Source organism: Bacteroides sp. M10 (genome assembly GCF_014334015.1).
Classification (GTDB): domain Bacteria; phylum Bacteroidota; class Bacteroidia; order Bacteroidales; family Bacteroidaceae; genus Bacteroides; species Bacteroides intestinigallinarum.
Map to the genome: position 1 here is coordinate 2951681 of NZ_CP060488.1, position 57671 is coordinate 3009351.

Below are 57671 nucleotides of genomic sequence, written 5' to 3' on the forward strand. Positions count from 1 at the left end.
TTTAAAGGTACGTTTTCCCTTATTTACCAGTAGAGTGAATTACCGGAACCATAGAAAGATTGTTGTCATTGACGGGCGTGTGGGGTTCGTTGGGGGAATGAATCTGGCAGAACGCTATATGCGTGGTTTCTCCTGGGGAATTTGGCGTGATACGCATATCATGCTGGAAGGTAAGGCTGTGCACGGTTTGCAAACGGCTTTCCTGCTCGATTGGTATTTTGTAGACCGCACCCTGATAACTGCTTCCCGTTATTTTCCAAAGATTGATTCTTGTGGAAACTCTTTAGCGCAAATTGTCACGAGTGAACCTATCGGACCATGGAAAGAAATCATGCAGGGCTTGACGGTTGCCATTACCAGTGCAAAGAAATATTTCTATATGCAAACCCCTTATTTCTTGCCTACAGAGCAAATATTAGCTGCTATGCAAACAGCTGCATTGTCTGGGGTAGATGTGCGCTTAATGCTGCCGGAACGTGCTGATAATTGGATTACTCATCTTGGATCACGTTCTTATTTGGCCGATGTGATGCAGGCAGGTGTTAAAGTTTATTTTTATAAAAAGGGCTTTCTGCATTCTAAACTTATGGTTTCAGATGATATGCTTTCCACAGTAGGATCTACCAATGTCGACTTTCGTAGCTTTGAGCATAACTTTGAAGTGAATGCTTTTATGTATGACGTAGAAACAGCTCTTGAAATGAAAGAAATATTTCTTCAGGACCAGCGAGAAAGTACACAAATCTTTTTAAAGAATTGGGTTAGACGTTCGTGGAGACAAAAAGCTGCGGAGTCTATCGTGCGTTTATTGGCTCCGCTACTTTAATAGTGATGAGATTGATTGGAGAACTTATCTGAACAGTGAGAAGTTTACACTTCCATACACTCTTCTCTCTATGAAATGTGGATTTTCCTCGAAGTTATTATCTTTTCCGTGCTCCAGTACCAATAATCCTCCCTCTTTGAGAAGATTGTTCTGGAAGATTAATTCGGGTATTGTTTCCAATTCTTTTAATGCATAAGGAGGATCGGCAAAGATGAAGTCGAACTGTTCGCGGCCATTCTTGATAAATTTAAATACATCTCCGCGTATTGGTAGACACTTATCTGTTTGCACCTCTTTCATGATTTTGCAGATGAACGAGTGATGCGCAGGCTCTTTCTCAACGCTAATAACCCGATCACATCCGCGGGATACCAGTTCGATACTAATACTTCCGGTTCCGGCAAACAAGTCAAGAGCCGTGACTCCTTCTTCAAAATCGATGTAGTTATTGAGTACATTGAACAGATTTTCTTTGGCGAAATCTGTTGTAGGACGTGCTTTAAATGTTCGGGGCACGTCGAATCTTCTTCGTTTGTAAATACCGCTGATTACTCGCATGTTAATAAGGCTTGCATGTCAATATTAGTTGCAGGATTCATGATGAATACCTGTAAGATAAACTTTTTCAGTTCGCTCATTAAAATTTCTTTCTCGGAAAGTGTTCCTGTTAGATGTAGCTCATCTCGTTCCTGATCAAATTCCAGTTGCTTCCAAGCGTACAATAAATAGTAAATACGGTCTTCTGTATGCGTGCATTCAAAAGAATTGGCCAGAAGTAGATGACCTCGTTCAAAGCAATAGATATCAATACCGTCTTTGCGTACAGAAGCATACATCTTCTTACTGTTTCCTAATCTGCTTTTTACAGAAAAATAATCGATAAACGGAGTAGATTGAGAATAAAAGCGAGCTTCGGGATATTGTTCATTCAAAAAGATCTGTGCACTTTTGTCTATACAGAAAATGACAGCTACATTATTCTTTCTTAGAATATTGTAGAGTACCGTTTCGTTTTCTCTTTTCTGATGATTGTGATAAAATAGAAGTTCCGCCTGTTCCTCTTCAAACAAGTCTAATGGCACGATTGTAAAACGTTTGCTTGCCATCATAATGTTTACCCGTTTGTAAGGATGATTGAGGAAGTCTGATTCGTGGAAGACTGCCTTTAGATTTGCTGTTAGGGATAGAGATGCATCTATCTCTTTCTCTATGATTGAAAGCGAATCGTCATGAATCGGGTTATAGATAGAAAAAGAAAATCCATCCGTACTAAGACGGATGGATAAAGTATATTGTTTTGATTTAGTAAAATCAATCATTATTCCCAGTTACCAGCACCATTGTTCGGAGTATCGATAGAACCTACCATCAAACCGCAGTATCTACCCAATTTGCTCTGAACATCTTTTAAATTAATAATTTCTTGCTTGTCAAGTCCGTCCAAATAAGTTTCATACGGAGCCTTTACTTCGAATAAGTATACAGGAGCACCGGATTTAGCAGTATCGTTTCTTACATTCATTTCGAATTGAGCACCGCCTCCGTAAGGGATGTATCTCATAGAATCCGGGTTGAATCCTTTCGGGAAAATAGTATCCATAACAGCTACCCACATAGTGTCACGTTTGAAGTTTTCAAGTCCCCATTTCTTAACTTCATCATATTTGCCTGTCTTCTTTGCTTTTTCGATGATAGCCATAGCTTTCTTTTCAGTCAGTCCGTCTTCCAATTGTTTGTCGGTCAACATTCCCATCTTCATAACGAACGGCAATTTTTGATTTTTAACGAAGTCGATCAATGTGTCAAATTTGTCTGTATACATTCCGCGGTGCAGCGTACGGTATTCCTGCTGTGCCTTACGGATGTCGATCAAACGGGCAATGACTGCTTTTTCTCTGTCTTTTTTAGCGTTTTCAAAATTGATAGGACCCATAATGCTGGTGTAGCAGATGTAAATCAGTGCAGCAGCACAAAGCACCAATACAATATTAAATACTGTTTTCATGATAAATTATGTTTTTAGTTGTTATATTCGCATCGCAAAAATAGAATAAATAAATTTAAATACGATAGTTCCTCGAACTTTTTTCTCGTACAAAAATGATAAATAACTATTTAGAAAGGCAAATTAAGGAAAATTTTCCTTATCAGCCAACTTTAGAGCAGGAAATTGCTGTAAAATCTCTTTCAGAGTTTCTGCTGTCCACACTGGCGGATGAAGTCTTTATCTTAAGAGGTTATGCCGGTACCGGTAAAACGTCATTGGTAGGGGCATTGGTGAAAACCATGGATCAGTTGCAGCAGAAATCTGTATTGTTGGCTCCTACAGGACGTGCGGCAAAGGTTTTTTCAGTGTATGCAGGACATCCGGCTTTCACTATTCATAAAAAAATATATAGGCAACAGTCTTTTTCGAATGAGCTTAGTAATTTTTCAATTAATGACAATCTGGCTACAAACACTTTATTCATCGTTGATGAGGCTTCCATGATTTCAAACGAAGGACTGTCGGGGAGTGTGTTTGGAACAGGTCGTCTATTGGACGATTTGGTACAATTTGTTTATTCGGGACAGGGGTGTCGTCTCTTGTTAATGGGTGATACCGCGCAGCTTCCTCCAGTAGGAGAGGAGTTAAGCCCGGCACTTTTTTCCGATGCATTGAAGGGATATGGACTTGAAGTACGTGAGATTGATCTTACTCAAGTAGTCCGTCAGGTGCAGGAATCCGGAATATTATGGAATGCCACACAGTTGAGGCAATTGATAGCAGAGGATGATTGTTATTCTTTGCCTAAGATAAAAATAGCAGGCTTTCCTGATATTAAACTGGTACCGGGAACTGAACTGATAGAGGAACTGACTAATTGTTACGATCATGATGGTATGGATGAGACGATTGTTGTCTGTCGTTCCAATAAACGTGCAAACCTATATAACAATGGAATACGTGCTCAAATTCTTTGGCGTGAAGATGAATTGAATACAGGAGATATGTTGATGATAGCCAAAAATAATTACTATTGGACAGAGAAATATAAGGAGATGGATTTTATAGCGAATGGCGAAATTGCAGTTGTCCGGCGTGTTCGTCGAACTCGTGACATATATGGCTTTCGTTTTGCGGAAGTCACTCTCCGTTTTCCTGACCAGAATGATTTTGAATTAGATGCAAATCTATTATTAGATACTCTACATTCAGATTCACCTGCATTGCCAAAAGAAGATAATGACCGATTATTTTATACAGTACTTGAGGACTATATAGATATTCCAATTAAAAGAGATCGGATGAAAAAGATGAAAGCCGATCCGCATTATAATGCATTGCAAGTGAAATATGCATACGCAATAACTTGTCATAAAGCGCAAGGCGGGCAGTGGCAGAATGTGTTTTTAGATCAGGGGTATATGACGGATGAGTATTTGACTCCGGATTATTTCCGATGGTTGTATACAGCGTTTACTCGTGCGACAAAAACATTGTATTTGGTGAATTATCCGAAAGAACAGGTGGAGTGATTAAGATGTTTTTATCTCAAAACTTTTTTAAAAGTCCTTCATTTTTCATATACACATCATGGAGGATTTATTTATAGACCTTCTTATTACAAACTTACTTTTTATATTGAGATATTGCAACTTTATTATTAGATGTTATAGAATAATTCTCCATTTCCATTTGTAACATTGATTGTTGCTTCGTTCGAATATTCAAGTCTGGTAATAAATTCGATGCTTTCTTTGTCTAGTTCCAATATGTCGGTAGCATAAAAACACTAACAGACAGTTTACGGAATCTTCCGTCTTTGTTTCATATTATAATTATTGTTCCAACATTTTGAAAACCTTCTATTTGGGTTCCACTGTTTTCTATTGTAGTTTGGGCAATATACAGATTTAGTGAAGATACGTTGTACTCACCACCTCCTTGTGTAATACTGATAGTCGCCTTATTCTCGCTACCAATCTTTACTTTTATATTTTCCTGTTTTATTTCTAATTTAGAAATTGGTTCTGTTGTAATTCCCTCCTGTTTGTCATCATTACATCAACCCTGCAAGGAGAAGGATAGGCATAACCATTAATAACTTATTTATCGTTTTCATATCTTCAGTTTCATTTTAATAAGTTTATTATTTTCAGTCTTTGAGAGATTTGATACTGTCGAATACTAGTTCTTCATCCTAGAAAGAGCGAGCTATTCTTTGCATAGTCGGTAATTGCACTGTTTCAAAATTGCTTCAGTTGGAGGCCATAGTAAAAATCATGTGTGAACCGTAAGCATTGGCACGCATACCCCGCAAATTATTTTCTCTTGGAAAAGATTTTTTTTAAAAAAAAGATAAATCGGACTAAGTGTTTATTATTTTAGCATTGTTTTATTAACAGAGGAGGGGAAGTCGACACCATTCTTGAGAGTTTAATAAAATGTATAACCATTAAATAAAATGTATGGAAAGCAAACATTCGCTTCGAAACTCGAAGTTATTTCGGGCTTTATTAGTCTTTTTGTTTTTGGCAGTTCCTGTACAATGGGCTATGGCGCAGTTGACCTTATCAACTCCCCGTACAACTTTAGGCACTGTAATCAAGCAAATTCAATCACAATCAAAGTATCAGTTTTTTTATAATGACAAACTTTCAACCATTACGGTTGAGCCTCTTAAAGTGAAGGACGCTTCTTTGGAGCAAGTATTAAGTACACTCCTTAAAGATAAAGCAGTCTCTTATAAAATAGAAGAGAATATTATTTATTTATCTGAAAAGGGGGATTCTAATCCAGTACAACAGCAAAGTGGAAAAGAACGTACTATAACCGGACAAGTATTGGATTCTAAGGGTGAACCTCTAATTGGTGTTAGTATCTTAGTAAAGGGAACAACAGATGGAGCTATTACGGATTTAGATGGTAATTATAAAATAATCACAAAAAGTAATAATCCTATTATTGTTTATTCTTATATTGGCTATAAGACACAGGAGGTGCCTTTAAAAGGGCAGACCTCTATCAATATTACGTTGATGGACGATACACAAGTGATTGATGAGGTTGTAGTTACAGCACTAGGTATCAAACGTTCAGAGAAAGCTTTGAGTTACAATGTAACACAAGTAGATGCCGAATCGGCTTTGGCTGTAAAAGATGCAAACTTTATCAACTCTCTAAATGGAAAGGTCGCAGGTTTGAACATCAACTCTTCTTCTTCCGGTATTGGTGGTGCAAGTAAGGTTGTTATGCGTGGATCAAGAGGTATTGAACAATCTTCCAATGCACTTTATGTAATTGACGGTATTCCAATGTATAATTTAAGTGCTTCAGGTGGTTCTGAAGAATTTCAATCACAAGGTTCCACAGAAGCTATAGCAGATATTAATCCGGAAGATATTGAATCAATGTCGGTCTTGTCCGGAGCTGCTGCTGCCGCATTGTATGGTAGCAATGCTGCCAATGGTGCTATTGTAATTACTACAAAGAAAGGAAAAGTTGGACGTGTATCTCTGACAGTATCCAGTAATACAGAAATGTTATCCCAGTTTGTTATGCCGGAATTCCAAAATCGTTATGGCACATCCGGCACAGATGCCAGTTGGGGAAAGAGACTGAACGATGCCAATTACTATGGATACGATCCTGCAAGTGATTATTTCCAAACAGGACTTATCGGAACAGAGTCTGTAACACTTTCTACCGGAACTGAACACAATCAGACTTATTTGTCTGCTGCTGCGGTTAATTCACGTGGAATTATTCCCAATAATAAGTATGAACGCTATAACTTTACATTCCGTAATACAACTCTTTTCCTAGATGATAAAATGAAGTTGGATGTGGGGGCTCAATATATTATGCAGAAAGACCGTAATATGGTAAACCAAGGTATCTATGCCAATCCATTGGCTTCTGCTTATTTATTTCCACGTGGTAACGACTGGGAAGATTATAAGATGTATGAACGTTATGATTTAGAACGTAACATGTATACTCAATACTGGCCGCAAGGTGGTGGTTCTTTTCGTTTACAAAATCCTTACTGGATCAACTACCGTAACTTGCGCGAAAATGACAAAGACCGTTATATGTTGAGTGCAGCTTTGAGTTATGATATCTTAAGTTGGTTGAATGTAGCCGGGCGTGTACGTTTGGATAATTCCTATAACACATATACACAAAAATACTATGCTTCTACTATTGAAACCATAGCTGAAGGTAAAAATGGTTTTTATGGAGTAACAAATACGCGTGACAAACAAACATACGCGGATTTGTTGCTGAATATTAACAAGACATTTGGAGAGGATTGGAGCCTGACTGCCAATATTGGTGCTTCCTATTCCGATAATCGTTCTGAAGCTCTTGGTGTCAGTGGACCGATTGCCGCAAACGGTCTTCCTAACTTTTTCACTGTTGCCCAATTGGATAAGGATACAGGTAAACGTGAGGAAACCGGTTATCGTGAACAGACTCAATCTATATTTGCATCAGCGGAAGTTGGCTATAAGAGTACCTATTATTTAACTCTTACCGGACGTAATGATTGGCCGAGCCAACTGGCGGGCCCGAACTCAAAACAAGCATCTTTTTTCTACCCGTCAGTAGGTACTTCTATTGTTCTGTCAGAGTTGTTTAAGTTACCTGAAAGTATTTCTTACTTGAAATTACGTGCTTCATGGGCATCTGTTGGTCTACCCTTCGGGCGTTTCTTAGCATATCCGACTTTCTCTTGGAATACTTCTACCGGAGCATATTCTTCTCAATCTGCATATCCATTATATGATTTGAAACCGGAAAGAACAGATTCTTGGGAAGTTGGTCTTACTGCACGCTTTCTGAAAAATTTCAATTTGGATGTTTCATTCTACAATACCAAGACTTATAACCAGACTATGGATGCCAAACTTTCTCCAACAGGAGGATACAGCACTTTTTATGCACAGACTGGTAATGTACGCAACCGTGGTGTAGAACTCTCTTTGGGTTACAAAAATACATGGAATAAATTTACATGGAGTTCGAATTACACATTCAGCGCCAATAAAAACAAAATATTAAGCTTGATTGACGGGTATATAAATCCTGTGACAGGTGAAGAGATTACAAAAGACCGAATGGATGTAGGTGGTTTATCAAAGGCCCGGTTTATTTTAAAAGTAGGTGGTTCTTTGGGTGATCTTTATTCACAGTCCGACTTACTCCGCGATTCGAATAATAAGATTTATGTAAATGAAGATGGAAATGTGACAGTAAACGATAAGGTTGATGACATTTATCTAGGTTCTGTCTTCCCAAAAGCTAATATGGCATGGCGTAATGATTTCCAATATGGCAACTGGGGGCTTGGCTTCTTGTTAACAGCCCGTTTGGGAGGTGTTGTATATTCTGCAACCCAAGCCGTACTTGATTCCTATGGTGTGTCTGAAGTAACAGCGGCAGCCCGCGACAATGGTGGGGTTGTGATAAATGGTAATGATAGAATTGATGCACAAAAATGGTATTCAGTAGTCGGTGCTGACAGTGGTATTCCTCAATACTATACGTATAGCGCCACTAACTTGCGTCTGCAAGAAGCTTCAGTAAGTTATACCATTCCAAGAAAAAAACTGAAAAACATAATGGATATAACTCTTTCATTAGTAGGACGTAATTTATGGATGATTTACTGTAAGGCTCCTTTCGATCCGGAGTCAGTGGCAACTACAGGTAATTATTATCAAGGAATTGATTACTTTATGATGCCTAGCCTTCGTAGCGTAGGATTCAATTTGAAACTTAAATTCTAAAAACTGAAAAGATGAAGAAAAATACAATAATACAGTTTATAGTCGCTGGTTTGTTTCTTTTTGGTACAACTGCATGTACGGGAAACTTTGAAGATTATAATAAGAATCCTCATGAACCGGATCAGAACGATATGGGGGTAGATTGGTATTTAGTGAGGTCACTAGCTCTTAACTTGCAGGATTTAATGATGCCGGAACAAGAAAACTTTTCTCAGTATGTAGACTGTTTGATGGCAGGAGGATTCTCGGGATATGTAGCAGACTCTAATTTGGGAACAGGTTGGTCTGGTCGTTATGCAACTTATAATCCTTCGGATGACTGGAAGAAAATTCCATTTAATGACTTTTATTCAAAGTTCTATCCAGATTATTTCAATTTGAAGAATCAGAGTGATGATGAATTATTCTTATCATTGGCCGAGCTATATCGCATTGTTGTTATGTTACGTGTAACAGATACATATGGTCCTATTCCTTATTCACAGGTGGGAGCCGCTAACGCAATCAAATCCCCTTATGATTCTCAGCAAGCTGTTTATACTAAGATGTTTGAGGATTTGGATAATGTTATCTCAGTATTGAGTAAATATGCTAGCCAGAGTTTCAGTTCAAGTGCAGACAGAATTTATAATGGTAATACATTAGCATGGTGCAAGTTTGCCAACTCTTTGAAGCTTAGAATGGCGATGCGTACTTGTTACGTAACAGGATTCAATGTGAACGGAAAAACATCGCAGCAATTGGCTGAAGAAGCTGTAGAAGCAGGTGTAATGACTACTGCCTCTGACGGTGCTTATCGCAAAGTAGCCGATCATAATCCGTGGCAACGTTTTATGGTACTATGGTCTGATGCACGAATCTCGGCTGATTTGACTTGCTATATGAATGGTTATAATGACCCTCGTCGTGAAGCCTATTATGACAAAAGTACTTTTGGTTCCGTATCAGGAGACGCATATACAGGAGAAGAAGGTTATGTCGGATTACGTCGTGGCATTTTACAGGGACAATATAATTCTTGGTCGCAAGGTTCTTCTTGTATGAAAGTGACTGCAAGTGATAATATTGTCGTATTCCGCGCTTCAGAAGTAGCTTTCTTACGTGCTGAAGGCGCTCTTCGTGGGTGGAATATGGGAGGCTCTCCGAAAGACCTTTATGAAGCAGGTATCCGTTTGTCATTTGAAGAAAACAACATCAGTAGTGGAGTAGAAAGCTATTTGGCGAATACAGGAAAAGTAGAAGGTTATAAGGATCCATTAAAAGGACAAAGTGGGCAGACTTATGATTATTCCGGTTCAATAAATACTACTGTTACAGTAGCATGGGCTGGTGGTGATTTTGAGAAGAGCCTTGAACAAATTATTACTCAGAAATGGATTGCCAATTTCCCGAATGGTATGGAATCATGGTCTGAATACCGACGTACAGGTTATCCTAAGTTGATGCCGATGGCAGCAAATGCCAGCAGTGGTATTGTTGACGACACAGAAGGTGCACGACGTATGCCATATCCGACTGACGAATACCGTGAAAATAAAGAAAGTGTAGAAGCAGCTGTTTCGACTTTGACTCAAGAGTCTAAGACCAAAAAAGGAGATTCAATGGCTACTCATGTTTGGTGGGATTGCAAATAATTATATATTAAAAGAAAATTGAACGAATATGAAGAGAAATAGTATATTCAAAACATTGTTTTCTGCAATGACACTGGTTGCCGTAACATCTTGTTCTGACTGGACAGATATGGAAAACATTAAAATAAACGAACCTACTATCGAGGATCAAAATCCTAAGCTATATACCAAGTACTTGGAGAACTAAGTAAAGACAATTACATAAATAGAAATGTTTTCTTAATTATAACATATATGAGAAAGACTTTAAAATATATTTTACCTACAATATTGGTATGTTCTATGCTTCACATTTCTTGTTCTGACTGGACAGATGTAGAAAGTATTAAACTAAATACGCCAGCCATTGAGGAACAGAATCCAGAACTTTACGCTCAATACGTAAAGTCTCTTAATGAATTCAAGACATCAGAACATCAGGTTGTGATTACTTCAATTGACAATGTAAGCAGTATTCCAACCTCACGCAGCCAACATCTTACTGATATGCCTGACAGTATTGATTACATTTGCTTGAATAATATCATGGAAGTGAGCGAAGTAAATGCATCTGAAATAGAAGAGGTGCGTCGGTTAGGTACAAAAGTGCTAGGCTTGGTAGATTTCGATAAAATAGAAAGCACATGGAAAAAAAATCTTGATGAGGAAGCTGCCAATGTACAAACTGTTTCCGATGAAACCGGGGATGAGGGAGAAGAAGAACCTGTTGATAATGCAACACGCTTTATCGAATACTGTAAGAATGAAGCAGCTAAACAAGTTGCAGCAAGCAGTGCTTTGGGAGTAGACGGAATTGTAGCAAACTATACAGGCTTTGACCTTAATTCACTGGTTGAGGAAAGCGAAATAGCTGCTGAAAGGGCACGTCAAGCGGCATTTTTTGATGTGGTATCTAATTGGAAAGCTTCAAATATGGATAAAACAATTATTTTCAAAGGTTCTCCGCAAAATGTCATCGACAAGAAGTTATTTGCTGATTGTAAGTATATTATTATAAATGCACATGCTGCCAAGAATCAAAATGAAATGTCGTATCTCGTGTTAATGGCATCTGCCAAGGACGTACCCACTGACCGCTTTGTGATGGGGGTGACTACTCCTTATCTTACCAATTCAGGGAGTTATAATGGGGAACTAGGGGATGGATCGTCTGCCATCATAGGAGCAGCTCAATGGGCTGTCTCAAAAACTTCTGACTATACCAAGGCAGGAATCTCAATTGATGCAGCGGAAAAAGACTACTTTAATGTTGCCAACATTTATCCGACTATAAAAGAAGCCATTAATATATTGAGTCCAACCGTTAAATAAAAAACATCTTATGAAACTAAACAACCTAATAATTACTACCCTTGCCAGTTTCTCGGTATTTCTCGGCAGTTGCCAGAATAATGATGAAAACGAGCAACACTATGATAACAAGCTTTTCATTTCAGCATCCAACTTTACTAAAGAAATACTTTTTAAAGCTGGTGATGCAAATGTAGAAGCAGGTATTTCCGTTGCTATAGCCAAACCTGAAGAACATGATATCATGGTAACTATGGCGCCAGCTCCCGAACTTTTGTCAACTTATAAAATGGCATATTATGATGAAAATGCAATACTTCTGCCTGAAGAACACTATTCTATGCCTGAAACTACTACAAGCATAAAGTCCGGTAGTATAGTCAGTCCTGAAGTGTTTATTGAATTCACCAATACAGGTGAGCTTGACCTCAAGACTACTTATGTGCTTCCCGTAACTATTAAATCTGTGGAGGGAATTGGGATATTGCAAAGTGCCAAAACATATTATTATGTATTCCGTGGAGCATCGCTCATTAATGTAGTATGTAATATTAGTCGAAATCGTGCTTATCCCGACTTTAACAATGATCCTAAGTTCAATAATTTGACAGAGCAGACAATGGAAATTTTGTTCAAAGCTACTTCATTCCCCAATACATTAAATACACTAATGGGTATTGAAGGTAACTACTTATTACGTCTTGGCGATGCTGGCGTTCCATCCAACCAATTACAAGTAGCTACATCTGGCGGAAATTGTACAAGCACAGACCTCCAGTTTGAAAGTGACAAATGGTATCATCTAGCTGTTACCTTTAATAGAGGTGCTATTAAAGTATATGTCAATGGAGTAGAGAAACTTTCAGACTCTGTATCCAAGACTTCTGTTAATCTAGGAGCTAAACATACGAATGAAGAAGATGGTTCACGTTGTTTTTGGGTGGGTTACGCTTACTCAAGCGATCGTTACTTTGATGGAGTTGTTTCTGAAGCTAGAATTTGGAACCGGGTACTTACTGCTGAAGAAATCCAATCTACCAATCACTTCTATGCAGTAGAAGCTGATTCTGAAGGACTTATCGCTTATTGGAAATTCAACGAAGGCTCGGGAACTGTCGCAAAAGATTACAGTGCGAGTGGCTATGACTTGACAATTGAAAACGAGCCTAATTGGGTGTCCGTCTCATTACCTCAATAATAAACTCATAAAATTTCGAATATGATAAATAATATCAAACATAGTTTTCTGCCATTGGCAATGTTTGCCATGACAATTTTTACATCTTGTGAAGATGATATTGTAGTAGGAAGCAGGATTGATGAATCTCCTTATCTAACATCCACGCAGTTAAACGGTTTACTATTGGATGAAAATACTAATAAAAACAGTTCTGTTGTGGAACTCCGTGACAATGAACACAGTACTAATGTTGTGTTTCGGTTATCCAAACTTCCTCAAAAAGGAGTAGATGTTCAAATAGCTGTTGATGAATCATATGTGGCCACTTATAATGCTGTCCATGAGACTGATTTCAAAATTTTCCCCGCAGCCAACGTCAAAATAGCCAACAATGGTACTTTTGTGCTTGCGCCGGATGATAAAAATACTCCGAGTGTGAAAGTAACTCTCACCGCATTCGAAGGGATGAAAGAAGATGAAACATATATCATTCCTTTGACAGTTACATCAACAACAGAAGGAGTTACATTTACCGAATCATCCAAACACATGGTACTTCTTGTGCAAGATTACCGTAACAAGCCTAACACCAATAAGGGAGAAGATGCAGTACAGATGGTACTTTACTTTGAAGTTAATGATACCAATCCGCTCAATGCACTGGAGTTTCTGACAGAAAGTGGTAAGTATTACTTTGACCACATAGTGCTTTTTGCAGCTAACATTAACTGGGACCCTGAAAAGAAGCGTGTTTATTTGTCAAACAACGAAAATGTCCAATTTTTGCTTGATAATAATGACAAATATCTACAACCACTTCGTAAGGTTGGCATGAAAGTTATCATCAGTATCTTAGGTAACCATGATGAAGCGGGAGTGGCCCAGCTTTCAGATATGGGAGCTAAAGAGTTTGCTCGGGAATTAGCAGCTTATTGTCGTGCATACAATCTGGATGGTGTTGCTTTTGACGATGAATATTCAAACTCACCGGATTTATCTAATCCATGGCTTGCAAATAAATCTCAATATGCAGGTTCACGGTTGATGTATGAGTGCAAATTGGCGATGCCTGAAAAGATTGTTTCGCTCTATAATCTTGGAGCAATGTACTCAAATAGCCTTCAGGTGATTGATGGCGTTGATCCCGGTCAATATTGTGATTACGCTGTAGCTGATTATGGAAGGTCTGCAAGCCCTGGTACTGGTATGACACTGAAACAATGTGGCGGCATGTCGATTGAATTGCGCCGTGGTAGCGGAAATTCAAGTGAATCAACGGCACGTTCTAAAAAAGAAGCTGGATATGGATACTATATGTTTTTTGCGCTTGATCCTTCATTATATTGGTCGCAGGTATCTCGTTGCCAGAGCGTATGTAGAGGATTGTATGACGAAGAACTCGTTTACCCGAGCTACTATTACAGCAAAAATAGCACAGAGCGTAAGGCTCTCTAACAGAAGTTTATATTTCACCTTAAAAATAGAAAAAGATGGACTTTCTAAAAAATATAATGATAACATTGTTGGCAGCTACCATGTTGTGGAGTTGTTCCGATAATGATGAATCGATCAATGGGGGTGAGACTACTATCTCATTGTCTACCAATACGATCCAGGCTGATAAAAATGGAGGAAACATTACTGTTACAGTGACAAGTTCGGGAGATTGGAGATTGGCGGGTGTATGCGATTGGGCACATCCGTCGGTTACGTCAGGAAAAGATGGTGACGTAGTTACTTTTACAATCGATCCTAATACACTAGACGAGAAGCGTACGGCAACCTTCAAATTCTTTACAGGTTCTGCTGTAGCACCTTTGCAGGTGGAAATTTTGCCTGCTTATATTATAGATTTACTTTCTGATGATAATTTGTCAATTTCAAAAGAAGAAAATACTATACAAATTCAGCTCAATACAAATATTGCTGAACCTGTCATCACTTATAGCGAGGGTGGTGAAGAATGGTTGGTATTTGATAAGCGTAGTGATTTTGGTGGTAAAGTTACCCTATCATTTAAAGCTGCAAAAAATGTAACTTATAAAGAACGTTCTGCTACAATCACTATTTCAAGTCCACTTGTAACGAACCCAGTAAACGTCAATGTAAATCAAAAGCGAACGGAAGCTATTATTCCGGAAACAGACGTTCTGATGTATGATCTTTCAGCGCGTACCATTTCATTCAAAGTAAGATATAATGTAGAATATACACTCTCTCCTGCCGAACAACAACAAGTACTGAATATCCTTAAGCATTGTGGTGTTTTACAACCACCAAAGTTTGATGCGTATATTGAAGACTATGATTGGTAATAAGCTTTAAACGCCATGATAGTGACATAATATTGGCACAGTTATGCCATCGAGGTGGCACGCTTGTGACAAAGTGATGGCACAATTGTGCCACTACGGTGGCACAAACCATTAAAACCAAGGATATCTATTAAGAAGCAAAAGAAAAATCCTCCTGCTCCACCATTCTATATAAATAAGGTAAAGCAAGAGGATTTTGTCTAAAGATGATAAGCAATGAATTAAACTACTTTATTCTACTGAACAACAGATAGTAACCTCTTTATTTATAAACAATAGTCGTTGCGTCATTTTTAGTTAGATTCGAAATCTCTTGACCTTTTTTCAGATAAAGAGTTTTAACTTTATCACTACGATTAGCATTTAAAGTCGTCAACATTGAACACTCTGAAACATCAATAGAAGTCACATTGTCATAATCTACATACCATGAAATAATACTTAAATCTAAAGATTCCAACTTACTACTACTAATTTTGAGACTTTCTGCAAATGAATACACTACATTAAAATTGTAGATTGGATTATCTCCTAAATTATATTCTTCACAATATCTCGCGTTACTGAATGATAATGATTCTACTTTATGTAACCCTGAAATATCAAGCTTCTTCATATTTGTACAATATCCTAAACTTAATGAAGTAAGATTCGGGAAGTTTTCTATTCCCGTAAGATCCGTGAGTTGACTAGAATATGAACTGTTTGACAAAGAAGTAGCATTGAGCCCTGCTTCTAAAATAATGCACTGAGAACCTGCAATTGAAAAAGCCCAATTGTTTTTTACTACAAGTGTTCTGAGGTTTTGGTCCGGAATATTAACTAATTCAACATCAGGATCCTTTTGTACTACAGCAATATCACTAATTATCGTGTTATTTGTATTAGTAATCCTGACAATACCTCCGCGTGCATTTGTAGCACCACTAAGATTATAAGTCAAAGTTACTGTTGTCAAGCCATCATCTCCTAATTGCGGTTGAGATACCGATTGTTCTGTAATCCATTCGCCCCCTTGTGCAATTGAAGCCGTATGTTCGCCTTTGCGGACACGATAATAGGTTCTGCGACTGAAAAAACTTATTAAGTGTGTGATTACACTTTCCATTTGTTTGTGGGGCAGGCTTTCCAAGATGCCAATGAATCCTTTTGCATAGCGCGCTTTGATATTGGAACGATAATAAGGGCAATCTCCTTTTACAGTAGTTAAACGCTTGGGACTAATAATTGTCCAGTGTTCGACTTTTTCCGGTACACTTTGTTCGGCGAGTTGCCTAAGGCATGTGTCGGCTTTCGGACATTGTCGGTTAAGGCACATCGAGTATTGATAAGGGACTTCTGAAAAGTCAAGTTTTTCTTTCATGCTCATGAATTATTGTTTGTGGAAGCAAAGGTAGTGAAAAAGTAATCAAGAGAAGATAAAAACAGCCTGAAAGTATCTTCTTGCTTTCAGGCTGTTTTTATCAACTGGAATATTTATTATGTCTTAAGGACTTTTATTCCTTAGAAAAAGAATAAGGCATATCCTCTTCTTTTGTTCCTCTATTCTGATTAGGTTTGTTGTCCATGTCTACTTTGATAGTACCACCTTTGAATAAATCCTCGTGACGAAGATAATTCTTGGTATAATCAGTGCCATTGAGATTCATGGAGTTGATATAGAAGTTCTTTTTGCTATTGTTCGGGGCATCAATCACTAAACTATTGCCATTCTCAAAATGAAGGGTCGCTTTCTTGAATAGCGGAGCACCTATAATATATTCATCCGTTCCCGGGCAAACAGGATAAAAACCTAGTGCTGAGAATACATACCAGGCAGAAGTTTGTCCATTGTCTTCATCACCACAATAACCGTCAGGTCCCGGAGTGTACATTCTGTCCATGACTTGGCGTAACCAGTATTGAGCTTTCCAGGGTTGACCTGCATAGTCATATAGATAAATCATGTGCTGAATCGGTTGATTGCCATGTGCATAGTTGCCCATATTCATTACAGTCATTTCGCGGATTTCGTGAATGACTTGCCCATAATAACTGTCGTCAAAAATAGGAGGTACGGCAAAGACAGAATCCATCATAGTGATAAATTCATCCTTTCCGCCCATCAGGTCGATAAGTCCTTGAGGATCGTGGAAAACAGACCAGGTGTAGTGCCAGCTATTTCCTTCCGTAAAGGCGTCACCCCATTTCAACGGAGAGAATGGAGACTGGAATGTACCGTCTGCATTACGTCCGCGCATTAGCTTAGATTCTTTGTCGAAAAGATTCTTGTAGTTCATGGCACGTTTGGCGAAGAGGTTGATTTCCTTTTTCGGACGTTTCAGTTCTTTGGCCAGTTTGTAGATACACCAGTCGTTGTAGGCATATTCCAGTGTCCGGGCGGCGTTCTCATTGATTTTCACATCGTAAGGAACATAGCCCAGTTTGTTGTAGTATTCGTGCCCCAGGCGTCCTGTAGAAGAGACTTCGGGGTGTATATTTTCTGTGCCGTGAAGCAAGCCCTCATACAAAGTTTTTATATCGTTTACTTTTACACCTTTCATATAGGCATCTACTAAGACAGAGGCAGAATTGTTACCAACCATACATCCTCTATGTCCGGGACTTGCCCATTCGGGGAAGAATCCGCTTTCTTTGTAAGTATTGATAAGTCCTTCCTGCATTTCCTTGTTGACAGAAGGATACATCAGATTCAATAATGGGAAGAGGCAACGGAATGTGTCCCAAAAACCTGTATCGGTGTACATATATCCCGGCAGGACTTGACCGTTGTACGGGCTGTAATGAATCCGTTGTCCGCTGGCATCCAGTTCATAGAATTTACGCGGGAAAAGTAATGAACGATACAGACAAGAATAGAATGTGCGGTATTGGTCAAGGTTGCCACCTTCTACTTCTATTTTGCCTAAAACTTGATTCCAGGCTTCTTTTCCTTTCTTGGCTACCTGCTCGATATTATCTTTACCCAATTCTCTCATATTTGCGGCAGCCTGTTCGAAACTGATGAAAGAGGAAGCGATTCTGGCATGTACTTGTTCGCCTTTCTGTGTCTGGAAACCAATAATAGCTCCGGCATGATCAGTAGTCTGTTCGGCTATGTTTTCTTGCAGATTGCCATTGGCTACTGTGGCTTTATAAGTGAAAGGTTTGTCGAATTCAATGATAAAATAATTCTTGAAGTTTTCGGGAACTCCGCCGCTGTTGCATGTGGTATAACCAATAATCTTGTTTTCTTCAGGGGTTATTTTGATGTAGGAACCTTTATCAAAGGCATCTACAACAACATAAGAATGATCGTTTTCAGGAAAAGTAAAGCGGAAAAGAACAGCACGTTCTGTCGGTGCCATTTCGGTGACTACGTCATGTTCTGCGAGATATACTTTATAATAATAAGGAGTGGCAGCCTCCCCTTTATGCGCAAACCAACTGGCACGCTTTTCTTCATCAAACACCGGTTTGCCAACTATTGGCATGATAGAGAACTGTCCGTAGTCATTAATCCATGGACTGGGTTGATGGGTTTGCTTGAAACCGCGAATTTTATTTGCGGTGTAGGTATATTGCCATCCGTCTCCCATCTTTCCGGTTTGCGGTGTCCAGAAATTCATTCCCCACGGACGGGCTATGGCAGGGTAAGTGTTGCCTGTTGATAATTCAAAAGTAGACTGTGAACCCATTAACGGGTTGACATACTGTGTCCAGTCTTTGGCTTTGGCAAAGACTGTGCAACTAAGCACACAAGCTATTAGTAATAGTCTTTTCATGGTATATGTGTTTTATAATTAGGCTTGTCAGTCATCCTGATTTCCATGGTTCCACCGTTTACAATATCCTGATGGTTGAAGAATGGAGTTTCCAAAGACTTGCCGTTCAGTGATATGCTTTCAATGTATTTATTCTTTTTAGAGTTGTTCTTTGCTATAATACTGAATGTCTTACCTTCGGGTAGATTGATCACTGCTTTATCGAATGCAGGACGCCCGATAGAATATACCGGTTTTCCGGGACATACCTGATAGAATCCCATAGAATTGAGTATGTACCATGCAGACATCTGACCGCAATCCTCATTACCGGATAGCCCGTCTACGCTGTTTGCATACTGGCTACGATAAACACTATCCACTAATTCTTGGGTTCTCCATGGACGATTTACGTAATTGTACAGATGGATCACATGGTGGCTCGGTTCGTTGCCATGTGCATATTGACCGATAAGTCCGCTGATATCTGACGATGTTGTTTCACCTTCGAGTGATGAATCAGCCGTAAACAGCGAATCGAGTTTCTGAACAAATGCATCCTCGCCACCCATCAGGTTGACCAGTCCTTCTACATCATGAGGTACAAACCAAGTCCATTGCCAGGCTGTTCCTTCACAATAATCATCGTTACGATGAGTTGATGCACGCGGATTGAATGGGGTGCGCCATTCACCTTTGGAATCAAGTCCACGCATGAAGCGGGTTGATTTGTCGAAATAGAATTCGTATGCTTTGGCAAAACGTTCGTATTTGGCTTTGGACTCAAAATCATTCATAGCTTCTGCGAAAATAGAAATACACCAGTCGTCATACGCATATTCCAAGGCTTTTGCTACGGATTCATTTTCGCGGTCGCAGGGAATATAACCAATGGCATTCTTATAATATTTCGCTTTTGGCATGAGGTGAGGCAGTACCAGGTCTGGGCATTTGATACCGGTGGTGTCATATTCGGCGGCACGCAGACAGGCTTTATAGGCTTCTTTAGCATCAAAGTTGCGATATCCTTTCATATAGGCATCCACGATGACTGGAACGGCATGATATCCAATCATAGTGCCGGTATAATTGGATGCTAGATCCCACATCGGGTATATTCCACCTTCCTGGTGTTTCTTTATCAGTGAATTGATAAATTGATTGTTCAAATCGGGGGCAATAATCGTCATTAACGGGTGCAATGCACGGAAAGTGTCCCACAGTGAGAATACTGTATACACAGGATTGACTGTATCTCCCTGATGCACTTCGAGATCCATTCCTAAATAACGTCCGTCTGCATCACTAAATAGATTCGGACTGATTCCCGTATGGTAAAGAGCGGTGTAAAAGATCGTTTTATCTTCCTTGTCGGAAGTGGTGATATCTATTTTCGACAGATATTGATTCCATGCTTGGCGTGCATCTTTGCGTACTTTATCGAAATCCCATCCGGGAATTTCTGATTCAACATTCTTGCGTGCACCTGCTATATCGACAGCAGAAACGCCTACTTTCACAAGCACTTGTTCGTTCTTCTTCGTATCGAAATGCAATAGCGCTTTGCAGACGGGAAGCCGTTTGCCGTCGTCCATGGTAATGGAATCCGTAATCAATGTATAAGAGAACGGTTTAGAGAATTTGGCATAGAAATTAATATATTGGTCGAAAGCCCAATAAGTCGTTTTCTTATGTCCGCAGATTTCTGTGTCACTGATTACTTCGATTTCCATTTCTGAGTTAGTCTGTCGTTGCAGGCTGTAATCCAAATCGATGATAAAACCGGATTCCAAATTTTCGGGGAAAGTATAACGGTGGATAGCACCACGTTTAGTTGCTGATATTTCAGCTTTTACCTGATAAGTATCCAGAAAAACGGAATAATATCCTGGTTCTGCTACCTCATTCTCGTGAGAGAAAGAAGAAGCATAGACCAGTGTCTGGCTTTGGGGATCAGTAGTTAGATATTGCTGTTTTCCAACAGTAGGCATCAACAGCACATCCCCGTAGTCGCAACAACCTGTGCCGCTGACGTGTGTATGCGAGAAACCATTGATGGTGGAGTCTGCGTAATAATAACCAGAGCAGGCATCCCAACCATCAATCCGGGTGTCCGGACTGGGCTGAATCATACCGTGGGGAACTACTGCTCCGGGGAAAGTATGTCCATGTCCACCGGTACCGATGAAAGGGTTGACGTAAGCACTATAGTCTTTTACATTAGTGGGGGCTGTACAGGAGCTAAGTGTGAATAAACCTCCTAAACATCCTACTGTTAGGAATGTTTTTAATTTCATGGTATTAATAGCTTTTAGATTTTACTCGGTCCATCTTTTATCTCTTATTTGGGAGAAATAAAGATGTTGTTTCCGACAATTTTATAATCAATAGGTATCGAGTTTTGTAATGATTTCAAAACAGATTCGATGTTTGACTTCTTTTTCAACACGCCGGAGTAAGTTTTATCCGCTTGAATGTCAGGAGACAGAATGATTTTAACATCATAGAAACGTTCCAATGCTTTAGTGATAGTGAAGATATCTGCTTTCTGGAATGGAATCAGATTGTCATGCCAGACAGCATCCAGTTTGGCATCCACCTGTTTCACGGTCAATCGTCCGTTATTTTTGTTTAGTTCAGCACGTTGTCCGGGGGCGAGGATAATCTGTCCCTCTTCCTTGTTACCTTTTACTTCAATCTCTCCTTCAATTAGAGTCGCTTCCGCAATCCGGCAACGTTTGTCCGATTTGAAGTTGAATGTAGTTCCCAATACGCGTACACGCATAGCATCGCTCTGGACGATGAATGGCTTATGGCGATTTTTGGTAACCTCAAAATAAGCTTCTCCTTCCAGATAGACATTACGCTCCTTCTCTGAGAACTCATGCGGATATTTTAAAGTTGATGCGTTGTTCAGCCACACTTTACTTCCATCAGGCAAGACTATTTCTTTTACGATGCCTTCATTGGCCACTGCGACCATCATTTGTTGGTTGTTTCCGTTTTGATAAAACCAATATCCGGCTCCACCACCAATGACCAACATTACAGCAATAACTGCAGCATATTTCATCCAACGATGCATACTAAGTATTTTACTCTGTTTGCTCTTCTCTTCGTCCAACTTTTTATAAAGCAGTTTTTCTGCACGAAGTATTCGCTGCTCGTTAGCATACTGGTCGAATTTACCGAGATGATAAATTTCTTCCATACGAAAGAGCTGACGGGCATTTTCTTCCGATTCCTTCATCCAGGCATTCACCTCGATAAGCTCTTCTTCAGAACATTGTCCTGTCAGATATCTGTTTATTATTTCTTCACTCAGATTACTCATTTTCTTTTCCTTCATATTAGTAATACAATTCAAAACACAAAAACACTTATCGCTATCTCCATAAAAATAAGAAAAGAATCGTCCAAAGAGGATTGAGGCGGTCTCGTAAGTACTTTAAAGCCTTGTACATATGAGCTTCTACGGTACGGGGTGAAACACCGAGAATATCGGCTATCTCTTTGTTTTTCATATCGTGCAGATAGCTTAGTTTGAAAACTTCTTTGCATTTGTCCGGAAGTTCATTAATCGCATCGTGGATTTCTTTGCGGAGTTCCCTGTCTTCAATTCTTCGGATTACCTCATTATTGTCCGGTTGATAAAATTCAGTACGCCTTTGGTTGATTTCTTCCATGGCGGCACAGTAGCCGTCTTCCACATTGCGGTGTTTTAAGACATTTAGGGCGCGGGTATAGACTGCACGATAGAGAAAGGCTTGGATTTGTTCGCCTATTTCTATATTGTCTTTCCGTTTCCATAATTCCACAAATACATCTTGTACCACGTCTTCAGCCTCTTCTTCTCCTACCAGGCGGGTAGCATAGAAGATCAGATTAGGATAGTATCTGCGAAATAAGCTTTTGTAGGTTACATCGAAGTTCTCATTCATTCTCTCTGACTAGTTTAGGTGGATTTTAAGGATTTCTCTCTTTGAAAGTGCCTCCGGATATTTTGGGAGCATTACCCATTTCAAATTCGACAGTCGCTCCACTCATGATTTGCTCATGGGTGATATAAGTTTTGTCATACGGCTGTCCGTTAACTTTAATAGATTGGATATAGATATTTTCTTTATTGACTTTGGGAGCGAGTACGGTAAAGGTCTTTCCATTAGACAGATGGAGCTGTATTTCAGGGAACAACGGAGTTCCTATTTCATATTTACCGCTGACAGGATTTACGGGATAGAATCCCATAGCACTGAATACATACCATGCTGACATTTGTCCGCAGTCTTCGTTGCCGCAGAGACCGGCTGGTTCATTCTTGTAAAGTTCGTTCATAACTTTGGCTACATATTCTTGTGTGCGATTTTCCTGTCCTATGGCGTTGAATAGATAAATAACGTGATGGCTCGGTTCATTACCATGCGCATATTGTCCTATCATACCTGTGCTGAAGATAGGTAGCTCATCATCTGCTGCCGGATGGTAGGTAAACATGCTATCCAGTTTTTCGGCAAAGCGGTTTTTACCTCCTACAAGGTCGATCAGCCCGTTAATATTATGCTGTACAGACCAAAAATATTGCCATCCGTTGCTTTCGCAGATGTGCGGTGTATAGTCATCGGCTTTGAAATCCTTGATAAAGACGCCTTTGTCGTCACGTGGCTGCATGAAAGAAGTGGCGGGATTATAGACATTCTTGTAGTTTTGAGAACGTTTGTAAAATTCGTCTGCGATGTCTTGCTTACCCATCTTCTTTGCCATTTCGGCAATACAGTAATCATCGAAAGCATATTCCAGAGTTTTGGATAACGACCAGTTTTCTGCGTTGTAGTGGTCTGTTACATTGTAAGGTATGTATCCTAGTTTTTTGTAGAGTCCGATACCGCGATAATTATCCAGATTGGCTGTTGCTATGCAAGCATCGAGGGCTTTCTTAGCATCAAAGTTACCGATTCCTTTCAGATAGGCATCTACAATGACAGGGACAGCATGATAACCGATCATCATATCTGTTTCACTTCCATAGAAGTTCCATACAGGTAGACGTCCGTTCTGTTCGTAAAAAGCAATGAAAGATTTCACCATGTCGTTAACACGTTCCGGCTCGGTGTAGGTAAAGAGGGGATGGGCGGCACGGTACGTATCCCATAAGGAGAAAGTACTGTAATTTACCCAACCGTCGGCCTGGTGCACTTTCTTATCGGGGCCGTAGTAAGCTCCGTCTACATCACTGTAAATAGTAGGAGCAATCATTGAGTGATAGAGAGCAGTGTAGAAATTAACTTTATCATTCTCGTTATCCCCTTTTATTTCAATCTTTCCGAGTTGATGGTTCCAGTTTGCTTTCGTTTCGGCCAGGTATTTGTCGAAGTCGTTTTCGGGGACTTCTGCTTGCAGGTTCTTCGCTGCGCCTTCCATGCTGACACCGGAAATAGCAGTGTTTACTAGTATCTGTTCATCCTTTTGAGTGTTGAAATCGAAACGGGCGATCACCGCAGTGCCGATGCGTTTATTATCTTTGATGATAGCGGTAGTGTCCAACTCCATTTTCTCAAAAGGTTTGGAGAAGCGGGTGCGGAAATAGATATGCTGGTCGCGCGCCCAGCCGTCAGAGAAACGGTAACCTTGAATAGTGACGGAGTCTACGACTTCGATATGAGAATCGTTGGTGAAATCCCAGTTCATGGCTTTCTTCAGATTTAAGATGATGGCAGATTGGGCTTCCGGGAATGTATAACGTTGGATACCACAACGCTCGGTGGCGGTCAGTTCAACGTTGATGTTGTAATCAGTCAGACGTACTTGATAGTAACCGGCATGGGCACTTTCATCTTTATGGGAAAATTTAGAGTGGATGCCAAGTGGAGCTTCCGCTTCCTTGTAGGGAAGGGTGACAGGCATGAAAGAAATGTCATACAAATCTCCTGCTCCGGTGCCGGAGAGATGTGTGTGGCTGAAGCCGGCGATAGTGCTATCCGGATAGAAATAACCGGAGATACGATCCCATCCGGGAAGTCCGTTATCCGGGCTAAGTTGTACCATGCCAAAAGGAGCTTGGGCACCAGGATAGGTATTTCCGGTGAAGTCGGTTCCGATAAATGGATTTACATAAGATGTGTAATCTATTTCGTGTTTTTCTTGCGTAGGGGTACAAGAAATGAGCATGCAGGTTAACAGCAGGCATAGATAAGCAGGTGTTCTCATTGCTTTTTAGGTATTAGTGATTACTTATTTTATTTATTTGAAGGATAAGAAAAATAATTAATCAGGTCACAAAGGTAGAAAAAAACTGTGACAAGCCTAAATTATAGGCTTAATATTTTTTAAGAGAGACAAATAGACTTCTACATCCGGTCAATATTCCTCGACGGCAGATAACGTGTTCCCCGGTGCCGCAGGGTTGTTTCATCGGTGCCGGACGAGGTGCTCATCGGTGCCGCGATTTGTATAATATTTAGGCGCGGATTACACAGATCACACGGATTTTTATTCTTTAAACCGTGAAATCCGCGTAATCCGCGCCTAATTTTAAATCTTTATGTAAAGCGAGCCTGTTATCTTTTTATCAAGCCCTTTTTATTTACTTTTAGATTCCTGCTAGTTCCAGTACTTTTTCAACAGCTGCCGGTAGTCCGTCAGTGTTCTTACCTCCAGCGGTTGCGAAGTGAGGCTGGCCACCGCCACCACCTTGAATCAACTTGGCAGCTTCTTTCACCAGATTACCGGCTTTCAGACCACCCGCAACCAGGTTGTCGCTAAGCATGACTGTCAGCATCGGTTTTCCATTGTCTATACTTCCGGCAACGAAGAACAGGTTTTCTGTAATCTCACCACGAAGTTGGAAAGCGATATTCTTCACTACTTCTGCCGGTAGCGGAGCACAGAACTTAACCACTTTGATGCCGTGAATTTCCTGTATATTCTTCAACAGTCTTTCCTTCAGAGCTGCTTCTTTTTCTTTCATGAAGTCTTCTACCTGCTTCTTCAATCCTGCATTTTCATCCAGATATTTGCGGATTGCAATACCCAAATCAGGAGCATTGTTGAAAAGAGCTTTCAAATCACTAAGTGTATCTTGCACTGTATCCAGCAATTCTTCTACACGCGCTCCGGTGTAAGCTTCAATACGACGAACACCGGCAGCAACTGAACTTTCCGACATGATTTTCACCATACCGATATTTCCGGTTGCAGCTACGTGTGTACCTCCACAGAATTCAATAGAAGAACCGAACTGGATCACACGTACTTTGTCGCCATACTTCTCACCAAAGAGAGCGATAGCCCCCAACTCTTTAGCTTCCTCGATAGGAATGTTGCGGTATTCTTTCAAAGGAATATTGGCACGAACTCTTGCATTGACAATATGCTCTACTTTACGGATTTCCTCATCGGTCACTTTCTGGAAGTGAGAGAAGTCAAAACGCAATGAGTCCGGTGTAACCAATGAACCTTTCTGTTCGATGTGTTCACCCAGCACTTCACGTAAAGCGGCATCCAACAAGTGAGTCGCCGAGTGATTGGCTGCGCAAGCGGCACGTTTGTCAGTGTCTACACAAGCCATCATCGGAGCTTCCGGATGTTCGGGCAACTTTTTGGTAATATGTATCGGAAGATTATTTTCTTTCTTGGTATCGATCACTTCAATCGTTTCGAATTCGCTTACCAATACACCGGTATCACCGACCTGACCACCACTTTCTGCATAGAATGGAGTATAGTCAAGTACAATCTGATACAATGTTTGGTTCTTTTGTTTGATCTGACGATAACGAAGGATAGAAGCTTCGTATTCAGTGTAATCGTAACCAACGAATTCGGTCGTTCCTTCTTTCAGTATAATCCAGTCACCAGTCTCGATAGCGGCAGCATTACGTGCACGCTGTTTCTGTTGCTGCATTTCTTCATTGAACTCTTCAATGTTGACAGTCATTTCGTTTTCACGGAGAATCAGTTCTGTCAAGTCGAGTGGGAAACCGAATGTATCATATAAAGTAAAGGCATCCTTACCGCTGATTTCTGTTTTTCCGCTGGCTTTGGTATCTTCCATGGTCTTATCCAGTAAGCGGATACCTGTTTCCAGTGTGCGGAGGAATGATTCTTCTTCTTCCTTGATTACTTTTTCAATCAGTGTTTTTTGTGCAACCAGTTCAGGATAAGCTTCTCCCATGTTATCAATCAATACAGGAAGCAACTTATACATAAATGCCTGTTTTTGTCCAAGGAAAGTATATCCGTAACGAACAGCACGGCGAAGGATACGGCGGATCACATAACCAGCTTTCGCGTTAGAAGGCAACTGACCGTCTGTGATAGAGAATGCAATAGTACGGATATGGTCGGCAATTACACGCATGGCGATGTCCTGCTGCTTATCTTTTCCGTATTCTGTACCCGACATAGCTGCAATAGCTTTCAGCATTGGCTGGAATACGTCTGTATCGTAGTTGGATGTTTTTCCTTGTAAAGCCATACAAAGACGTTCGAATCCCATACCGGTGTCAATAACCTTTGCAGGAAGCGGCTCAAGGCTGCCATCTGCTTTGCGGTTGTATTGCATGAATACGAGATTCCAGATTTCAATTACCTGCGGATGATCGTGGTTCACGAGGTCACGACCGGAGATCTTGGCACGTTCTTCAGCAGGACGAAGGTCGATGTGGATTTCGGAACAAGGTCCGCATGGTCCTGTATCACCCATTTCCCAGAAGTTATCGTGTTTGTTACCGTTAATGATGTGATCCTTTGGCAAGAACTGTTCCCAATAAGAAGCAGCTTCGTCGTCACGGCTCAATCCTTCTTCGGGACTTCCTTCAAATACGGTTGCATAGAGATATTCCGGATTCAGTTTCAAAACTTCTACCAGATATTCCCACGCCCAGCTGATTGCTTCTTTCTTGAAGTAATCGCCAAACGACCAGTTACCAAGCATTTCAAACATGGTGTGGTGGTACGTGTCGTGTCCCACTTCTTCCAAGTCATTATGCTTTCCGCTAACGCGCAAACATTTCTGCGAGTCCGCGACTCTTTGGTATTTCGCCGGGTGGTTACCCAAAATAATATCTTTAAACTGGTTCATCCCCGCGTTCGTAAACATCAGGGTAGGGTCATCTTTAATCACCATCGGAGCCGAGGGGACGATGTGGTGTCCTTTCGACTCAAAGAAATTCTTGAATGAATCTCTGATCTCTTTTGCAGTCAACATATTCTTCTATATATCTATCGTTGAGGTTAATATTCTCAAAAAACAGTGCAAAGATAGCTTGTTTTTATTACTTTTGCCGTATTAACAAGCGAAATATTTCCAAAAAGATGCGCAAAGTATACTACATCTATAATTCACAGACCCAGACTTATGATCGAATTTACCCTACCGTACGGCAGCGTGCGCTTAGTATCCTGCGCCGGCTTTTCTATGGAATGGGGTTGGGAGCAGGTTGCTTTATTGTATTGCTTCTGATTTTTGGCTCTCCATCGGAGAAAGAATTAAGAATCGAAAACAGCCGTCTTTTGGCACAGTATAATGTACTTTCCCGTCGTCTGGACGACGCTATGGGAGTACTTCAGGATATCCAGCAGCGTGACGATAATTTGTACCGGGTGATTTTGCAGGCCGATCCTGTTTCTCCGGCTATCCGCCAAGCTGGTTATGGCGGGACGAACCGTTACGAAGAACTGATGGATTTGGCGAATTCTAAGTTGGTAGTGAATACGACTCAAAAACTGGATGTGCTCTCCAAAAGACTGTATATTCAGTCGAAATCTTTCGACGATGTGATTGATATGTGTAAGAACCACGATGAGATGTTGAAATGTATTCCGGCTATCCAGCCTATTTCGAATAAAGATCTTCGTCAGACAGCATCCGGTTATGGTACACGTATTGACCCTATTTACGGTACGACAAAGTTCCATGCAGGTATGGACTTCTCTGCTCATCCGGGAACAGATGTATATGCTACCGGAAACGGAACTGTAGTAAAAGTAGGATGGGAGACTGGATATGGGAATACCATCGAAATCGATCATGGTTTCGGATATCTCACTCGATATGCTCACTTGCAAGGATTTAATACGAAAGTCGGAAAGAAAGTGGTACGTGGTGAGATTATCGGAAAAGTGGGTAGTACAGGAAAGAGTACCGGTCCGCATTTGCATTACGAAGTGCATGTGAAAGGACAGGTCGTGAATCCGGTCAATTATTATTTCATGGACTTGAGTGCCGAAGATTATGAAAAGATGATTCAGTTGGCAGCCAATCATGGTAAAGTATTCGATTAAAATCTTTAAACAGGAGTGCTATGCTTAATACAGATAAAGAATTGAAGCTATATTATTCAATAGGAGAGGTTGCCGACATGTTCGGAGTCAATCCGTCGTTACTCCGCTTTTGGGAAAAGGAATTTCCACAAATCTCTCCTAAGACAGCAGGTAGAGGAATACGTCAGTATCGTAAGGAAGACGTAGAAACAATCGGACTTATCTATCATTTGGTCAAAGAGAAAGGGATGACACTTCCCGGTGCCCGGCAACGTTTGAAGGATAATAAAGAAGCTACAGTTCGTAATTATGAGATCGTTAATAAGCTGAAAGCGATCAAAGAAGAACTTTTGGCCATTAAACGCGAACTGGATGGGCGGGAATAAATAATGCTATCGATCATGGATTCGATAGGCAAGAAACCTCATAACAAAATGAACGGTGAACAATTTGCATGATACTGCAACTTATTCACCGTTCATCGTTTTCTTATTTACCGTTTGAAAGCTATTCTTCTACACGGCTCACCTGTTTGATATTCTGTATTTTCTTCAGATTGTTGCAGATGGTTTTTACATCATCCACATCATGTACCCACAACTGAATTTTTCCTTCAAAGATACCATCTTCGGTTTCGATGGTCAGCTTACGGATATTTACATTGAGCTGTCTGGAGATAACTTGGGTGACTTCATTCAAAAGTCCCATATTATCTATACCTTTTATATATATATATACCAGGAAAGAAAGTTCTTTATGTGTATCCCATTCGGTTGCTAATATGCGGTTGCCATAGCTGCTCTTCAATTTGGCGGCAACAGGGCATTGGCGCTTGTGAATAATGATCCGGTCGTTTTCATCCACATACCCCAGTACATCGTCACCGGGAATAGGATGGCAACATTCGGCCATGATATATTTCTTCTGCAAACTTTCTTCCGTCAGTTTGAGCACCTCTTTCGGGTTGATTTTTTCTTTTTCCTGCGGTTCTTTCTCTTCCTGCTTCTCTTTGCTATTGCCGAAAGAGAAAGTCAGATATTTCTTCCAGTTACTGGTTTGCTTTTCTTTCAGTTCATTCTTGTCCGCTTCTCCCAGAACGATTGCTTTACTACCGATGGCAGCCAGCAGTTCTTCCTCATTCTTGGCATTATGCAGTTTGCGTAGCTTCTCGATAACAGCTTCTTCCGGACGGACTTCCTCCTTTTTCAGAAACTCACTAAGGATTTCTTCTCCTATCTTTTGATTTGCTTTACGCTCTTTGCGGAGAATAGCTGCTATCTTGGCGCGGGCGCGGGCAGTGGTTGCAAAAACTTCCCATTGCGGTTGTACGCGTTGAGATTTTGAAGTCAGGATTTCAACTTGGTCACCACTTTGCAATTTATGGCTCAACGGCACTAATTTATGATTGACTTTGGCGCCAATACAATGGCTACCAATATCCGTGTGAAGAGAAAATGCGAAGTCGAGAGCCGTAGAGTTCTGCGGCATAGTCTTCAGTTCGCCTTTAGGAGTGAACACGAATATTTCAGAAGCAAATAAATTTAGCTTAATGGTATCCAGAAAGTCGATGGCATCCGGTTGCGGATCATCTAATATCTCCTTAATCGTTCTCAACCATTTTTCCAATTCGCCTTCATCCTCGCTGCCTCCTCCTTCTTTGTATTTCCAGTGGGCTGCGAAACCTTGTTCGGCAACATCATTCATTCGTTCACTACGAATCTGGACTTCAATCCATTGCCCATTGTTGCCCATCAGAGTGACGTGCAATGCCTGATAACCATTAGCTTTGGGATGGCTGACCCAATCGCGCAAACGGTCCGGGTGGGGTTTGTATATCTTGGAGATAGAAACGTAGATATCGAAACAGTCGTTGAGTTCTTCTTCCTCATTGCGTGGTTCGAAGATGATTCGAACAGCCAGTAAATCGTATATTTCTTCGAAAGGAACATGCTTGGTCTGCATCTTGTTCCAAATGGAATAGATTGATTTTACACGGGCAAGTATCCGGTATTTTAATCCCATCTTATCCAGTTGGGTACGAATCGGGGCTGTGAAGTCGTTGAAAACCTTGTCACGTTCAGCAGCAGTGGCATTCAACTTCTCTTCTATTTCCGCATATTCTTCAGGATGTTCATATTTGAAGCTTAGATTCTCAAGCTCCGTTTTTATCTTATAAAGCCCCAAACGGTTGGCAAGTGGAGCATAGATGTAAAGCGTTTCGCCTGCAATCTTATATTGCTTGTTGGGTAACATGGAACCAAGGGTACGCATGTTGTGCAAACGGTCTGCTATCTTGATAAGAATGACCCGGATGTCGTTCGACATGGTGAGCAGCAACTTCTTGAAGTTCTCTGCCTGTGCCGAAGCGCGGTCACCGAAGATTCCGCCGGATATTTTAGTCAGTCCGTCCACAATTTGGGCAATCTTCGGACCAAAGATATTCTCGATGTCTTCCACAGTGTAATCAGTGTCCTCTACCACATCATGCAGCAAGGCTGCACAAATAGAAGTGGAACCGAGACCTATTTCATTGCATACAATGCTGGCAACGGCAATCGGGTGCATAATATAAGGTTCGCCCGAACGGCGTTTGATACCTTTATGCGCCTGATTGGCAAAGTTGAAAGCCTTCGTAATGATTTCAACTTTTTTGCGATGCTTAGTATTGAGATAATCATTCAGTAGTTCGTGGAACGCCTGATTAATCATCTCTTCGTCAGCTATTTCTTTGGGGGCCAGATTATCCATAATTGTTATCCTTTCACTTGCTTAGTTCTGCAAAAATAAGCAAATTTCCGAACGATGCAAGCAGGAAGTTATTTATTTGTATATTTTCAATCGTTTTCCTGCTGCAATTTTAGTACTAGACATTCCATTCCACCTTTGTATATCCTTAATTGTGACGCCATACTTTCCGGCAATAGTGGATAAAGTGTCTCCACTTTTTATTGTATGATAGGTCAGATTTCCCTTACCGGCAACTGCTGATGTCGTTTTGCGGGTTGCAGGTGTAATATCCTTTACAGTAACGGTTTTCCGGTTGCGGAACAACTCATCGGCACGATGCGCATAAATCGTATCTTGCTTATCGATAAAAGTACTGATCGCGTCAATAGGCAGTCTTAACGTATAAGGTTTGCTGTCACCCGGAATCATTTGCTTCTTATATTGCGGATTCAGACTCTTGATCTGATCTAGAGGTACATTACAAAGGTCAGCGATTTGTTCGAAGTGCAGATTTTGGTTTACTTGCACTGTGTCAGTACTTGCCGGAATATTGGTTTCCATCGGGCAGATATTGTGGTCACAGTAGTAAGTCATCACGTAGTTGGCAGCGATAAAGGCAGGCACATAGCCACGTGTTTCTTTAGGCAGATAATTGTAGATTTTCCAATAATCAGTTTCACCATTGGCACGGCGGATTGCCTTATTGATTGTACCGGGGCCACAGTTATAAGCAGCAATTACCAGGTTCCAGTCTCCATAGATATCATACATTTCTTTGAGATAACGAGCGGCAGCCCAAGTTGCTTTAATCGGGTCACGGCGTTCATCTACCAGGCTGTTTGATTCCAAACCATAGATCTTACCTGTACCAATCATAAATTGCCACAGACCGGAAGCACCTGCACGTGATACGGCTGATGGGTTCAACGCAGATTCGATAATCGGCAGATATCTTAGTTCCAGTGGAAGTCCGTATGCATCCAGTGCTTCTTCAAAGATCGGCATATAGAAGTTGCAGGCACTTAACATGAAAGAAACCTGATTGCGCAAGCGTCCTGCATACATATCGATGAATTTGCGGATAATATCATTATAAGGCATTTCCATGATGGCCGGGATGCGTGACAAGCGGTCGATATAGACAGAGTCACTGAATAAAGGATTGATTTCAGCCGTACTGCAATCCTTGCCTAAATCAATATAATTTTTAGCTTTCCAGTCATTCAACAGACTGTCAAGTGGATAAGTCATACTTTTAGGCAGGTCGATGCTTTCTTTGCGTTCAGTTCCATTTTCACGAATCACTACATCTACACTTTGCGCTTTTACCTGCGACGTGGCCACTAGTAAAAGAAAAATAATCGAACAATAGTTAACTAATTTCTTCATGCTTCAATAATAAGATCAATCTAAATTGTGTTTTTTAAAATCGTAATACGCATTGCAGACCAACCGACTTGTTTTTAAAACTGTTGGAGCGGAACTGGTTGTTATTATCAATAACGGCCGGCTCTACTTTCATACTCAAGTCGGGGGTTATATCGAAGTTGGACAACTCCGCATCTACATAAGCGTCGATGATAGAGATCAGGTAAACTCCGATAAATGCAAATATACTAAGGTCCCGATAACGACGGAACATATCTTTTCTTCTTTTTAAGGTGTTTTTCAACTGCTCCTCATTATAAGTGGAATTCGGGGGCAACAAATCCTCGTAACTTTTGGTGTTCGGATTGCTGTCCATGATGTCCAGATAGGCTTGCGAATAGTCTTTGTACATCTTGCCGTTCCAGCTTAAAGCGTAGGCACAACCTGCAAACCCTCCATATATAATAGGTAGTTTCCAGTATTTACGATTGTAAATCTGTCCTCCACCGGGGAATACGACTGCCAGCCAGGTAGCTTTGGTCGGATTCGGGATAAATATCTTCTTGTTAATATCTTGAGTCGTTGGCGGTACACTGTCGGTCTTTACAACAATCGATGCCGGCTGCTCTATCTTTTTCAGCTCTTTTTTGTTGGCTGCGTCCAGGCTGTCTGCTATCTGTATCTTGGCAGCCGACAAGCTGTCGATGGCCGGAAGTTCTTTGGAGGGTATAATTCGGATAGAATCCTGTCTTGTAGAATCCTGTGCAATCGGCTCACGATGTCTTCGTGCACGGGCTTTCGGCGCTTCACGCTGTATGATTGTTGTATCTTTCCGTACCGGAGTAACAGTGGACTGTGCATACACATCAATCCCTGCCACCTGTAAAAAACAGAGAAGCAGGGCGCTGACTAGTAACTGATATTTTTTACTTTTTCTTGTCATTTACTTCTTTAGCGTATCGAAGATTTCCATGATACGTTCCAGTTCCTCCTCGTTACCGAAAGGAATACTGATCTTTCCCTTTCCCTTTTCAGAGCAAGTGAGTTGTACCTTGGTGTTGAAAAAGCCAGAGAGTTGTTGCTTCAATAAGTTGAACTCTTCGGGAAGTTTGGCACGTTTCGGTGTTATTTTCCGTGTGCCGCTTTTCACCGCTTCTCCTTCGCTTAATGATTTAACAATTTCTTCTACTTTGCGGACTGAATATCCGTGCTCTTGTATTTCTTCGAATATTTTAACTTGTAGTTTAGGGTCGCCTAATGAAATCAGCGCACGGGCATGTCCCATGTCCAGCTGTTTGTTTTGCAGGGCCATCTGTATTGGAGCCGGCAATTTCAGTAAGCGCAGGTAGTTGGCGATCGTCGTTCTTTTTTTTCCGATACGTTCGCTAAGACGTTCCTGTGTCAATTCATACTGATCGAGCAGATGCTGGTAGGCAAGTGCGATTTCTACGGCATTCAGGTCTTCACGCTGGATATTTTCAATCAGCGCCATTTCCATCATGTTTTCGTCATCGGCAGTGCGTATATAAGCAGGGATTGTTTTCAAGCCTGCTCTTTGTGAAGCGCGATAACGACGTTCTCCCGCGATGATCTGATATTCATCGTCCGAGAGTTTGCGTAAAGTAATAGGTTGGATGATACCGATTTCCGCAATGGAATCAGCCAGTTCCTGCAACGCTGTTTCGTCAAACTCACGGCGGGGCTGGTTAGGATTGACAGTAATCTTTGCCAGCTCTATTTCATTAATGGAAGAAGACCCTTCGGTTTTCACATCATCCATTGAGAGCAAGGCGTCTAAACCGCGTCCTAATGCATTTCTTTTTTGTGTTGCCATATCTTCTTCTTTTATTTATTTCGGTTGATAATCTCTTTAGCAAGAGCCAAGTGGTTCTTGGCACCGGTAGATTCCGCATCGTAAAGGATGGTCGGAACACCGTAGCTGGGAGCCTCGCTCAATTTCACATTTCGTTGAACAACGGTATTGAACACCAGTTCCTGGAAATGCCGTTTCACTTCGTCATAGATCTGATTAGCCTGACGCAGACGAGAATCATACATCGTCAGCAGGAAACCTTCGATCTCTAAAGCCGGATTCAGTTTCGACTTGATGATTTTGATGGTATTCAACAGTTTGCTGATACCTTCAAGAGCGAAATATTCGGCTTGAACGGGAATAATCACCGAATCCGCTGCCGTTAGGGCGTTGATCGTGATTAGTCCTAATGAAGGAGAACAGTCTATCAGAATATAGTCATATTCTTTCTTCAAAGGAGTGAGCACTTCTTTTAGTATCTTTTCTCGGTTTGGGAGGTTCAGCATTTCAATCTCTGCCCCTACAAGATTGATGTGCGAAGAGATCACTTTCAAAGAATCAATCTCCGTGTCAAGGATAGCGTCCTGTACATTGGCTCTGTCAATAATACACTCATAGATAGTGCATTCCGACTGCTTGATGTCTACTCCCAGACCGGAAGAGGCATTAGCTTGCGGGTCGGCATCTACCACGAGAACCTTTTTTTCCAGTGTAGCAAGTGAAGCTGCGAGGTTAATCGTAGTCGTTGTTTTTCCTACACCACCCTTTTGATTGGCCAAAGCAATAATTTTTCCCATATTCTCTAAATTTATTGGCAGCGAAATAAGTGATAAATCCTTAGAGCGCCTACGAAAAAAGAGAAACTTTGCAATTTCTGTTGATAAGTCGCCTGTTTTGTTAATAACTGTCGGACGAAACGGTTACAAAACTTCAACAGGTTCATCATCTACTTTTCTCTTTAACGAGCTTGCAAATATACATATTTATATTGGATATCTATTTCTTTTTTTGCTCGCTTGCAGAAGATTAAGATTTGTAAACGGGTAGGAGTGGGGTGGGAAGAGACTTTTCGATCTGATGTAGGGAGGTGTTTGGCGATACGGCTTCTTTTTGTTACTTTTGTGCGAATATAAAAAAGGAAAGGATTGAAGATATGGAAAATGAAAAGCCGTTGATACTTGTTTCAAATGACGATGGCGTGATGGCTAAAGGGATTAATGAACTGGTGAAGTTTCTTCGCCCTTTGGGAGATATTGTGGTAATGGCACCTGATGCTCCGCGCTCGGGCAGTGGTTGTGCGCTGACGGTGACGCAGCCTGTTCATTACCAGTTAGTAAAGAAAGAAGTAGGTTTAACTGTTTATAAATGTTCGGGAACACCGACCGATTGCATCAAATTGGCACGGAACACAGTGCTCGACCGGACACCGGACTTGGTAGTCGGTGGTATCAATCATGGAGATAACTCCGCCACTAACGTACACTATTCTGGCACAATGGGAGTGGTATTCGAAGGTTGTTTGAATGGAATCCCTTCTATTGGCTTCTCTTTGTGCAATCATGCACCCGATGCCGATTTTGAAGCTGCCGGACCTTATATTCGCAGTATTGCCGCCATGGTACTGGAAAAAGGACTTCCTCCTTTAACCTGCCTGAACGTAAATTTCCCGGATACAACCGATATCAAAGGAATCAAAATCTGTGAACAGGCAAAAGGCCGTTGGACGAACGAATGGGCTGCCTGTCCCCGTCTGAACGATCCGAATTATTTCTGGTTGACCGGTGAATTTACCGATCACGAACATGAAAATGAGAAGAACGATCATTGGGCTTTGGCAAATGGCTATGTTGCTATCACTCCGACCACGGTTGATGTGACAGCTTATCACTTTATGGATGAACTTAACAACTGGTTTAATTAGTTGATATTACCTATCATTTATCAACTATCAACTATCAACTATTATGAAGTATTATCTGATTGTCGGCGAAGCTTCCGGCGACTTGCACGCTTCTCATCTGATGGCTGCCTTAAAGGCAGAAGATCCGCAGGCTGATTTCCGGTTTTTCGGAGGTGATTTGATGGCTGCCGTCGGAGGAACGATGGTGAAACATTATAAAGAACTGGCATACATGGGTTTTATTCCCGTGTTGCTCCATCTGCGCACTATCTTTGCAAATATGAAGCGTTGTAAAGAAGATATTGTTTCCTGGCAACCGGATGTTGTTATTCTGGTGGACTATCCGGGATTCAATCTGGATATAGCCAAGTTTGTTCATGCAAAGACACAGATTCCGGTTTATTATTATATTTCTCCGAAGATATGGGCGTGGAAAGAGTATCGCATCAAGAATATAAAACGAGATGTAGACGAACTTTTCTCCATTCTTCCTTTTGAAGTAGAGTTCTTCGAAGGAAAGCATCAATACCCCATCCACTATGTTGGTAATCCTACCGTGGATGAGGTGGCGGCTTATCAGGAAGCTCATCCGAAAAATAAGGATCAGTTTATTGCGGAGAATCAACTGGAAGATAAACCGGTAATAGCTCTTCTTGCAGGTAGCCGGAAACAGGAAATCAAAGATAATCTGCCGGATATGTTGAAGGCTGCTTCTGCTTTTCCCGATTATCAGCTTGTTCTGGCGGGTGCTCCTGCCATTGCTCCCGACTATTATAAAAAATATGTAGGAGAAGCGAAAGTGAAAATCATTTTCGATCAAACCTATCGTTTGTTGCAGCACGCAGATGTGGCTTTGGTCACTTCAGGCACGGCTACTCTTGAGACGGCATTGTTTCGTGTTCCCCAAGTCGTTTGTTATTACACTCCGATAGGGAAAGTGGTTTCCTTCTTGCGGCGTCATATCTTGACCGTGAAATTTATTTCGTTAGTTAATCTGATTGCCGACCGTGAAGTGGTAAAAGAGTTGGTGGCGGATACGATGACCGTGAAGAATATGCAAAGTGAATTGAAAAATATCATTGAAAATGAAGCATATAGAAATGAAATGCTTTTGGGATATGAATATGTGGCCGAACGGTTGGGACCTGCCGGTGCTCCCCGTCATGCAGCTCGTGAAATGCTGCGCTTGTTGAAAAAATAACTTTCTTTTTCTGAATAAACGTAAAGCCGATGCAGTAATTGCACGGCTTTTTTATTTATTAAGCAGAAGACTAAAAAAAGAAAGGAAAAAGATATGAAAAAAATTAAGTGGCTTTTAGGAATGTTGTTATTGGCATTAGTGCCAATGTTGCAATCATGTGATGATGATGGTTATTCTATCGGAGATTTCAGTTGGGATTGGGCGACCGTTCGGGCAACCGGTGGAGGAGGTTATTATTTGGAAGGTGATCGTTGGGGATTGATTGATCCGGTTGCTACTTCCATACCTTGGTTTAAACCGGTGGACGGTGAACGTGTAGTGGCCTTTTTCAATCCTTTGTATGACATGGAAGGAGGAAAAGGAGTTCAGGTAAAGATGGAAGGAGTACAGGAATTGTTGACAAAGGAAGTGGAAGATATGACCACAGAGGAAGAAGCGGTGGAATTCGGCAATGATCCTATCCTGATTTATCAGGGTGACATGTGGTTGGGAGGAAAATTCCTGAATGTTATTTTCCGTCAGGAGCTGCCTCGCTCGGAGAAACATCGTATCAGTCTTGTACAAAATAAGATAGAAACGGGAGAATCATCAGAACCGGGGACATTGAATGTGGCTGAAGATGGTTACGTACATTTGGAACTGCGTTATAATACATATGAGGATGTGACTGACTATTGGGGATGGGGACGAGTTTCTTATAATCTGGAAAAGTTCTTCCCAACGGAAAAAGATGCCGAATCAACAATGAAAGGTTTTAAAGTGACTATAAATTCAAGAGAACATGGAGAAGGAAGAGTGATCGTTCTTGATCTGGATCATCCGGTAGGTGTGCCGGAAGCTGCGAAGGATGTACACTCCACTTCTTCGATCCGATAACCTAACTATGATTTACTGTGTGTGAAAAAGGTCGGGATACTTCTATCGAAGTTCCCGACCTTTTGTATTGTGTGCAATTCTAATCGATGAGAAAAACTCCTGTTAGAACCATGTTAATGCATATAGGTAAACGACTGCTGCCGGTATGGCCATCAAAGAACTGTCAAACCGATCGAGCATCCCTCCATGTCCCGGAAGAATATTTCCCGAATCCTTTACGTGCAATTGGCGTTTTAGCAATGACTCCGTCAGGTCGCCCCATGTACCGAATATAACCACTACCAATGCCAGTCCTGCCCATTCCATCATTGACATAAATGGGAAGTAGTGAGCAAGTATAAAAGACACTCCGATTGCTACAACTCCGCCGCCGATAGAACCTTCCCATGATTTCTTGGGAGAGATGCGTTCAAAGAGTCGGTGTTTGCCTATCAGTGAACCGATGCAATAAGCACCCGTATCATTCAGCCAAAGGAAAATAAAGATGGATAACGGTAGAATCGGATTATAGCTTATGTTACTGAATTCCGATGCCGGATCATTATGGAAAGCCAATACATTCAGCAAAGCAAAAGGCAGACCGATATAAAGTTGGCTAAGCATCGAATAAGCCCAGTTAAGTACTGGGTTCTCCTTTTTCAGATACAACTCGCTAATCATCATGTAAAGCAATAAAAGCACATACGGGATGAATATTTTCGAATCGGCTGCATCAATGCAGAATCCCATGATTGCGAGGAATAAATAAGCCCCGCCGAGCATATTAATGTTCTTGTTTATCTTGACTCCTTCTGCGCGCATATTTACCAGCTGTGCAAACTCATAAATAGTCAGTGCACTGATAGCGGTGAACAGAATGCCAAAACTGAATGCGTCATAAAGGATGCACCCTACCAAGATGGCAACGAAGAGTACACCCGTAATAGCTCGTTTTATGAAATTGTTAATCAAAATCTATTCGTTTTAATTAGTTGGACCCGTTAGCTTGTTCTTCTCCATTGGACTTACCCTCTACGGTAACTTTGCCTTCCACTGTAACCTTGTTACCTGCTGCGGCAACTTTGGTGTCGATGGGTGCTTGTTCCTCTGCAGTATTTTCAGCTTCCTCTTCTTTGATTTCTTTTTCTTCTTCTTTCAACTTTTGGGCAAGTTCCCTTTCAGCTCTTGCGGCATCCTGGCTTTCTTTAGCAGCCATGATTTCTTCCGAACGCGAAGCCCAGGGGCGTTTGCCGAAGATACGTTCAACGTCTTCCGCAAAGATTACCTCTTTGTCAATCAGTAATTGCGTCAGTTCGTTGTGACCTTCTTTGTGCTCTGACAGAATTCTCTTGGCGCGGTCATACTGCTCGTTCACCATTCTCTTGACTTCTTCGTCAATTAGTTCGGCTGTCTTTTCGCTGTATGGACGGTTGAAAGAATATTCATCGTTGTTGTAATAACATAAATTCGGCAGCTTGTCGCTCATACCTAAATAAGCAATCATGCCGTATGCCTGTTTAGTCACTCTTTCCAAGTCGTTCATGGCACCAGTTGAAATGCGGCCGAGGAATAAATCTTCAGCGGCGCGTCCTCCTAAAGTAGCACACATTTCATCCAACATCTGCTCCTTAGTAGTAATCTGACGTTCTTCCGGCAGATACCAGGCAGCTCCTAATGCACGTCCGCGGGGAACGATAGTTACCTTAATCAACGGATTGGCATATTCCAATAACCAGGAGATAGAGGCGTGTCCTGCTTCATGCAAAGCGATGGAACGTCTTTCAGCTTCCGTAGTAATCTTGGTTTTCTTTTCCAGACCACCGATGATACGGTCTACCGCATCCAGAAAGTCTTGCTTGCCTACAAATTTCTTTCCGTGGCGGGCAGCGATCAATGCAGCTTCATTGCAGACATTGGCGATATCCGCACCCGAGAATCCCGGAGTTTGGCGAGCCAGCAAGTCTACATCAACACTATCGTCTATTTTGATCGGGCGCAAATGCACACCAAATACTTCTTTACGTTCATTCAAGTCGGGCAGATCCACATGTATCTGACGGTCAAAACGTCCTGCACGGAGCAACGCTTTATCAAGTACGTCTACACGGTTAGTAGCAGCAAGGATAATTACACCGCTGTTGGAACCGAAACCGTCCATCTCTGTCAATAACTGGTTCAAGGTGTTTTCGCGTTCGTCATTTCCTCCCATTGCAGGATTTTTGCCACGAGCACGTCCTACGGCATCAATCTCATCGATAAAGACGATACAAGGAGCTTTCTCTTTGGCCTGTTTAAACAAGTCGCGAACACGGGATGCACCTACACCTACAAACATTTCCACGAAGTCAGAACCTGCTAGTGAGAAGAAAGGAACATTAGCTTCACCCGCCACAGCTTTGGCAAGCAAAGTTTTACCGGTTCCCGGAGGGCCTACCAGCAATGCTCCCTTGGGTATCTTACCTCCCAAATCCGTATATTTCTGCGGTTCCTTCAAGAACTCTACAATTTCCTCTACCTCTTGTTTTGCTTCTGCCAAACCCGCTACATCCTTAAATGTAATCTTGATGGCTCCACCTTTTTCAAAAAGCTGGGCTTTTGATTTTCCTACGTTAAATACACCGCCGGGGCCACCACTGCCACCTCCGCTCATACGGCGCATGAAGAAGATCCATAACGCTACAAGCAAGACAAGCGGGAGTATCTGAATCAGGATTGCGGGAAAAATATCCGATTTGGGCGGATAGTCGGAAGAACCGTCAAAATGACCGGCTTCCTTTTCTGCCTGCAAAAACTCTTCCAGTTTATCGGTAGATGGCGTTCTACTTGTAATGATAGGGTTACGTCCCACTTTGGTAGAGTCCGCTCCAAAAACAGCCCCTACAGCAGTCGGTTTAAGAAAAGCTTCGATTGACTTATCTTCATAACCCAATACTTTGCTTACATAGCCCTTTTTTACGTAGTCCTGAAACTCACTGTAAGTTACAGCTTTGCTTCCAGCTCCCTTTGAATCACTGCCCCACCAGAGGCCGAGAAGCATAAGGGCAATAATCATATACATCCAGTTCAGGTTGAACTTAGGCATATTAACCTTATTGTTAGGTTTATTGCTATTGTTATTATTGCTATTATTATTGTCCATAATCATTAATTAGTCTAGATCGGGGATTTGAGTAAGTTTGGCATCTGCCCAAAGGTGTTCAAGATTATAAAAATTTCTTGTCTCCGGTAAAAAGACATGTACCAGTACGTCGGCATAGTCCATTGCCACCCATTCTGCATTCCGGAGTCCATCGATTGCATAAGGTTTGCTATCCGCACCTTTACGTGTAAATTCTTTGATTGAATCTACAATGGCATTCACTTGACTGGGAGAATTTCCCTGACAGATAACGAAATATTTACAGATGGTATCTTCTATGCTGGTTAAATCGGCAACGATTATCTTTTTACCTTTTTTCTCTTGAATTCCTTCTTTTATTTTTTCAATTAATACTTTAGTATCGTTCATTCCTGTAATTGAGATTAATAATTCATGTTCTCTATTTGTTTATAACAAAAAAAGGCAATCCTTTGTTTCTGGCTATAAACGTGATATTTTTGACAAATATACGCTGATTTATTGGATACAAGAAAGTTATCCCTCAATTTTTGTGTTTTTTAGTGGAGATACTTTTGTTTAGAAAGCTTATTTGGACATTTTTGCAAAAAAAATATCAGAATTGTTTTGAATTCCCAAAATATTTGTATCTTTGCACCCGCAAACGAAAATCATTGGGCTATGGTGTAATGGTAACACTACAGATTCTGGTCCTGTCATTCCTGGTTCGAATCCAGGTAGCCCAACAAATCACCAGCTTTTTACTGACAAAAACCCGCTAAAAATGCAATTTTAGCGGGTTTTTTTGTGCTTTGACAAATGCCATCCGAAAAAAGTTGACGCTAATTCGGTGGCTAATTCGGTGACACGAATGCTCTTTTTTGATATTTTTTTGAGTGGTTCTCAAAAAAAAATAACGATGAGCCAAAAAAAGCAAACTTTCAATGTTCTTTTCTGGATAAGGAAAGGAAGAACGAATGAAAAACTGTCACCTCTTTCATGTCGGGTTACGATTTCGGGGCAAAGATACGAAATTCCCACGAAACTACACCTACGGTCTGAATCATGGTCGGCAGTTGCTCAAAAGTCACTCGGCAAAACCGCCAACGACAAAGAAGCCAACCGGTATATCGAAGATTTGAAAATCACGATCGAAGATACCATCTCCAAGATTAGGCAGAAGAACTACCCTCTCAACATTGAGAACTTCAAACTTATGTTCCAGACACAAGACAATGAGTTCTCTACTATCAGCACATTATTTGATTACCACGAAATCATGGAGAAGAAAAATCTCCGTGCCAGTACATTTGTCGGCTATCACGTCACAAAGAAACACCTGCTCAACTTTATACGTATCAAATACCATGTCTCTGACTATGACTTGACGGCTATTGACAAAGCTTTCGTTTATGAGTTTTACGCCTATCTGCAAGGGTATAAGAGGGAAGGAGATACTGTATGTGCTGTCAATGGAGCATTGAAGCATATCCAGCGTTTCAAAAAGGTGATGAATGTCGCCCTGCAAAATGAATGGATAAGCCGGAACCCTGTCTGCCTGCTCAACGCCAAGAAAACGAAAGTAGAAAGAGGATTCCTGTCCGAAAAGGAACTGAAGAGCATCGAGGAAGTCCCTTTGCCCGCCAACCTCTCCATCGTGAGGGACGTGTTCGTATTTGCTGTCTACACCGGACTGTCATTTGTCGACATCAGCAACCTGACCAATGAAAATATAAATGTCGGTATCGACAAAAGCTTGTGGCTGAATTACTATCGTCAGAAAACGGACATACACGCCATGCTACCTTTGTTGCAGCCTGCTGTCTGTATATTAAAGAGGTATGAAGCATACCACGAAGGAAAACGGACTAATCATGTATTCCCGGTACCGCCCAACCAGGTGGCAAACCGATACTTGAAAAAAGTGGCCAAGGAAGCGGGAGTAGAGAAAAATATCACTTTTCACATGGCTCGCCACACCTTTGCCACCACTATCACCCTGTCTCACGGCATACCGATTGAAACTGTGTCAAAAATGTTGGGGCATACCAGCATCAAGACGACACAAATCTACGCTAAGATTCTAGATACGAAAGTCATGGACGACATGGCAGCTCTCAAAGAATTGTACACTAGGAAGGAAACGCAAAAATCACCCAACAACAAAGCCGTAAACGAATGAAAGCAACCGCAACTATCAACCAGGTAGAACTAGAACAAAAAGCTATCGACAGCATGATATCGTATGAGAAAGGCTTCATCACCTATTCAGAAATGGAGAAGGCGGTTAGTGATGCGCTGCGGTATTATGGCAGTAGGGAAGGACACCGGAGAATTGTTTTGAAAGGCTGGATTATAAAGACGATCTACGCCCTCGACAGCGTCCAACTGAAAGACCTTGACCGGATTACTTTAGAATACTTGAATGAATATTAATCACATAAAAAAAAGCAGAATTATGAAAACAGAAACCAACAGTATGAGAATCGTGAAACCTGAAAAGGAATCTGAAAAAGCAGCCACAGAATCTCAACAGGAGAAAGCCTCCGGAAAACCGAAATGCCAGCCTGTCCAGTTCGACGCCATCCCCGAAGATTCTGTATTCATCCGCTCCACGGACGTATGCAAATTGCTCAACATTAGCAACTCAACGTTGAGGAATCTGCGGGCTTCGAAAGGCATTCCTTTCTATAAGTTGGGCGGAACGTTTCTATATAATAAAGAGGAAATAATGAACTACCTCGCATCCAATTACAGTAGAAGAATCTAGCGAAAATGGCAAAAACAGGATTATCATATTATCAGGCGGAAACCGACCGCTTTCAGGACATCAAGGTGAAACGCCTGAAGAAGCGGTACGGCTGCGAAGGGTATGCAGTGTACCAGTATATCCAAAACGAGATATACCGGGTTGAAGGCTGTTATATCCGTTTCACAGACGACCAAATGTTCGACGTTTCCGAATACTGGGGCATTGAAGAGGAGAGGGTAGAAAAGATCATTGAATATTGCACGGAAGTGGAATTGTTCGATACCATCACTTGGCATACGAATCATGTACTTACTTCTGTGGATATTCAGCAGCGATACCTTGAAATCTGCCGGAGAGCCAAGAAAAAAATAGTACTGCCCGAAGACATACGGCTTGTCGAGATACAAGATGCGCCATCCGGCATGGATAGTGCACCGCTACCTGCGCCGCTACCTCTTTTCTCCGGTCAGGAAATCGAGACGAAAACGGGAAAAGCAGTTTATGGTTCTCCCCAAATGGATGCCCGAAGCGAGACTACGACCGGTACCGGAAAAGAGACTGCAACTGGTACCGGAAAAGAGCTCGCAACCGCTGCCGGAATATCTTCCGGCGCCATTATTCCGCAGAGTTCTGCGGAAACTCCGGAAACTCCGCGGAATTCTGCGGAAAAACGGCACAAAGAAAAGGAAAGTAAAGAAAATTCCCCCTCTATCCCCCAGGCTATTCCGCAGACAAGGGATGAGGAGGACAACGTTTCACTCTCTCCGGATGGGAATAGGGGAAATATTTCCGCAGAATCCTGCGGGAAACGTCCGGAACATTCCGAAGATTACCGTTTGAAGTTGCAGCGGTTGGGTGAAACTTGCTACAATCTGGGGTGTTCGAAAGGAGATGTCCGGAAAGTCCTGATGATAGAAAGCATAGCCTTGGACGACAGCCCGATATGGCAACTGATTGAAGAATTGAAAGCGAGCGGCGGACGTTATTCGTTCACCGGAGATGTGTTGCCCGCCCTGTGGGGACTGGTGAAGACGGGACGCCTGCGGATGATGGAAGAGTGTACGGATGAGGTGAAAGAGGGCGTTCATAACGTCAGGCAGATGCTGTCGGGTATCGGCGTGCCGAGCTACGACATGGACGAACTATGCGAAGAAGCGAAAGGCAAAGAAGATGTCCTGCAGGAAGTAATACGGGAAATTCGACGATCGAAAGGACGGATTCTTTCGGTGAGCTGCTTCATCAGGTCACGGCTGAAAAAAGCGCAGAAAAATGAATTGCAAAAAACGGCATGAGCCACACGGTTATGAGTGAAGATAAAAACAAGACGCCACAGTATTACCCCCGCAAAATGCGTCGGGGGTGGTGCGTGGCGCACGAAGTGACAGCCGCGGGCGTCACGATCGAGAGATATGGAATACGCTGCCAGACGTATGCGGAAGCATACCACCGGGCGGAAGTAATGAATCGGGAACAGCAGGCGGAAGTGATGAATCGGAAAGAGCCGTTGGAAGCGGAAAACACCGGAGTGCAAACCGGAGAAACCACCGCTATGAAACCCGCCATCGGCAGCGAGAAAGGAGGTGAACGATTATGAGCGAAAAGGTGAGCACTATTACCCTGCGTCTGACAGCGGAAGAAGCCGCCCAACTGGAGATACTCAAAGACATTACCGGGATGAAGAGCGGAAGCGAAGCGATAAAGCACGTCATCAGGGAGTATCCCCGATTCTGTGCACATTACAAGCAGGAAGCCCACGAACACGGGGAACTGAAACGGAAGTACCAGGAGCAAGGCGAAGCCGTTCGAGGATTCCTGTCAGCACTCGGCAGGCTACAACAGGCGGCAAAACCGGATATGAAGCGTAAATAGCGCATACAGGGGTTGTCTGCATCGTTTTCCTGACGTCAGGAAAATGGTTGCTAGCAGAATCCGTTCCGGAAGCTCTTGGCCAATGAAAGATTTGCTAGCAGATTTCTCCGGATCTTGTGCTCGAGCTGCGACAGGTTGCTAGCAGATGTTTCGTCCAGGAAGAAACCTGCAGCCGGATTCTGCTAGCACATTGTTGTTCCCGGAACGGCAGTCGGTCATAAAATTGCTAGCACATTACGGGTGATATCGGGTTGATCAGGTACGGATCCTGCCAGGTGTGTGCTAGCAGGCGACGGTAATGGCCAAGCATCGGACCAAGGGGAATGATTTCCTTTGTTGCAGCAGTTCGTCTGATTGCTCCCCGCAGGGCAGCCGCATCAGGAGCGCAGCCTTTCAGGACTGCACATCCCCATGCGTCCGCCCTGCTCCGGCAGTGTTTGATAGGAACCTTCTTTCACCGTCAGCGTTTATCGGACGGGCGGTGTTTCGCATCCGTGCCGCTTTCTTTGCTTTCCGTAGCCACCCAATTGGCGCAAAGAAAGCCGCCCTCTGGCAGTGATTTTAAAGAACGTTCCTAGGGAAGGTTTCTTGGGAGTTACTCCAGTGAATAACAGTCGATGCTTGCTGCCCTGCGGAATGGGTGACGTCTGAAATGCCCGGTGCGGTTTCGCTCCGCCCGGCACTAACGCCGGGACTAAGGCTCTATCCGCTACCTCCTTTCGTCTGACTATAGGAACGGGGCTTTAGTCAGAGGTGCAGCCCTGCGGTGTAGTCTTCCGGTGTTACCGATTGAGCGGGTCTGACTGTTTGAACTGGAAGCGTCGAAAGCTTTCGCCGCTGTGCTGATGTGATGCTGCTGCGCCGTGGTCTTCCGGCTTTTCTGATGAAGGGCAGTGTTTGCGCAGGAAATCCGGAATAGGCAATTATGTTTAATTAGTCACAAAACCGTTCCGGATTTTGTGCTTTAATTCAACATAACAGCGCATTCCAGATATTCCTGCTGATTGGGAGGTTTCCTTTGTTTCAGGAACGGGCTGAAAGTTACTATTGCGTGCGGCAAACGCCTCCACTATGGCGGCTGGGCCGCCACCCCGACCACCGCCCCGAAGTTACTTCCGCCTAGTCCCAGCCCTGCGGAACACACTGGTGGTTTTCGGCGGTCGGCTTCGCCGTCCGCTTCGGGACGCTCCGCAGAGACAGGCACAAGAAATCTGTGACAATAGAGCAATTGTCACAAAATTGAATAGTAAAAACTTGCCAATCTTTGAAAAATCTTCAAGAATTGGCGTAAAACCGAATCAGATATGAATGAGAAAGAAGATTTTTTCTTTATGGTATATGTAGAGGGCGAGCATACCCCGGCATATAAGCACAATGATTTGACAAGTGCAGAGACAGAAGCAAAACGGTTAGCGGAGTCTTTAAATAGGAAAGCTTATGTTCTTTGTTCTATTAAATCGTTCGAGATAAACAAGTTTACGGTTAGAGATTGCCGCCCAGCACCGGGTGACGACCTACCGTTTTAATCAAAACGAGAATAGAAATGAAAGAACCGCCTCCACGCACCGCCACCCCATTTTTTTCCTTTTTTCTTATACATCTCCCAGGGCATGGATGAACGGCAGGCAAGGAATTTCAGATAAAAATACCGCACGACGCAGGAGCGCAGGATATTTTTATCTGAAATAGCGTAGCGGTTCTTGACTGACGGGCGGCCGTGACCTATTTTTGTAGAAGAAAAGAGGAAAAATACCTGTAAAACAGCAAACTTATCATTTGTCCGTTCCCATCGCTTTATAGATAATTGCGTTTCTGTCTATGTCACTATGTTTATTTACAGATAGAATCATGCGGGAATAGAACATAAAACATCTAAAAACAGGCGGAAAAGAAGTGAAAACGTACTAGAAACCCTTCGAGATGTTTCCAAAATTTCATCAGACGTTTTTTTTATTTCATCAAACGTTTTTCAAAAAACTCCTGATATTTTCTATGAGGCTTCCAGAAGCAATTTCACCCACCAAACACCCGAAAAAAAAATGCCCGGTGAAATGATTTTTCATTCACCGGGTATTTTCTCTGGTAGGTTTGTAATGTGCGAAACGAGGATAATTAAGCTGCCGGGTCCGGAGCTTCGCCGCCTTCGTCAGGTTTCGGGTCTGGCTTCTCGTCTCCGCCATCTTCACTGACTGTGCTTGCTCCAGCTTTGGAGAAAGAATACAGCTTAACGGCTTCCTTGATTTCCGCAGAAGGTACGTAAATGACGCGTGCCTTTTTTACGGTGTTTGCGCCGAACTTGCTGGCATCTTCGATACCTCTTCCGGAAACGGAAGGACGGAAAGAGCCGAGGTCGCCCAGACGAACCGGAGAACCGTTTGCCAAACTACGTTTGATAACGGTCATCAAAGCGTCGAGCACTGCCTTGATGTCCGAACCGGTCAGCGTACAGCGGTCTGCAATTTGTTCGACAATCTGTTTCTGCGTCATTTCCTGTGACAAAACGACGGTGGGATAATACTTAGCGGCTGCCGCTTTGTCCTGTGGATTCTTACGCAGGGCTGATTTGATTTGAATTGCCATGTTTATGGGTGTTTTATGATTAATAATGCTACAAATCTACATCATACGCACGTAGGCGTGCGGGCGTATGTTCTTATCTATGATGATACGTGTTTCATCATACGATTATGTACACGAAAAAGGGCTGCGGTTTGTATTCCGCAGCCCTCAAAACAGGGGTTTTCACTCCGATCGTAAAGTTACTCCTTAATCGTTTCTCTTTTCATCGTCTTTCACGGGACTGTCTGCCCCTGTGAGCCAAACAAAAATTTTACCGATAACTTTCAATACTTTCAACGTCGTTCTCCAAAATGGTTTCATAATGACCTCCTTTTTAATTGTTCTCCGCAAAGGTGGGGATAGTTGACAGGGGAGAAATGATAAATGATAGTTGACAGATGATAAATGATAGTTGACTGTGCTTTCTACGGTTATATGCTGCACGGTTATCTATCATCTATCACCTAAATAACCGTATTCGATGGAGACACAGAAACAGGGACACTGTTTGATGTACTCGCAGGGTTCGATGGTTCCGTTGTGGTTGAGATCGGGTGAGAGGTCACGATGACCGCAAATTTTTGCTGCTGGGTAGGAGAGCAGGAGGAAGCGAAGAAGGATTTCGAGGCTTTGCTTTTGTGCGGCGGTGCGGGTATCGGCGGCACGTCCGGAGGCGTCTAGGCCTCCTTCGTAGGCAATACCAATTGATGGGGTGTTGTAGCCTTTGGCATGGGCTCCGACGTGAGTGATGTCACGCATGTGGTGTATCGTTCCGTCTTTGGTGATGTAATAGTGATAGCCGCATTCAGTGAAACCTTGGCGTTTGTGTAGGGCGTCGAGGGCTTCCGGGGTGAGGTTGCTGGTACATTTCGATGCGGTACAATGTACCACAATGAGGGTGATGTTTCGTTGTTTAATCATTGGTTTGTGGGTGATTTTAGTAGGTTTAAAAGGGTGAGCCGAAAGAGGTGGTTATCAGGTCCTTTTGGCGGGGTGTGAGGATGCGGTTGCTTAGTTCGTAGTTTGTTTCCAGCAATGCCTCCAGCAGTTCGGCATCGTCTTTTATCCATTGCTTGAGGCGGATGGAAGCGGAAGCGGGTGCGATGTTCGGGAAATAGAGTACGGCCAATTCCTTGAAACCGTAGCTACGATTAGGAAAGGATTGGTCGCTGTTTTGTGGGTGCACGTTTATATACATGATTAGGGTGTTGGTTTACAGATGTAAAGATAAGCCTTTTAATGATTGGTTGTCATCAAGATGCAGGGTAGATATAGTTATATATGTTTGTTGACAGAGGAAAGTTGTGACATTTGAGCAATTGTCACGAAATTCTTCTGTCCGCCCCGCTTTGCGGAGCGGACGGCGAAGCCGACCGCCGAGAATCTCCGATGCTCCGGAAGAGGTAAACTGTCAGCCGGACACGCAACTCGTAAGATGTCTGGTAAACCATAGGAAGTCCACAGAGGTTGGGATTAGTAGAAGTAACTTCGGGGTGGTGGTCGGGGTGGCGGCCCAGCCGCCATAGTGGAGGCGTTTGCCGCACGCAATAGTAACTTTCAGCCCGTTCCTGAAACAAAGGAAACCTTCCAATCAGCAGGAACAGCCGGAAGACGCTGTTATGTTGAATTAAAGCACAAAATCCGGAACGGTTTTGGGACTAATTAAACATAATTGCTCTTCCGGATTTCCTGCGCAAACACTGCCCTTCATCAGAAAAACCGGAAGACCACGGCGCACGCAGCATCACGTCAGCACGGCGGCGGAAGCTTGCGCCGCCTCTAGTTCATGCAGTCAACCCCGTTCAACCGTAAACACCGGAAGCCCACCCGCATGGCTACCTTCGGATTAACGCCCCGTTCCTATAGTCAGACGAAAGGAGGTAGCGGATTGAGCCTTAGTCCCGGCGTTAGTGCCGGGCGGAGCGAAACCGCACCGGGCATTTCAGCTGTCGCCCATTCCGCAGGGGAAGACGTTCCGCAGGGACTGCCACCGCATAGGCTGGTGCTTCCTTTGCTGTATTCGGCAAGTGAGGGAGCGGCAGCCGGAGCCGAATGCGTCAGGTGGAAGTAACTTTCGTAATCACCCACTTTGTAAGCCTCGACTGTTATACACTGGAGTAACTTCCAAGAAACTTTCCCCCAGGAACGTTCTTTAAAATCACTGCTGGAGGGCGGCTTTCTTTGCGCCAGTCTAATTACTACGGAAAGCAAGGGAAGCGGCACGGTGCACAGAAACACCGCCCGTCCGAAAAAACGCTGCCGATGGAGGCTCCTTTCTGTTTAAACACCACCGGAGCAGGGCGGGCGCATGGGGGTGCTGTCCTGTAAGGTAGCGCCCTGATGCGGCTGTGCTGCGGTGAGTAATCAGACGATAAGCCGCTCACGATAGTAATTCCACTTGGTCTGACGCTTGGCCATTACCTTCGCTTGCTAACACATACCCGGCAGGATCTGTACTTGATGAGCCCGATATCACCTGCTAACTGCTAGCAGATTCTTGTGCCCGGATTGTTCCGGAATAAAACTTTTGCTAGCACTTTGCAGCAGCTCGGGCACAAGATCCGGAAACATCTGATAGCAAATCTTTCACTGGGTAATAAATGATTGGTGAAAGTCTGCGTTTCGCAGGTATTTTTCCTCTTTTCTTCTACAAAGATAGGTCACGACCGCCCGTCAGTCAAGGACCGCTACGCTATTTCAGATAAAAATATCCTGCGCTCCTGCGTCGTGCGGTATTTTTATCTGAAATTCCTTGCCTGCCGTTCGTCTATGCCCTGGGAGATGTACAAGAAAAAAGGAAAAAAATGGGGGTAGGCGGTGCGTGGAGGCGGTTTCTCCCCGGATGAAACATTTGCTAGCACTTTGTCCGAACTGCAGCAGTTTGTCCGTAAGAATCCGCTATCAACTTTTTTACTGTACTCGGCGTGAGTTATACTGCGACCGGCTCCCCTTTGATAATCGAGATTTTCAGTGCGTTTTCAATTTTGGTCAAAGTTTCGAGTGAAAGGTTCTCCCGTCCTCTCAACACCTTTGAAATGTATTGCGGGCTGCAATTCATCTTTTCAGCCAATTGCTTTTGGCTCATACCTAATTCCTCCATCCTGTCCAGCATCAGCATGGCAATATTTTGCGAATGTCGGAGCCAAGACTTGTTTGTTTCAAGGAAGTCAAACAGCTCACGCCATTTCGAAGGCGTTGGAGAAGCATGTTCTTCAAGCCTTTGTGCGATAGATTTCATACGATTTTCCATACTATTCCTCCCAAATTATAATTCACTAATATACTCTATAAACCCTTCATCGTCAATGATTCCTTCTTCAAGCAAGTAGCGTCGAACCCTGTCTATTTTCACAAGTTCCTGCCTGGTGTGCTCTCTTTCCTGCATCGTAGCCGTCAGCTTGATGGCGCCTCCGGTAATGATGTAGTTGCCTTGAATCAATTTGATAGCGTATAGGCGGAGCCATGACGAGTGACCGTATTTACGTTTTAACCGGGCCTTTTCTTTTTGCAGCATCACATCCGAAGCTTGGTTGTTGTCCAGCGGACGGAATATCTTGCTTAAATCGGTTTCCGGAGAGATGTCCATTATGATGTATCGAAGGCGTTCACTATCTTCAATAGTATCGCTGATAGCTTCTTTTATATCTGTTATTTTAAAGTAGGCGTTCAAGTCGTCTATGTTCTCCTTGAAGAAAGCGCGTAGCCAAACCACGTCAGCCCAATTGTTGAACACCTTATAAAATTCGTTATCATCCTCACCTTCAAAGTGTGCAGCCCATAATTTTCTGTCTCCAGTAATGTCGTCAAATGTCATATCTCCTTGTTTTATAGTAAGACAAAGATACGTAAAAATAACGAGATAATAAACTTATAGGTTAATTATTTAGCAAGAAAAATGTTTTATTTAGTTGGTTTAGAGGTTGTATGGTAAGTGGTGGTATCTGTGTCCCAGTCATTAATTTCATCATTCGTATTTATTAGCAGACTGTCAATGAGAGTTTTTTGATGAGCTATTTCCGGTTGTTCGCAGCCTCCTATCAGTTGTATAATGAATATTATTCCTGCTATAACGATTCCTGTTATAGTGTTATTGATAACATTTCTTTTTAAGCCTCTCATATAAGAATTCTGATACCTATAATTTTGCATAATTTATATTTTTTACGCTGTGAAGTTAATAAATTAAATGCGATATTTATCATTATTTGTCACTTTAATTAGGTTTATCCGATTAAAAACGATACCTTTGTATTACAAAACTTGAATCCTCAATGGGATATTAAAAGAGGGTTTTTGCCAAAGTCGGTGTCTAATTCGGTGACATCACTAAAATAGGAAGCTGTTAATTCATTATGAATGAGACTATAAAAGAATTAAAGTTTGAGGGCAGGTAGCCCAACAGAATCAACGTCAATTTAGATAGAACCCTGCTAAGAATTAATTCTTGCAGGGTTTTATTGTTTTCAGACATTCATAGTCAGAAGAAACATGAATCTGCAGTGAAAAGAAGCCATGAACTTGATGCCCAAGAAATGAATCCTTAAACAGGCTGTGTAAGCTTGTTTAGTAGAAAAGAAAAACAGGTTTTATTACCCAAGCGAGCATAAAACCTGTTTTTTTATTTTTCTAAATCGGGCAGAGGATTATTCTTCTGCTTTAATTGATTCGTCGATTACTTTAATTTTTTGTAATACCAGTTCCAGGTCTGCTTTCAACTTATCTACCTTGCGGTTCAGTTCAGTCAACAGGCTGCTGCCTTTCTTGGAAGTAGAAGTCAGGAAACCCAGATTGTTCTCATAAGTCTGAAGTTCGTTCTTCATATTCTCATAAGCACGTACCAGTTTCTCGCGTTCTCTATATAAAGATTGAGTACCGCTTCCTTGGATATTACTAATGTTCGAACGGAAGTTGCTTAATTTCTTGTTGGAAGCATTGATGTTGAAACGGTCGAATAACTGGTCGATCAATCCATGATATTGCTTGTATAGCTTATCTTTTTCTTTGAACGGCACATGACCGATAGAATTCCATTCCTTCATCAAATCCCGAACCAGGTTGCTTGCTTCTTCGGTATCCATGTTCTCATCGATAGCGGATAACTTTTCGATCAATGCTTTTTTCTTTTCCATATTCTCTGTTTCGACAGAGCGTTGTGAAGAAGTGGCCTTGTTCTTTTGCTCGAAGAAATAGTCGCAAGCAGTGATGAAACGTTTCCAGATAGCATCCGAATGTTTTTTGGCTACCGGTCCGATAGTCTTCCATTCTTTTTGAAGTTTGGTCAGTGCATCGGCAGTAACTTTCCAGTCCGTGCTGTCTTTTAAAGCTTCCGCTTTTTCGCAGAGTGCTTTCTTCTTTTCCAGATTCTCGTTCATACCTTCTTTCAAGCTCTTGAAGAATTCTCCTTTCTTCTTGAAGAAATCATCGCAGGCATGACGGAAACGTTCGAAGATCTTCACATTCATCTTTTGAGGTGCAAAACCGATGGTTTTCCATTTGTTTTGTAGGGCAATCACTTCCTGGGTCTTATTTTCCCAGGCAGAGAATGTTTTCAATTCATCATACTCAATCGCTTCAACGATTTCGCAGATTACGGTCTTTTGGTCCAAATTATGCTGCTCAGCCTCTTTCAGCGACTCGAAGTGCTGCTGATGACGGCGGTTGACAGCGGTAGAAGCGGTCTTGAACCGATTCCAGATCTCATCACGCAGTTCTTTGGCCACCGGACCTGTATCGCGGAATTCCTGATGCAACTTCTGTAGCTGGTGGAAAGCAGAAACCACATCCTCCTCGTTAGCCAGCTTTTCAGCAGCTTCGCAAAGGCGTGTCTTGATTTCCAGGTTCTTTTTGAAGTCGTATTCACGGAATTCATTGTTCAGTTTCAATAAATCGTAGAACTTCTCTACATATAATTGATAGTTTTTCCAAAGCTCATTCACTTTGCCTTGAGGTACCAATTTCGTATCATTCCATTGCTGTTGCAACTTCTTGAATTCTGTATAAGATTTGTTGGCATCATCTCCGGATTCTACCAGTTCTTTCAGTTCTTCGATGATGGAAAGTTTCACTTGCAGGTTTTCTTCCTTTTGGCGTTCCAGTTCGGCAACCTGTCGGCTGCGTTTTTCTTTGATAACCCCCATCAGACGTTTGAATTCTTCCTCTGTCGGGTCTTCTTGAGCAACAAAATCTTCAATGTTTCCGCCGTTGTCTGTAAACTGTACCTTAGCAGCTTCCAACTCGGCATTATGTAACTTGTAGAATGATTGTTTCAGATTGTCAATTTCCTGCTTATTTGCATTTTCGGCATCTTGCGCAAGCTCTTTCAGCTGGTTTAGTACATCTTCCTTAGTGGCAGGTTTAGGAGCTGCTTCAGGTTGAACTTCGGCAGTAACTTCTTCAGTCGGAGTCTCTGTAATAGCTTCAGAAACCTCGACAGTTTTCTTTTCTTCTTCTAATTCCCCTTGGTTCAAGGGTTGATTAGTGTCATGAGCGTCCATCATTGTATATTAGTTTTGGGTCACAAATTAATGAAATAAAACGATTACTTCATACTATTTTGCTTATTTTTTTTTGTTTATCGCATTTTTATGATAATAAAACGGTAATTCCCATGTACAACATCATTCCGATGATATCATTTGTAATGGCTATAAACGGACCTGTCGCAATAGCAGGATCGATTTTTAGCTTCTCCAGAGTCATCGGTACCAGTGTTCCGAAAATGGAGGCGAACATGACCACGGCAAACAGGCTGATGGATACGGAATAAGTCACTGTAGCTGTTGCACCGAACCGGATAAAGTTGTAGGTGTATACCAGTAAGGAGATAATCGTGGCATTGATTAATGCTACTATAGCTTCTTTAGTAACTTGTTTGAATGTATTTTTGGCGTCCAACGAACTATTAGCCAAGCCTTGTACAATGATTGCCGAAGATTGTGTTCCGACATTTCCTCCTGTACCACCGATCAGCGGGATATAGAGTGCCATTTCGGGATGAGCGGCAAAAGTTGCATCGAAATTTCCCAATATCATAGAGTTGCCGATTCCACCAATCATACCGATTAATAACCAGGGGAGGCGGGCAGTGGTCTGTTTCAATACATTATCGTCCGTTTCTACGTCCTGCGAAAGACCGGATGCCAACTGATAGTCACGTTCCGATTGTTCACGAACTTCATCCATGACGTCGTCGACGGTGATTTGTCCCACAAGCCGACCGATACTGTCGATAACGGGGATGGCCACCAAGTCATACTTTTCAATCGCCTGTACCACCTCGTCGATAGGAGTATCTACATGCACGGAAATCGGATCTTTCTGCATCACGTGTTTCACTTTGGATACAGAAGGAGATGTAATCATCTTTTTGAGCGGGAAGATACCTCGCAGACGTTCGTCGTCGTCAATGACATATACATAATAGATTTCGTCCAGCTCTTCCGCCTGTTGACGCATCTCTTTCAGACATTCGGGCATACTCCAGTTCTCGTTGACGAGTACCATTTCCGTACCCATCAAACCACCGGCGGTATTTTCGTCGTATTTCAACAAGTCGACAATGTCACCTGCCTGTTCAATGTCCTCGATGTGCGAAAGAACCTCTTCCTGCTTATCTTCATCGAGTTCACGCATCAGGTCTACGGCATCGTCCGTATCCATGTAGTCAACGAAGCGTTTGGCGATGGTCTCCGAAGGAAGCATTTCGAGCAGCTCCTTACGAGCATCCTCGTCCATTTCGACAAGCACGTCGGCGGCAATTTCGTTATCGAGCAGGCGATAGACGAATTTGGCCTCTTCCGGATTCAGGTCATTGCACAATTCGGCGATGTCGGCCGGATGGAGGTCGATGAGAAGCCCTTTTACCGTATCGGCGTCTTTTTGCTCAATAAGGTGTTTAACGTTGTCAATGTATTCCTCGTTCATCGTTGTCAATTACAAATTACGAATTACAAAATCCAGTTCTCTGCTCACTGCTGCCCGTCAGTCGGTTATTGGTTGTTGCCTGCTGTCTTTAATGCTTCTTCCACCTTATTGGTCAGGTCGATAAATTCTGCTACCGATAGTTGTTCCGGGCGTTTATTGAATAATATGTCCTCCGTAAGTGGACAATCTTTGCCTAAAATAGGTTTGATAGAGTTACGTAATGTTTTACGTCGTTGGTTGAAAGTCGTTTTCACTACCTGTTTGAATAGCTTTTCGTTACATCCCAACTCTTTAGTCTCGTTGCGCGTCATGCGGATAACCGCACTTTTCACTTTGGGAGGCGGGTTGAACACGTGCTCGCTCACTGTGAATAAGTATTCCACTTTATACCATGCCTGTATTAATACGCTAAGGATACCGTAAGTCTTGCTGCCCGGTCCGGCTGCAATGCGTTCGGCTACCTCTTTTTGAATCATTCCCGTACAGCAGGGGACAATATCTTTGTTGTCCAGCATCTTGAAAAAGATCTGGCTGGAGATGTTGTACGGGTAATTACCGGTCAGTACGAAAGGTTTGTCGT

General features: G+C 42.3%; 49 protein-coding genes, 1 tRNA gene and 1 pseudogene (2 of these 51 running past the window's edge). 24 read left to right on the forward strand and 27 right to left on the reverse strand.

The features are described 5' to 3' along the window. Positions 1–826 carry the 3' portion of a cardiolipin synthase gene (gene cls / locus H8796_RS10455; protein ID WP_117934437.1) on the forward strand. 614 nt of this gene lie to the left of the window's left edge, so the window shows 826 of its 1440 coding nt (coding positions 615–1440); its start codon lies beyond the left edge, outside the window; the stop codon is at positions 824–826. A gap of 24 nt (positions 827–850) precedes the next feature. Here cls and H8796_RS10460 read toward each other — a convergent pair whose 3' ends face one another. From H8796_RS10460 to H8796_RS10470, 3 genes are read right to left on the reverse strand one after another with little or no spacing between them, the layout of a single operon-like run. Next, a complete protein-coding gene (locus tag H8796_RS10460) occupies positions 851–1384 on the reverse strand; it encodes an RsmD family RNA methyltransferase (RefSeq protein WP_117934436.1) in 534 nt (177 codons plus the stop codon). After that, positions 1375–2145 carry a DUF3822 family protein gene (locus H8796_RS10465; protein ID WP_117934434.1) on the reverse strand — a complete coding sequence of 257 codons (771 nt, stop codon included), beginning with the start codon at positions 2143–2145 and terminating at the stop codon, positions 1375–1377. Before H8796_RS10465 ends, H8796_RS10460 begins: the two co-directional genes overlap by 10 nt. Beyond that, on the reverse strand, positions 2145–2831 hold the full coding sequence (locus tag H8796_RS10470) for a hypothetical protein (protein ID WP_117934432.1): 687 nt from the start codon (positions 2829–2831) through the stop codon (positions 2145–2147). The genes H8796_RS10465 and H8796_RS10470 overlap by 1 nt, the downstream gene beginning before the upstream one ends. 95 nt (positions 2832–2926) lie before the next feature. Between H8796_RS10470 and H8796_RS10475 the strand changes: the two genes are divergently transcribed. From H8796_RS10475 to H8796_RS10510, 8 genes are all read left to right on the forward strand, one after another. Next, a complete protein-coding gene (locus H8796_RS10475) occupies positions 2927–4345 on the forward strand; it encodes an ATP-dependent RecD-like DNA helicase (RefSeq protein ID WP_117934430.1) in 1419 nt (472 codons plus the stop codon). A 933-nt stretch (positions 4346–5278) separates the two neighbouring features. Further along, on the forward strand, positions 5279–8605 hold the full coding sequence (locus tag H8796_RS10480; RefSeq protein ID WP_117934428.1) for a TonB-dependent receptor: 3327 nt from the start codon (positions 5279–5281) through the stop codon (positions 8603–8605). A gap of 11 nt (positions 8606–8616) precedes the next feature. After that, positions 8617–10239, forward strand: coding sequence for a SusD/RagB family nutrient-binding outer membrane lipoprotein (locus tag H8796_RS10485; protein ID WP_117934426.1), 1623 nt, complete (start codon positions 8617–8619; stop codon positions 10237–10239). Between the two features lie 28 nt (positions 10240–10267). After that, positions 10268–10426, forward strand: a complete 159-nt coding sequence (locus H8796_RS10490; protein WP_117934424.1) for a hypothetical protein — start codon at positions 10268–10270, stop codon at positions 10424–10426. Between the two features lie 47 nt (positions 10427–10473). Beyond that, entirely contained in the window at positions 10474–11550 is a 1077-nt protein-coding gene (locus H8796_RS10495) for a glycoside hydrolase family 18 (protein ID WP_117937739.1), read from the forward strand. 10 nt (positions 11551–11560) lie between these two features. Beyond that, the gene (locus H8796_RS10500; protein ID WP_117937737.1) at positions 11561–12727 is read left to right on the forward strand and encodes a DUF1735 and LamG domain-containing protein; all 1167 of its coding nucleotides are present in this window, start codon (positions 11561–11563) and stop codon (positions 12725–12727) included. A 21-nt stretch (positions 12728–12748) separates the two neighbouring features. Beyond that, positions 12749–14164, forward strand: coding sequence for a BT_3987 domain-containing protein (locus tag H8796_RS10505; protein WP_117937735.1), 1416 nt, complete (start codon positions 12749–12751; stop codon positions 14162–14164). A 35-nt stretch (positions 14165–14199) separates the two neighbouring features. After that, positions 14200–15024, forward strand: coding sequence for a DUF6078 family protein (locus H8796_RS10510; RefSeq protein WP_117937733.1), 825 nt, complete (start codon positions 14200–14202; stop codon positions 15022–15024). Positions 15025–16060: 1036 nt separating this feature from the next. Here H8796_RS10510 and H8796_RS10515 read toward each other — a convergent pair. The 7 genes and pseudogenes from H8796_RS10515 to alaS form a co-directional block, all read right to left on the reverse strand. Further along, positions 16061–16387, reverse strand: a pseudogene (locus tag H8796_RS10515) (DUF6078 family protein); the annotation flags it as partial. A gap of 133 nt (positions 16388–16520) precedes the next feature. Further along, a complete protein-coding gene (locus H8796_RS10520) occupies positions 16521–18788 on the reverse strand; it encodes a GH92 family glycosyl hydrolase (RefSeq protein ID WP_117937731.1) in 2268 nt (755 codons plus the stop codon). Beyond that, positions 18785–21064, reverse strand: coding sequence for a GH92 family glycosyl hydrolase (locus tag H8796_RS10525; protein ID WP_117937729.1), 2280 nt, complete (start codon positions 21062–21064; stop codon positions 18785–18787). The genes H8796_RS10520 and H8796_RS10525 overlap by 4 nt, the downstream gene beginning before the upstream one ends. Before the next feature lie 44 nt (positions 21065–21108). After that, positions 21109–22116 (reverse strand): FecR family protein, encoded by a 1008-nt coding sequence (locus H8796_RS10530; RefSeq protein ID WP_187343967.1) that lies wholly within the window; start codon positions 22114–22116, stop codon positions 21109–21111. A gap of 37 nt (positions 22117–22153) precedes the next feature. Next, on the reverse strand, positions 22154–22708 hold the full coding sequence (locus H8796_RS10535; RefSeq protein ID WP_117937727.1) for an RNA polymerase sigma-70 factor: 555 nt from the start codon (positions 22706–22708) through the stop codon (positions 22154–22156). Positions 22709–22733: 25 nt separating this feature from the next. Then, complete coding sequence (locus tag H8796_RS10540; protein WP_117937726.1) at positions 22734–24971, reverse strand: GH92 family glycosyl hydrolase; 2238 nt, start codon at positions 24969–24971, stop codon at positions 22734–22736. 382 nt (positions 24972–25353) lie between these two features. Beyond that, positions 25354–27972, reverse strand: coding sequence for an alanine--tRNA ligase (gene alaS / locus H8796_RS10545; protein ID WP_117937724.1), 2619 nt, complete (start codon positions 27970–27972; stop codon positions 25354–25356). A gap of 107 nt (positions 27973–28079) precedes the next feature. Here alaS and H8796_RS10550 point away from each other — a divergent pair, with 107 nt between their 5' ends. Both H8796_RS10550 and H8796_RS10555 read left to right on the forward strand, forming a co-directional pair. Beyond that, positions 28080–29048 (forward strand): M23 family metallopeptidase, encoded by a 969-nt coding sequence (locus H8796_RS10550; RefSeq protein WP_117937722.1) that lies wholly within the window; start codon positions 28080–28082, stop codon positions 29046–29048. 20 nt (positions 29049–29068) lie between these two features. Next, positions 29069–29413, forward strand: coding sequence for a MerR family transcriptional regulator (locus tag H8796_RS10555; RefSeq protein ID WP_004301384.1), 345 nt, complete (start codon positions 29069–29071; stop codon positions 29411–29413). A gap of 121 nt (positions 29414–29534) precedes the next feature. On the opposite strand, the gene H8796_RS10560 is transcribed toward H8796_RS10555, so the two are convergent. The 5 genes from H8796_RS10560 to H8796_RS10580 form a co-directional block, all read right to left on the reverse strand. Beyond that, the gene (locus H8796_RS10560; RefSeq protein ID WP_008776780.1) at positions 29535–31775 is read right to left on the reverse strand and encodes a bifunctional (p)ppGpp synthetase/guanosine-3',5'-bis(diphosphate) 3'-pyrophosphohydrolase; all 2241 of its coding nucleotides are present in this window, start codon (positions 31773–31775) and stop codon (positions 29535–29537) included. A 72-nt stretch (positions 31776–31847) separates the two neighbouring features. Beyond that, entirely contained in the window at positions 31848–33143 is a 1296-nt protein-coding gene (locus H8796_RS10565) for a lytic transglycosylase domain-containing protein (protein ID WP_117937720.1), read from the reverse strand. Between the two features lie 34 nt (positions 33144–33177). Continuing rightward, positions 33178–34065, reverse strand: coding sequence for a DUF5683 domain-containing protein (locus tag H8796_RS10570; RefSeq protein ID WP_009000351.1), 888 nt, complete (start codon positions 34063–34065; stop codon positions 33178–33180). After that, positions 34066–34956: a ParB/RepB/Spo0J family partition protein gene (locus H8796_RS10575; protein WP_009000352.1), complete on the reverse strand. Its 891-nt coding sequence runs from the start codon at positions 34954–34956 to the stop codon at positions 34066–34068. Positions 34957–34967: 11 nt separating this feature from the next. Further along, positions 34968–35732 carry a ParA family protein gene (locus H8796_RS10580; RefSeq protein WP_009000353.1) on the reverse strand — a complete coding sequence of 255 codons (765 nt, stop codon included), beginning with the start codon at positions 35730–35732 and terminating at the stop codon, positions 34968–34970. Between the two features lie 356 nt (positions 35733–36088). Here H8796_RS10580 and surE point away from each other — a divergent pair, with 356 nt between their 5' ends. The 3 genes from surE (at position 36089) to H8796_RS10595 (ending at position 38912) form a co-directional block, all read left to right on the forward strand. Then, positions 36089–36856, forward strand: coding sequence for a 5'/3'-nucleotidase SurE (gene surE, locus H8796_RS10585; protein WP_117937718.1), 768 nt, complete (start codon positions 36089–36091; stop codon positions 36854–36856). 43 nt (positions 36857–36899) lie between these two features. After that, positions 36900–38036, forward strand: a complete 1137-nt coding sequence (gene lpxB / locus H8796_RS10590; protein WP_117937717.1) for a lipid-A-disaccharide synthase — start codon at positions 36900–36902, stop codon at positions 38034–38036. Positions 38037–38129: 93 nt separating this feature from the next. Further along, positions 38130–38912, forward strand: a complete 783-nt coding sequence (locus H8796_RS10595; protein ID WP_117937715.1) for a NigD-like protein — start codon at positions 38130–38132, stop codon at positions 38910–38912. Positions 38913–39014: 102 nt separating this feature from the next. On the opposite strand, the gene H8796_RS10600 is transcribed toward H8796_RS10595, so the two are convergent. From H8796_RS10600 to rsfS, 3 genes are read right to left on the reverse strand one after another with little or no spacing between them, the layout of a single operon-like run. Next, a complete protein-coding gene (locus H8796_RS10600; RefSeq protein WP_117937713.1) occupies positions 39015–39863 on the reverse strand; it encodes a phosphatidate cytidylyltransferase in 849 nt (282 codons plus the stop codon). A gap of 16 nt (positions 39864–39879) precedes the next feature. Further along, a complete protein-coding gene (gene ftsH, locus H8796_RS10605) occupies positions 39880–42030 on the reverse strand; it encodes an ATP-dependent zinc metalloprotease FtsH (protein WP_032852107.1) in 2151 nt (716 codons plus the stop codon). 9 nt (positions 42031–42039) lie between these two features. Beyond that, a complete protein-coding gene (rsfS, locus tag H8796_RS10610; protein ID WP_117937711.1) occupies positions 42040–42399 on the reverse strand; it encodes a ribosome silencing factor in 360 nt (119 codons plus the stop codon). 264 nt (positions 42400–42663) lie between these two features. Here rsfS and H8796_RS10615 point away from each other — a divergent pair. The 9 genes from H8796_RS10615 to H8796_RS10655 all read left to right on the forward strand — a co-directional run bounded on the left by H8796_RS10615 (position 42664) and on the right by H8796_RS10655 (position 48135). Further along, a tRNA-Gln gene (locus H8796_RS10615) sits at positions 42664–42734 on the forward strand. Between the two features lie 173 nt (positions 42735–42907). After that, positions 42908–44170, forward strand: coding sequence for a site-specific integrase (locus H8796_RS10620; RefSeq protein WP_117937710.1), 1263 nt, complete (start codon positions 42908–42910; stop codon positions 44168–44170). Continuing rightward, positions 44167–44424 (forward strand): hypothetical protein, encoded by a 258-nt coding sequence (locus H8796_RS10625; RefSeq protein WP_022274962.1) that lies wholly within the window; start codon positions 44167–44169, stop codon positions 44422–44424. Before H8796_RS10620 ends, H8796_RS10625 begins: the two co-directional genes overlap by 4 nt. Positions 44425–44446: 22 nt before the next feature. Then, positions 44447–44758, forward strand: coding sequence for a helix-turn-helix domain-containing protein (locus H8796_RS10630; protein WP_117937742.1), 312 nt, complete (start codon positions 44447–44449; stop codon positions 44756–44758). A gap of 5 nt (positions 44759–44763) precedes the next feature. Beyond that, complete coding sequence (locus H8796_RS10635) at positions 44764–46032, forward strand: DUF4373 domain-containing protein (RefSeq protein WP_117937708.1); 1269 nt, start codon at positions 44764–44766, stop codon at positions 46030–46032. A gap of 11 nt (positions 46033–46043) precedes the next feature. Beyond that, positions 46044–46334: a hypothetical protein gene (locus H8796_RS10640; RefSeq protein WP_117971445.1), complete on the forward strand. Its 291-nt coding sequence runs from the start codon at positions 46044–46046 to the stop codon at positions 46332–46334. After that, a complete protein-coding gene (locus H8796_RS10645; RefSeq protein WP_022275640.1) occupies positions 46331–46609 on the forward strand; it encodes a hypothetical protein in 279 nt (92 codons plus the stop codon). Before H8796_RS10640 ends, H8796_RS10645 begins: the two co-directional genes overlap by 4 nt. Before the next feature lie 323 nt (positions 46610–46932). Continuing rightward, positions 46933–47187 (forward strand): hypothetical protein, encoded by a 255-nt coding sequence (locus tag H8796_RS10650; protein WP_147340098.1) that lies wholly within the window; start codon positions 46933–46935, stop codon positions 47185–47187. Between the two features lie 726 nt (positions 47188–47913). Further along, entirely contained in the window at positions 47914–48135 is a 222-nt protein-coding gene (locus H8796_RS10655) for a hypothetical protein (RefSeq protein ID WP_004324805.1), read from the forward strand. A gap of 586 nt (positions 48136–48721) precedes the next feature. Here H8796_RS10655 and H8796_RS10660 read toward each other — a convergent pair. From H8796_RS10660 to H8796_RS10675, 4 genes are all read right to left on the reverse strand, one after another. Beyond that, positions 48722–49189 (reverse strand): HU family DNA-binding protein, encoded by a 468-nt coding sequence (locus H8796_RS10660; protein ID WP_022274964.1) that lies wholly within the window; start codon positions 49187–49189, stop codon positions 48722–48724. A 432-nt stretch (positions 49190–49621) separates the two neighbouring features. Beyond that, complete coding sequence (locus tag H8796_RS10665) at positions 49622–50089, reverse strand: N-acetylmuramoyl-L-alanine amidase (protein ID WP_117937706.1); 468 nt, start codon at positions 50087–50089, stop codon at positions 49622–49624. Positions 50090–50114: 25 nt separating this feature from the next. Continuing rightward, entirely contained in the window at positions 50115–50366 is a 252-nt protein-coding gene (locus H8796_RS10670; protein WP_117937704.1) for a DUF4248 domain-containing protein, read from the reverse strand. A gap of 124 nt (positions 50367–50490) precedes the next feature. Then, complete coding sequence (locus H8796_RS10675) at positions 50491–50712, reverse strand: hypothetical protein (protein ID WP_147340099.1); 222 nt, start codon at positions 50710–50712, stop codon at positions 50491–50493. Positions 50713–50954: 242 nt separating this feature from the next. On the opposite strand from H8796_RS10675, the gene H8796_RS10680 reads away from it, so the two are divergent. Then, positions 50955–51239, forward strand: coding sequence for a hypothetical protein (locus H8796_RS10680; protein ID WP_158570811.1), 285 nt, complete (start codon positions 50955–50957; stop codon positions 51237–51239). Between the two features lie 858 nt (positions 51240–52097). Here H8796_RS10680 and H8796_RS10685 read toward each other — a convergent pair. The 5 genes from H8796_RS10685 to rsmA all read right to left on the reverse strand — a co-directional run. Then, complete coding sequence (locus tag H8796_RS10685; protein WP_117937701.1) at positions 52098–52418, reverse strand: helix-turn-helix transcriptional regulator; 321 nt, start codon at positions 52416–52418, stop codon at positions 52098–52100. 15 nt (positions 52419–52433) lie between these two features. Next, the gene (locus tag H8796_RS10690) at positions 52434–52982 is read right to left on the reverse strand and encodes a hypothetical protein (RefSeq protein ID WP_117937699.1); all 549 of its coding nucleotides are present in this window, start codon (positions 52980–52982) and stop codon (positions 52434–52436) included. Between the two features lie 829 nt (positions 52983–53811). Then, positions 53812–55665, reverse strand: coding sequence for a DUF349 domain-containing protein (locus H8796_RS10695; RefSeq protein ID WP_117937695.1), 1854 nt, complete (start codon positions 55663–55665; stop codon positions 53812–53814). An 85-nt stretch (positions 55666–55750) separates the two neighbouring features. Continuing rightward, positions 55751–57091, reverse strand: coding sequence for a magnesium transporter (gene mgtE, locus H8796_RS10700; RefSeq protein WP_117937693.1), 1341 nt, complete (start codon positions 57089–57091; stop codon positions 55751–55753). A 65-nt stretch (positions 57092–57156) separates the two neighbouring features. Further along, on the reverse strand, positions 57157–57671 hold the 3' portion of the coding sequence (gene rsmA / locus H8796_RS10705) for a 16S rRNA (adenine(1518)-N(6)/adenine(1519)-N(6))-dimethyltransferase RsmA (RefSeq protein ID WP_117937691.1). 286 nt of this gene lie beyond the right edge of the window; the window shows 515 of its 801 coding nt (coding positions 287–801); its start codon lies beyond the right edge, outside the window; the stop codon is at positions 57157–57159.

Coding starts and splice junctions, on each gene's coding strand:
- H8796_RS10500 (WP_117937737.1), top strand. CDS start 11,561: ATGAAACTAAACAACCTAATAATTACTACCCTTGCCAGTTTCTCGGTA.
- H8796_RS10480 (WP_117934428.1), top strand. CDS start 5,279: ATGGAAAGCAAACATTCGCTTCGAAACTCGAAGTTATTTCGGGCTTTA.
- H8796_RS10570 (WP_009000351.1), bottom strand. CDS start 34,065: ATGACAAGAAAAAGTAAAAAATATCAGTTACTAGTCAGCGCCCTGCTT.
- H8796_RS10620 (WP_117937710.1), top strand. CDS start 42,908: ATGAGCCAAAAAAAGCAAACTTTCAATGTTCTTTTCTGGATAAGGAAA.
- H8796_RS10635 (WP_117937708.1), top strand. CDS start 44,764: ATGGCAAAAACAGGATTATCATATTATCAGGCGGAAACCGACCGCTTT.
- H8796_RS10520 (WP_117937731.1), bottom strand. CDS start 18,788: ATGAAAAGACTATTACTAATAGCTTGTGTGCTTAGTTGCACAGTCTTT.
- H8796_RS10555 (WP_004301384.1), top strand. CDS start 29,069: ATGCTTAATACAGATAAAGAATTGAAGCTATATTATTCAATAGGAGAG.
- H8796_RS10630 (WP_117937742.1), top strand. CDS start 44,447: ATGAAAACAGAAACCAACAGTATGAGAATCGTGAAACCTGAAAAGGAA.
- H8796_RS10665 (WP_117937706.1), bottom strand. CDS start 50,089: ATGATTAAACAACGAAACATCACCCTCATTGTGGTACATTGTACCGCA.
- H8796_RS10655 (WP_004324805.1), top strand. CDS start 47,914: ATGAATGAGAAAGAAGATTTTTTCTTTATGGTATATGTAGAGGGCGAG.
- H8796_RS10470 (WP_117934432.1), bottom strand. CDS start 2,831: ATGAAAACAGTATTTAATATTGTATTGGTGCTTTGTGCTGCTGCACTG.
- H8796_RS10460 (WP_117934436.1), bottom strand. CDS start 1,384: ATGCGAGTAATCAGCGGTATTTACAAACGAAGAAGATTCGACGTGCCC.
- H8796_RS10580 (WP_009000353.1), bottom strand. CDS start 35,732: ATGGGAAAAATTATTGCTTTGGCCAATCAAAAGGGTGGTGTAGGAAAA.
- H8796_RS10695 (WP_117937695.1), bottom strand. CDS start 55,665: ATGATGGACGCTCATGACACTAATCAACCCTTGAACCAAGGGGAATTA.
- H8796_RS10690 (WP_117937699.1), bottom strand. CDS start 52,982: ATGACATTTGACGACATTACTGGAGACAGAAAATTATGGGCTGCACAC.
- H8796_RS10530 (WP_187343967.1), bottom strand. CDS start 22,116: ATGAAGGAAAAGAAAATGAGTAATCTGAGTGAAGAAATAATAAACAGA.
- H8796_RS10660 (WP_022274964.1), bottom strand. CDS start 49,189: ATGGCAATTCAAATCAAATCAGCCCTGCGTAAGAATCCACAGGACAAA.
- H8796_RS10535 (WP_117937727.1), bottom strand. CDS start 22,708: ATGAATGAGAACTTCGATGTAACCTACAAAAGCTTATTTCGCAGATAC.
- alaS (WP_117937724.1), bottom strand. CDS start 27,972: ATGTTGACTGCAAAAGAGATCAGAGATTCATTCAAGAATTTCTTTGAG.
- lpxB (WP_117937717.1), top strand. CDS start 36,900: ATGAAGTATTATCTGATTGTCGGCGAAGCTTCCGGCGACTTGCACGCT.
- H8796_RS10510 (WP_117937733.1), top strand. CDS start 14,200: ATGGACTTTCTAAAAAATATAATGATAACATTGTTGGCAGCTACCATG.
- H8796_RS10550 (WP_117937722.1), top strand. CDS start 28,080: ATGCGCAAAGTATACTACATCTATAATTCACAGACCCAGACTTATGAT.
- H8796_RS10485 (WP_117934426.1), top strand. CDS start 8,617: ATGAAGAAAAATACAATAATACAGTTTATAGTCGCTGGTTTGTTTCTT.
- ftsH (WP_032852107.1), bottom strand. CDS start 42,030: ATGGACAATAATAATAGCAATAATAACAATAGCAATAAACCTAACAAT.
- H8796_RS10525 (WP_117937729.1), bottom strand. CDS start 21,064: ATGAAATTAAAAACATTCCTAACAGTAGGATGTTTAGGAGGTTTATTC.
- H8796_RS10640 (WP_117971445.1), top strand. CDS start 46,044: ATGAGTGAAGATAAAAACAAGACGCCACAGTATTACCCCCGCAAAATG.
- H8796_RS10490 (WP_117934424.1), top strand. CDS start 10,268: ATGAAGAGAAATAGTATATTCAAAACATTGTTTTCTGCAATGACACTG.
- H8796_RS10475 (WP_117934430.1), top strand. CDS start 2,927: ATGATAAATAACTATTTAGAAAGGCAAATTAAGGAAAATTTTCCTTAT.
- H8796_RS10625 (WP_022274962.1), top strand. CDS start 44,167: ATGAAAGCAACCGCAACTATCAACCAGGTAGAACTAGAACAAAAAGCT.
- H8796_RS10670 (WP_117937704.1), bottom strand. CDS start 50,366: ATGTATATAAACGTGCACCCACAAAACAGCGACCAATCCTTTCCTAAT.
- surE (WP_117937718.1), top strand. CDS start 36,089: ATGGAAAATGAAAAGCCGTTGATACTTGTTTCAAATGACGATGGCGTG.
- H8796_RS10505 (WP_117937735.1), top strand. CDS start 12,749: ATGATAAATAATATCAAACATAGTTTTCTGCCATTGGCAATGTTTGCC.
- H8796_RS10540 (WP_117937726.1), bottom strand. CDS start 24,971: ATGAGAACACCTGCTTATCTATGCCTGCTGTTAACCTGCATGCTCATT.
- H8796_RS10685 (WP_117937701.1), bottom strand. CDS start 52,418: ATGGAAAATCGTATGAAATCTATCGCACAAAGGCTTGAAGAACATGCT.
- H8796_RS10495 (WP_117937739.1), top strand. CDS start 10,474: ATGAGAAAGACTTTAAAATATATTTTACCTACAATATTGGTATGTTCT.
- H8796_RS10650 (WP_147340098.1), top strand. CDS start 46,933: ATGATTTCCTTTGTTGCAGCAGTTCGTCTGATTGCTCCCCGCAGGGCA.
- H8796_RS10645 (WP_022275640.1), top strand. CDS start 46,331: ATGAGCGAAAAGGTGAGCACTATTACCCTGCGTCTGACAGCGGAAGAA.
- mgtE (WP_117937693.1), bottom strand. CDS start 57,091: ATGAACGAGGAATACATTGACAACGTTAAACACCTTATTGAGCAAAAA.
- H8796_RS10465 (WP_117934434.1), bottom strand. CDS start 2,145: ATGATTGATTTTACTAAATCAAAACAATATACTTTATCCATCCGTCTT.
- H8796_RS10575 (WP_009000352.1), bottom strand. CDS start 34,956: ATGGCAACACAAAAAAGAAATGCATTAGGACGCGGTTTAGACGCCTTG.
- rsfS (WP_117937711.1), bottom strand. CDS start 42,399: ATGAACGATACTAAAGTATTAATTGAAAAAATAAAAGAAGGAATTCAA.
- H8796_RS10560 (WP_008776780.1), bottom strand. CDS start 31,775: ATGGATAATCTGGCCCCCAAAGAAATAGCTGACGAAGAGATGATTAAT.
- H8796_RS10680 (WP_158570811.1), top strand. CDS start 50,955: ATGCAGTCAACCCCGTTCAACCGTAAACACCGGAAGCCCACCCGCATG.
- H8796_RS10565 (WP_117937720.1), bottom strand. CDS start 33,143: ATGAAGAAATTAGTTAACTATTGTTCGATTATTTTTCTTTTACTAGTG.
- H8796_RS10595 (WP_117937715.1), top strand. CDS start 38,130: ATGAAAAAAATTAAGTGGCTTTTAGGAATGTTGTTATTGGCATTAGTG.